We start from the raw sequence: 56,052 nt of genomic DNA, 5'->3' as shown, positions 1-56,052 counted from the left end.
CCGCCGATCGGGCGGGCCACGAAGCCCACGGCCAGGGTAGCGAAGGAGCTCATGGCCGAGACGAAGGGGTCCTGGGACACGAAGTACTGGGCGTTGAACACGAGCGCCGCGGCGGTGGTGAACAGGAAGAAGTCGTACCACTCCAGCGCTGTGCCGACGAGGGCCGCGAGGGCGACTTTCTTGGCCACGCTCTCATCGACAACCCCGGGCAACTGCGGACTGGCGGTGGTAGTGGCGTTGCTTGCGCTGCTTGCCATGATTACTCCAAAGAAATGTGACGGGTCTTGACGGTGGCCCTGTGCGGTCACCCCCATCCGGGGACAGTTCCGTCCGTGACGATTCGGGCCGAGACGATTCGGGCGCCGACGCTTCCGGCGCCGACGCTTCCGGCGGGTGTGAGTGGGCTCACGCTTGGTGCTTCATTCCATTCTGCCAGTAGCTTTTCCCAAAATAACTAGCAGTGCGCCACGCTTTACAGACCCTAGAATGTGAGAATGCACAATTTTGAATCGCCGGGCGATGCTTTCCGCTGGAGCGAGCTGGTGGACCAGCTGGAAGGGCGGCTGGACCTCCTGGCCCAGGCGTTCACCGCCCGGGTCCGGCAAATCCCGGAATACGGCGACAGCCAGGTGACTGTCCTGGAAATCCTGGACACGGCGCGGGAAACATTCCGCCGGCTCATCCATGGGCTGCGGGGCGGCCCGGCGGACACTGCACGGGACGGGCTGCTCGCCTTTGCCTCGGACCTCGGGTCCAAACGGGCGAGGGCCGGGATACCGCCGGAGTCCCTGACCTCGGCGGTGCGGCTGGACTTCAGCATCCTGTGGGCAGACCTCCTGGAGATCGCCGCACCGGAGGATGCCGGTCTGCTGGCCTCCCGGGTGGACCAGGTCTGGCGGGTCGTCGACGAGTTCGCCACCCGCACCCACATGAGCTACCTGACCGAGCGCGTGCGCATGGCCCAGGAGGAGTCCAGCATCCAGCACGAATTTATCGCCCGGCTGTTCAACCAGAGCACGCCCTCGGCCGAGACGTCCGCGCAGGTTGGCTCCGCCCTGGGCATCGGGCCGGATGCCCGCTGCGGCCTCGTGGCTGCCAGCGGCGACGCCGGCGCCCGCCTTCGTGCGGCCGCTACCCAATTCGGCGCCGCCCAGCGCCGACAGAAGATCTTCCTGCACGAATCCGGCGGAAACACGTACCTGTTTTGGCCGCTCTTGTCGTGGACACCGTCGGGGAGGTCCGGAGAAGCGCGGAGCGCGCCGCAGCCCCCGCCGCTCGTGGCGGATATTCCCTCCGGATATGTCCCGGAGGTGCACGGGCTGCGCGGCCTACCCGCCGCCGCCCGGACCGCAGAGAGCCTTGCGGCCCTGTTGCGCCCCAGCGACGCCGGTCCCCTGTCCGCGGATGCCGCATGGGCCCGGTTTGCCCAGCAAAACCTCCAGGACGCCGGGCTCGACCTCGCCGCCCAGCTGGAGGAAGCCATGGAGGAATGCCGCGGCGGGGAACGGGAACGTCTCCGGGAAACGGTGCAGCACTATCTCTCCACCGGCAACATCACGGCCACGGCGGAACAGCTGTTCTGCCACCGGAACACCATCCTGAACCGGCTCAACCGCTTCCAGGAACTGACCGGGATCGACCTGACCATTCCGGCCCAGGCCGCGCGGCTGGTGGTTGCGTGGGCCTGATAGTTGTGTGAACACACACTTCGAGGCCTTTACTGGTGGGGTTTTTGCCATTGAGCTGTGATCACCAACACAGAATAGTTGGCTACTACCTTGCACTGGACATTCGTCCCCGCACCCCCATCTGGAGATATTGATGGCTCAATCGGTAGAAACCACCTCCCACGCGGCTGCCCGTCTGGACCTCGCAAAAATGCGCAAAATCGCTCTCGCCAGCGTCATCGGCACCACCGTTGAGTGGTACGACCTCTTTGTTTTCGGCACGGCATCCGCGCTCGTGTTCAATAAGATCTTCTTCCCCAGCTTCGACCCCATCGTGGGCACCATGCTCGCCTTCGGAACCTTCGCCTCCGCCTACATTGCACGCATGGTCGGCGCCATCATCTTCGGCCACTTCGGGGACCGCCTGGGCCGCAAATCCATGCTCCTGATTTCACTGCTGACAATGGGCGCCGCCACCTTCGCCATCGGCCTGCTGCCGGATTACAACAGCATCGGGATCATGGCGCCGCTGCTGCTGCTCTTCCTGCGCGTCATCCAGGGCCTGGCCCTGGGCGGCGAATGGGGCGGAGCGGTCCTGATGACGGTGGAGCACGCTCCCGCATCCAAGCGCGGGTTCTACGGCTCATTGGTCCAGGTGGGCGTGCCCGCCGGAACCCTGATCGCCAACGTGGCGTTCCTCATTGTCGCCTCGACGGTCAGCACCGAAGAGCTTCTCGCCTGGGGCTGGCGCATCCCGTTCCTGGCCTCCGCGCTGCTCGTGGCCGTGGGCATCTACATCCGGCTGCACATCGAGGAAACCCCGTCCTTCCAGGCGGTCAAGGAAGCCGGCGCCAAGGCCAAGTTGCCGTTCGCCGCCCTCATGGCCAAGTACTGGAAGCAGGTCATCCTCGGCGGCGTTGCCACCCTGTCCACCGGCAGCACCTTCACCCTGCTTGTGGCCTCGGGCGTCTCCTACGGCAAAAAGGAACTGGGCCACTCGGAGGCCCTGATGCTATGGGTCGTGCTGGCCGCCTGCGCCCTGTGCTTTGTCCTGATCCCTTTCTTCGGCCGACTCTCTGACAAGCACGGCCGCAAGCCGATCATCTACGCCGGAGTGGCCGCCGAGGCAGCCCTCGCGTTCCCGATGTTCTGGCTGATGGACACCAAGTCCGTGCCGCTGCTCTTCGTCGCGTACCTCGCCATGATGACGGCCTTCGCCGCGAACTACGGCCCGATCGCCACGTTCCTCGCCGAACTCTTCGGTTCCAAGGTCCGCTACTCGGGACTGTCGGTGGCCTACATGCTCTCCGGACTCCTCGGCAGCGCCGCCACGCCGTTCATCACCACCTGGCTGCTCGGCATGACCCACCAGAGTTCCTCCATCGCGTGGTACATTATGGCCGCCGCCCTCGTCTCGCTCGGCGCCTTGTTCGTCCTGACCGAAACCCGGCACGGCAACATCGACGCCGTCGACTCCGCCCCGACTGACGCAGTCACTAACGCAACCACCGACGCGAGCACCGGCCCGGCCGCCGAAGCGGTGGCTGCCAAATGACAGCTCCACAGGCCGTTCTCCCCGCTGCCGACCCCGCTTTTCAGCCCGCTGTTCAGCCCGTAACAGAGTCCGTCCGACGGATCGCGCAGATCCCGGGCGGCGCGGCCGCCGTCGGCCCGTTCTCCCAGGCGGTCGCCGCCAACGGGTTCGTGTTCACCGCCGGCCAGATCCCCGCGATCAGCGGGCTGGAGGACCAGCCGGACACGTTCGAGGACCAGGTCCGCCAGACCATCATCAACCTCCGGTCCGTGCTCGAGGCGGCCGGGTCCGGCCTGGAGCATGTGGTCAAGGTCAACGGCTACCTCACGGATCCCAGCCAGCTCGAGGCTTACAACCGGGTTTACTCCGAGTTCTTCGGGGCGGCCAAGCCGGCGCGGACCACTGTCTGCGTGAGCCTGTGGGGCGTCGCGCTGGAAATCGAATGCGTTGCCGTGGTTGCCGGCGCCACGGCGCCGGACGCGCCGTGAACGCGGTGAACGCGGTGAACGCAGGGCTCGCCGAGGGGCTCCGCGAGGGGCTCGCCGCCGTCAGCTTCCCCACGATCGGGCACTTCCTGGAGGACGGATTCGTGGATCCGGCCATCCGGTCGCTGCTCGACGGCGTCGAGGTGGCGGGCCCCGCGGTCACGGTGCGCATTGCGGAAAATGACGCCTACGCCATGAACCGCGCCCTGCTGGAGCTGTACCCCGGCGCGGTGCTGGTCGTGGACATGTCCGGGGACCACCGGCACGCGCCGGTGGGCGCGGTCACCGCCGCAGCGGCCACCGCGCAAGGCGCCGCCGGCGTCGTCGTCGACGGCGTGGCCACCGACATCCTGGAGCTCCGCGCGACCGGCCTGCCGGTCTTCGCCCGCGGGACCTCGTGCCTGACCACCAAGCGGGTCCGCAGCGCCGGCTCCGCCGTCAATGTCCCGGTGCAGTGCGGCGGCGTCCAGGTCAATCCGGGCGACTGGGTGCTCGGTGACGACAACGGCGTGATCGTCCTGTCCGCGGAGGCGGCCGCCGACGTCCTGGGCCTGGCCCTGGACTCGGACGCCGCCGAGCCGGCGCTGCTGGCACGGATTGCCGCCGGCGAGCCACTGGAATCGGTGCTGGCGATCTGAGTGACGGCGCGGGGTTCGGGGACGGGATGGGGTAGAACTTAACCATGAATGTGCGCACCCCTGACCCGAATCCCGGCTGGCTCTCCGACGACGACCTGTTCGAAGCGCGGGGCAGGCTGCCGATGGTCTATGTCGAGGCCGTTCCGGTCCGGCTGGACCCCCTCGGGTTCGTGAACGAGGTCGGCACCCTCCTGCAGGCCGACGAGGACGGCACCATGGTCCGGTCCCTGGTGTCCGGCCGCGTTCTCTACCGCGAGACCATCCGCGCCGCCCTGCTCCGCCACATGGAGAAGGACCTGGGCCCGCTCGCCTTCCCACAGCTTCCGGTCAGCCCGGTGCCGTTCACCGTGGCCGAGTACTTCCCGTCCCCGTCCCATACCGGCTTCACGGATGACCGCCAGCACGCCGTTGCCCTTGCGTACGTCATTCCTGTGACCGGCGAATGCTCCCCGCGGCAGGACGCCCTTGAGCTGACCTGGATGACCCCGCAGGAGGTCATGAGCACCGACGTGCAGCTGGAATTCAGCGGCGGCCGGGGGGCCCTGATCCGGCAGGCGCTGGCCTTCGCGGGGGTCGGCAACTAGCCGGTTCCCTTGGGCCCGGCTCCGGCCGGGGACTCTCGGGGCCTCCCCTGCGTCCCCGACTTCACGCAACCGATTTTGTAGACTGTTGGGCGGACCGCAAGAGAACTTTAAGGACTCCCGATGACCCACCCCCCAGCCTTCCGGAACTACAGTGAACAGCAGGCTGGATCTCTGCGGGCCGGCGACCACCTGATTCTGCCCGACGGAAACCGATCCGCCGAGATCCATCGCGTGGATGTCGAAACCGACGATTTTGGTACTCCCGCCATGGTGTTGACGACCCTCAGCGGCGGCGGTGTGCTGCGGATCGCGGCGGGATCACTGGTCCGCGTCACGGACGACGCCGGGGCCGGCACCCCCGTGTCCGACGGCGGCGCGCCCGGCACGCCAACTCCTTCCGATGGCGGCGCCCCCGCGCCGGAAGAGGCTGAGCCGGTCGCACCCGGGCCTGGCGCAACTGAATCCGACGCAGCTGAATCCGACGCTGCCGGGCCCGACGCAGCTGAATCCGACGCTGCCGGGCCGGACAATACGGCGGTAGCCGCCGTCGTCGTTCCTCCCCAGCCTGTTGCGCCGCCCGCGGTGAGCGGACCCAGCGAAGCGGACCTGGCACTCATCCCGGCCCCCGACGGCACGCCGGAGTCTGTCGTGGAGGCCGCGGCCGAGGACCATCCGGGCGCCGTCGGTGTCCTCCTGCTCAGTGAACGGCTCGCCAAGGGCATCAACACCAAGTCCGGGAGCTGCCTGAAGGATCTCAGCGACCTCGCGCACGAGCTCTTCGTCACCCTCAAGGACCCCGACAACGCCCTGGCGGTCGCGGACCTGCTCAACGTCCTGCCGTTCGACGGCAACCCCGGCCGCTGGGCCTCCGTGGAGTCATCGCTGGCGCTCTCCAGCTACATCTGCCGCCAGCTGGGTCAGGACCAGCGCGCCGGGATCTACGAGAAACTGCTCCGCGCGCCGGAGGCCATGGAAACGGACCCGTTCAAGGCCAGGATCAACGCCAAGGTGCGCCAGCGCTCGCTCAACGAGCCCAACCTGTACGACAAGGAAATCTTCCGCTCGATCGACAACGCGAACCAGGATGCGGAACGCGACTGGCGCCTGCTGCGGCTCGAGGCGCTCCTGTTCCTGCGCGCGCACGGCGGCTCCGAAACAATTGGCACCGTTGAGCTGGAACGCCGGATCGCCACCGAGCTCGAATCGGTCCGCGCCTGAGGTCTAGCGTTGGGCCCTACCCGTGGCGGGCCCGGAGTTGTAGATTCACCCCATGACGAACAATCTGAGCGTTGTGATCAATTCCGACGCGCAGCAAGTTTGGACCATGCTGCGCGAACCCGCCAAGATCGCCCAATGGCACGGCTGGGTGGCCGATGACCAAGAGGCCGAAATCAACGAAATCTACTTCGGCCCCAATGTGGTCGAAGGCGCCGACCACACCTCCCTGGTGGTCGACGGCGGCGACGTTTTCACTTTGAAACCTGTCCCCACGGGCACGGAGGTCAGCGTCACCCGGGCGGCAATCGACCACAATTCCGAGTGGGCGGCCTGGGACGAGGACATCACCCAGGGCTGGCTGACATTCCTCCACCAGTTGCGCTTCGCCCTGGAGCGTCACCCGCATGGCAAGCGCCGGACCTTCTTCTTCTCCGTGCCCGGCTCCGGCGGGTCCGCGATAGAGAAACTGGGGCTCAGTGATGTCCCGTCGCCGGGGGACCCGTATTCGCTCACCCTGCCCACGGGCGAGGAAATCTCCGGCAAAGTGTGGTTCCGCAGCAACCACCAGGTGGGTCTGACCGTCCACAACTATGCCGAGCACGGGGACGGCCTGCTGATCGTGGCGGACCAGCCCGCCATCGCCGACGTCCGGCCCGACGGCGGATCCCTTGCAATCGTCTCCACCTACGACCTCGGGGCCCACCAGTTGGAGGCGGTCCGCGACTACTGGGACAAGTGGCGGGCTGAGAACTACCCCACATCGGATCCCGTCCACTGAGTCCAGAGCTGCGTTAGCTGGCACACTTGAACCGTGCCAGCCAATCCTGACTTCGCGTCTTCGTCCCCCGCGCCTGCCCGGCAGTCCGAGTTCTCCTTCCGCGTGGGCAAACGCCTGAGCGAGACGTGCCCGCCGTCGGCCGGGCAGGTTGCCGCCAACGGCGGTGAGTTCCTGGGCCGGACCGGCACCATCGCCACCCCGCACGGGGAGATCCAGACCCCGGCGTTCATCGCCGTCGGCACCAAGGCCACGGTCAAGTCCGTGCTGCCGGAATCCATTGCCGAACTCGGCGCGCAGGCGGTGCTGGCCAACGCCTACCACCTGTACCTGCAGCCGGGCGCGGACATCCTGGACGAGGCCGGTGGCCTGGGGGCGTTCATGAACTGGCGCGGTCCGACGTTCACCGATTCCGGCGGTTTCCAGGTGATGAGCCTGGGCTCCGGGTTCAAGAAGGTCATCGACATGAAATCGGTGGACCATTCGGGGCCGGACGACGCAGTCGCACCCGGCAAAGAACGCCTGGCCCACGTGGACGAGGAAGGCGTGTGGTTCAAGAGCCACCTCAACGGCGACCGGCACCGCTTCAGCCCCGAGATCTCCATGAACGTCCAGCACCAGATCGGCGCGGACATCATGTTCGCGTTCGACGAGCTCACCACGCTGCAGAACTCCCGCGGCTACCAGGAGGAGTCCCTGGAGCGGACCCGGCGCTGGGCCGAGCGGTGCATCACCGAGCACTTCCGGCTCACGGACGAGCGCGCCGGCAAGCCCTACCAGGCCCTGTTCGGGGTGATCCAGGGCGCCCAATACGAGGACCTGCGCCGCAAGGCCTGCCGCGACCTCGGCGCCATGAACTTCGACGGCTTCGGGATCGGCGGGGCGCTGGAGAAAGAGAACCTCGGCACGATCGTGCGCTGGTGCAACGAGGAGCTGCCGGAGAACAAGCCGCGGCACCTGCTGGGCATCTCCGAACCGGACGACATCTTCACGGCCATTGAAAACGGCGCGGACACTTTCGACTGCGTCTCCCCCACCCGGGTGGCCCGCAACTCGGCGTTCTACCACCCCACCGGCCGGTACAACCTCTCCGGCGCCAAGTACAAACGCGACTTCGGCCCGCTGCAGGAAGGCTGCGACTGCTACGCCTGCCTGAACTATTCGCGGGCCTACATCCATCACCTGTTCAAGGCCAAGGAGATGGTCTCGGCCACCCTGATCTCGATCCACAACGAGCGCTTCGTGGTGAAGATGGTCGACGACGCCCGGCTCGCCATCGAGGCCGGCAACTTCTTCGAGTTCAAGGCCGAGACCCTGGCGAACTACTACTCCTAGGTCGCCCCGGCGTCGAAGGCGTCCCCGGACATTGAGGTCGCCCCGGCGTCGGTGCGGCCCCGGCGTCGAGGTCGCCGGAACCGTGCGAGATCGCCGGAAGTTTCCGGCGACCCCGCAGTGTTCCGGCGACTCGGCGGCAGAACTCGGGTGCCGGGCCGTCAGGTCATCAGTTGGTGAGGTGCAGCGACGCCGCGAGTGCCGAGTCGGCGTCCCGCAGGACCTTGGCCGCCACCTGGAGGCCCTCGATCCGGCCCAGAGAGACGTCCTCGTGCTCGATGTTGACCAGCATCTCCGGGTCCACCTCGTAGAGCGCGCGCAGGAACTCGGCCCAGTAGGCCGTGTCGTGCCCGCGGCCCAGGGCAACGAAGTCCCAGGCGGAGTCCTTGGGCCATTCGTTGGCCCACTCGTCGCCGCCGAGGTTGGTGCGGTTTTCGTCCGGGGAGAGTCGCCGGAAGCTGTTGTCGAGGACACCGTAGAGCGCTGCGTTGGCGGTATTGATGCGGACGTCCTTCGCCGCGGCCTGGAAGACCAGCGGGCCGAGTTCGCGGACCACCGCGACCGGATCCATCTGCTGCCAGAACAGGTGCGAGGCGTCCAGCTCGACGCCGACATGGGTCGCGCCGGTAAGCTCAATGAGCTTGTGGACGTCGGCGGTGTTGAACACGATGTTCTGCGGGTGCAGCTCGAGGGCCACCTTCACGCCATGGTCGGCGGCCAGGCGGTCGGTTTCCTTCCAGAAGTCGGCCGCGATGCCCCATTGGTAGTCGAGCACGTCCAGGGCCGCCGAGTTCCAGGCGTTGACCACCCAGTTGACCGTGGTGGCCCCGGGTTCGCCGCCGGGCAGGCCGGACATGGTCACCACACGGTCCTGTCCCAGCCGCTGCGCCAGCCGGATGGAGCGGCGGATGTCCTCGGCATGCTTCCCGCCGATCTCACGTTTGGGGTGCAGCGGGTTGCCATTGCAGTTCAGGCCGGCAATCGAGACGCCGGTGCCCTCGAAAATCGCGAGGTAGTCATCGCGGGCCGCATCGCTTTCCAGGATCTGGTCCATGGTGGGGACGTGGACGGCCGGCAGGAACCCGCCCGTGTTGATTTCGATGCCGGTCAGTCCGAGGTTGGCGATGACCTTGAGGGCCTCGGGAAGGGGCCGGTCGTGCAGGATTGCGTTGTAGACGCCGAGTTTCATAGCGTGATTTTCTTTCCGTTGTTGAGGGCGGATTCGGTGACTGCGCCGAGCAGCTCCATGTTGCGCACGCCCTCGTCGAACGTGGCGCAGCGGGGCAGGGAGTCCGCCTCGCTGAGGCCGGCGACCTCCTCGAGGAAGGCCCGGGCCTGGTAGCCGAAGGCGTCGTTCTGGCCGAAGCCGACGCTGGGCGCGTCCATGGCCAGCCCGCCGGCGATGTAGGGGTGTCCGGGGCCGAGGATCACCTGGCGGTAGCCGTTTTCGTTGGCCGGGCCGTCGTTGAGGAACAGCTCGATCTCCGCGGGGCGGCGCTGGTCGAACCGGGCGGCGCCGTTCTCGCAGAAGACCTCGAAGATGAGGCTGTTCGCGTGCCCTGCGGCGACCCGGGAGACCTCGAAGCCGCCTGCACCGTTCTCGAATTCGGCGGAAAACACCGCGTAGTCGTCGTTCTCGACCGGCTCGAACGTGTCGCTGACCGCGGCGTGGTCGTGGCCCATGACGGCGCCCAGCGGCAGCGGGCGCTTGTCGATCACGGTGCTGAGGCGTCCGCCGCTGATGGACTTGATGTCGCCGCAGAGGAACTCAGCGACGTACGTCAGGTGGCTGCCGACGTCGGCCAGGGCCCCGGAGCCCGGGCCGCCCTTGTAGCGCCAGCTCATGGGCGCCGACGGGCTGAACCCGTAGTCGGTCCAGTAGCGGCCGCTGAAGTGCAGGACGTTCCCCAGCACGCCGGTGCGGATGAGGTCCCGGATGTAGGCGATGCCCGGCGTGCGGCGGAAGGTGAACCCGATGCGGGCAATCGAACTGGCACTGCGGGCCGCCTCGGCCATGGCGCGGGCGTCCTCGATTGAGTCGCTCAGCGGCTTCTCGCATAGCACATGCTTGCCGGCGGCCAGCAGGCCCTCCACGACTTCGCGGTGGAGGGAGTTCGCGATCACGACGCTTACGACGTCGATGTCATCGGCCTCGGCGATCGCCTGCCACGAGGTGTCATGGCGATCGTAGCCGAAACGCTTCGCGGCCAGGGAACCGAACTCGGCGTTGACGTCGCCGATGGAGACCAGCCGGATAGGAGGAAGAACCGGGCTGTAGAGCGCCGACGCCGTGCGGTACGCGGCCGCATGCGCTTTTCCTGCCATTCCGGCGCCGACTACGGCAACTCCCAAACTGTCAGCCATCGATTTCTCCTTTGAAATTCGGTCAGGCCGACGGCCCGACGGTAAAAATTGGAGCGCTACAAAATTTGGCGCTGAACAAAAGCGTAGCTATGTGCATATGTCCTGTCAATGGTTGACCGGTTATCCTCGGATGAGACGTGAAAGGCCCTGCAGATGTCGTTGAATACCCCCAGAACCCGCCGCCCGACGATCTACGACGTCGCCAAGAGCGCCGGCGTCTCCCCGTCGCTGGTCTCGCTCGTGCTTCAAAACCCGTCAAAGGTCAGCGAGAAGCGTCGGGAGGCCGTCCGGGCGGCCATGTCGGAGCTCGGTTACCGCCCCAGCCGGGCGGCGACCACGCTCGCCAGCAGCCAGACGAAAAGCATCGGGCTGGTCATTGACGACTTCCGGAACCCCTGGTTCGTGGACCTCCTGCGCGGCATGGAATCCGTGTTCTCCCCCCACGGCTACCAGGTCACCCTCGCCGATTCCCGCCCCGGCGAGAACCGCATCACGGAGGCCGTGGACGGCCTGCTGTCCATGCATGTGGAGGGCCTCGTCATCGCCGCCGAGCCGAGCGAGTCCATGATGGCCGGCACTTGGGTTCCCGCCGTCGTCGCCGGCTGGCGGAACGGCGTTCCCGCCGGCGCCGGGCTCATCACCAACGACGACGACGGCGGCGGCCGCATGGCGGCGGAGCACCTGATCGGGCTCGGCCACACACGCATCGGACACCTCTCGGGCTCCGGCGGCGCCGCGGCCCACCGGCGGGAGGGCTTCCGCCGCCGCATCCTGGAGGCCGGCGTCGAGGCCCGGATCGCCGGTGAATCCCGCGGCACCTCTGAGGAGGACGGCTATGCGGCCGCCTGCTGGGTCCTTGACCACCACCCCGACACGACCGCCCTGTTCGCCGCCAATGACACCATGGCCCTGGGCGCCTTCGCCGCAGCCAAGGCCCGGGGCTTGTCCATCCCGGAAGAGCTCTCCGTGATCGGCTACGACAACTCCCCGCTGGCCAAGTCGCGGTATCTGGACATGACCTCGGTGGACAACCGGAGCGACATTGTCGGGTCCGGCGTCGCAAGCGCCCTGCTGGCGCGGATCCAGGACCCCACCCTCGAGCCTGAGCGCCAGCTGATCGAGCCGGACCTCATCGTCCGCGGAACCACCGCCCGCGTTCCCGGCTGACGCCCCGCCGGCGAGTCCCCGCCGCCCGCCGTCGCCCGACCCGGCCGCCTTCCTGCCTGCCCTGCCCTGCCCGCCTCCCTGCCTGCCGCCGAATTCGCGGGAAACCACCGAGTTCGCCGTAACTTTGCGGCGCCTTCGCCGCTTTCCGGCGAATTGGGCGGCGTCCAAAGCGGCCGTCCCCCAAAGAAGCCAAGGTGCGGCGCCCTCGTGTTTTCCACATAGCGACGGCGGGGCCTCCTGCCCACTCCTATATCGGCCGAAGCTGGTGGCATGACGCATAGCCCCGCGCTGGGGCTGCCGCCGACAGGTAACCTCTGGCGCACCGAACAGCTCCTGGATCTCGGCTTCAGCTCGCGCGCCATCCGCTCGCTCCTCGATTCAGGCACCCTCGTCCGGCTCCGGCACGGCTGCTACATCCGCGCCAGCCTCTGGAACGCCCAGTCGCCTACTGTCCGGAGCCGGCAGCTCATCTACGCGCACGCCCACGGAACGCGTACGACGTCGACAGGAGCCTTCCACTACAGCCACACTTCCGCAGCACGCCTCCGCCTCCTCCACCTGTGGGAGGTGGATGACGTGATCCATGTCCTCCAAAAAGTACGGCCCTCGAACGAGCGTCACGGCAGTGACGTCCGCTGCCACACGCGCCCCTTCGCCGACCACGACGTCGCCGTGGTGAACGGCCTCCGGACCACGTCCTTGGAGCGCACGACGGCCGACTGCGCCATGATGCTGCCCTACAGGCAGGCGTTGATTCTCACGGACCACGCGCTTCGACTCGGCGCGGACCCGGGCGCCCTGCAGGCCATGGCAGATGACCTGGACGGCCGCCGGGGCATTCGGACTTTCCGCCGTGTCCTGGCCGCGGCCGATCCGCGCTCCGAATCTCCCGGCGAGACCCTGACCCGCGACCTGATCCTGCGGCTGCGGATCCGGCCACCTGAGCCGCAGCTGGAAGTGTCGAGCCGCGCCGGGCGCCATCGCCTGGACTTTGCATGGAAGGAGGAAAAGGTCGCCCTCGAGTTCGACGGCAAAATCAAGTACTTCGACTACAGTCCCACGGCCGAGGTGCTCTTCGAGGAACGGCGCCGGGAGAAGGCCCTGGTTGAAGAGGACTGGCGGTTCGTCCGCGTGGAGTGGAAGGACCTCTTTCGCGAGCAGGAATTCAAACACCGTCTGCTTCGTGCGCTGGCCGGCCGCCGGCACCCCTGAGCGTCGAATGCGTTGCGGCGCCCGGCACCCCACACCCCGCACCCCAACGACTCGAATTCGCCGGTAGCCCGCCACGTCGTCGGAAACTTACGGCGACACCGCGGGTTTTCGGCGAATTGGGCGGCTGCTGGCTCCGAACCGGCCGGCGGCCAACTGGCCGGCGGCCGGAGGATGAGGAGGAGTCCTAGGCGGCGTAGCTCGGTTCGCGCTTCTTGACCCAGCCGATGGCGAGCGAGGTCAGCGGGACGAAGGCGAACTCCACGAGGGTCTTGTAGAGGAAGCCCACGAGGACGTAGTTCATGAACATCGCGGCGTCGGTAATTCCGATCACAGATGCGGCGATGCTGCAGAATATCAGGGTGTCCACGAACTCACCCGCCACGGAGGAGCCCATGATGCGCGCCCACAGGGACCTTTCCCCGGTCCGCGCCTTCATCTTCACCAGGATCCAGGAGTTGATGGTCTGGCCGGCGAGGAAGGCCAGCAGCGATGCCAGCACAATCTGCGGGACCGGTCCCAGTGCGCCTTCCAAGGCTGCCTGCTTGGAGGAACCGTATTCGTCGTCGAACCCCGGAAGGGCAATGATGACCCAGTAGCAGAGCGACGCGAAGACGGACAGCGCAAAGCTGGTGATGATGGCCTTGCGCGCCACTTTGAAGCCATAGACCTCGCTGATGACATCGCCCAGGATGTACGCCAGCGGGAAGAGGAAGAAGCCGCCGTCGGTGATCACGGGGCCGATCGCCACGCCCTTGGACGCCCCGATGTTGGACAGGATCAGCACCACGGCCATGACAGCGAGCATGATGCCGAAATATGGGGAGCCGATCGAGGCGAACCTTGGTGCGGCTGACGCCGGGAAGGTCTTGGCGGAAGTCATGGGTATTCCATTCGTAGTGGTTCGCTCGGCGGCCCGCACCCGCAAGGGGAACACGCTGGGCGGCCGGCTGTATTAGCACTGGACGGCCCCGGTAACACAAGCAGCCGGAACCGCCTCCATTCTCGCACCCGACGGTGCGGGAGCCTGATGCAGCCGCAGCTTCACCCTGTGAACGCTCCGGGCATGGTGGCAGGATGGGGCCATGGAGGAGCCCCATGCCTGACTCCGCGGTTTCCACGCGCGCCCTCGTCAAGCGGTACCGCGACGTCACCGCCGTCGACTCGCTCAACCTTGACGTCCGCCGGGGCGAGATCTACGGGTTCCTCGGCAGGAACGGGGCGGGCAAAACGACCACCATCCGCATGATGCTCGGCCTGATCCGGCCGAGCAGCGGGGAGGTGACCGTCCTGGGCCAGCGCATCATCCCTGGCGAGACCGCTGTGTTCGCCCGCGTTGGCTTCCTCGTCGAGACCGCGACCGCCTACCCCAACCTCACCGTGCGCGAGAATCTGGACATCCAGCGCCGGCTCACCGGTTCGCCGCCGCGGTCGGTCGCCGACTCGATCACGCTGCTGCGCTTGGATCCTTATGCCGATCGGCGTGCCGGGCAGCTCTCGCTCGGCAACAAACAGCGTCTCGCTCTCGCCCGCGCGCTGCTGCACTCCCCCGAACTGCTCGTGCTCGACGAGCCCGCCAACGGCCTTGATCCGGCCGGCATTGTCGAGATCCGCGAGCTGCTCCGTTGGCTCACCGACGGGCGCGGCGCCACCGTCTTCATGTCGAGCCACATCCTCGCCGAGGTCGCTCACCTGGCCGACCGCATCGGTATCGTCCACGACGGCCGTCTCATCGAGGAGTCGTCGCGCGACGAACTCGCCGCGAAGGCGCGCGCGTTCGCGACCGGCGCCTACACCCCGGAAGAGCGCGAGCAGGCGCTGCTCACACTGGATCTGGAGCGCTACTTCCTGGCGCGGACGGGCGATGCGCGCGGTGCCGATGGCCGGAGGAGCGGCGCTTCGTCCGAGGGCGGCGCGGTTTGATGTTCGGTCAGGTTCTTGGCACCGAGTTCATGAAGCTCCACCGTGCCAAGGCGACGTGGGCCACGCTGGCGGTGCTCGCGATCATGCCGCTCGGTATTGCGCTTTTCATGTGGATCGTGCGCGAACCGGGGCGGGCAGCCCAGCTGGGGCTGCTGGGTACCAAAGCGAGCCTTGCCGGGCTTGAGGCGACGTGGCTCCAATACTTCTACATGCTCACGCTGGTCTTCGGTGTCGGCGGGATGCTGCTGCTGACGTTCATCGTCGCCTACCTGTTTGGCCGGGAGTACGGTGATGCCACCGCCAAGAACATGCTCGCACTGCCCGTGGCCCGTCATTGGTTCGCCGCCGCCAAGCTGGCGGTCGCGGCCGTGTGGTGGATGGCGCTCATCGTCATAGTCCTCGTCGAGGCCATGGCGATCGGACTGGTGTTGGGGCTGCCGGGGTTCTCGGCAGAGTTGGCCGCGACGGGAATCGCACACGTGCTCCTCGCTGCGACGATCTCGTTCCTGCTCGCGCCTGTGGTCGCCTGGATCGCAGTGTGGAGCCGAGGCGAAGTGGCCCCCATCGCTTTCTCGCTCGTTATGCTGGCCTTGGGCAATCTGTTCGGCAAGACCGGCTGGGCGGAGTGGTTCCCTTATTCGATCGTCCCGCTGCTGATCGGCATGGTGGCCGATCCTGTCGGCTCGCTTCAGCCAGGCAGCTATGTTGTGCTCGCGGGAACGTTCGTGGCGGGCACCGCCGCAACGATCCTGCAGCTGCGGTTCGCAGACAACGCCCAATAGCGTGGGACCGGGCCGCCGTCGTTGTCGCCGTCCATTCGCTCCTTAGGCCGCGAGTTCGCCGGAAACGCGCCAAGTCGCCGTAAACATACGGCGACCCGGCGCGCTTCCGGCGAATTCGAGGACGGCTTGCGGCCTGCCCTAGCGGCGCGAGGCGTCGATGAGGTCCTTGTCCTCGTCCCTGCCGCCTTCGCCCGGACCACCAGCAGCCGCCTCCGGACCAGCGGCCGCCCAGGCGTGGCCCTGCTCGTGGTCCAGGTGCGTGGACTTCTTGTTCCTCAGGGCGAAGATGTAGACCAGCAGGGAGATGCCGATGGCCACGGTGACGTAGGTGAAGAACAGCTCTTCCTGCCCGGTCTTCTGCAGAGCAGCGCCGATGAGCGGGACGGTGCCGCCGAAGAGAGAGTTGGCGATCGCGTAGCCCAGGCCCACCCCGAGGGCTCGGATGGACGCGGGGAAGAGCTCGGCCTTCACCAGGGCGTTGATGGAGGTGTAGCCGCCCACGATCAGCAGACCGCCCATCATCAGCAGGAACGCGGTGATCGGATCCTTGGTCCCGGCGAGCGCGGACAGGAGCGGCCAGGTGAACAGGACGCCGGTGATGCCGAACCACAGCAGCAGCGGTTTGCGGCCGACCTTGTCCGAGATGATGCCGTAAACCGGCTGGAGCAGCATGAAGATGAACAGTGCCCAGAAGTTGATGACCGACGTGTCCGTCTTGGCGATGCCGGAGGTATCGTTCATGAACTTCAGGATGAAGTTGGTGTACGTGTAGAACGCCACCGTGCCGCCAAGGGTGATTCCGATGCAGATCATGAGCGGTTTCCAGTAGCTGGTGAACAGCAGCTTCATGGTCCCGGGCTGCGCCTGGCCTCCCACGGCAGGGGCCTTTGCGGCCTCGAGCTGTTCGGCCGAGACGGTTTCCTCCATGGAGCGCCGCAGCCAGAGGACCACCAGCGCGGCCACGCCGCCCACCGCGAACGGGATGCGCCAGCCCCACTCGGTCAGCTCGGCCTTGGGCATGGCGTTCTGCAAGACCACAAGGACCAGCAGTGCCAGCATCTGTCCGCCGATCAGCGTGACGTACTGGAAGCTGGAGAAGAAGCCGCGGCGCTTGGACGTGGCAGCCTCGGACATGTACGTGGCGCTGGTGCCGTACTCACCGCCCACGGAGAAGCCCTGGATCACGCGGATGAGGACCAGCAGGATCAGGGCCCACAGGCCGATCACGTCCTGGGTGGGCAGCACCGCAATCGCGAAAGAGCCCGCGGACATCATGGTCACGCTCAGTGTCAACGCGGCTTTGCGGCCCTTGCGGTCGGCGTACCGGCCAAAGAACCAGGCACCGATCGGGCGCATCAGGAACGACGTCGAGAAGACGGCCATGGCCTCGAGGCCGGCCTGGAGCTCGTCCTTGGAGTTGAAGAAGTGCGCCTGGAAGTAGGCCGCGAACACGGTGTAGACGTAGAGGTCGTACCACTCAACAAGGTTGCCGGCCGAGCCTTTGAGGATGTTGCCGACGGCTTTCCGGGTCTGGGCCGCTTCGGTCAGTTGGGTGCTCATCAATGAACCTTCCTGGATCCGGCGCCGCCTGTAAGCAACACCGTCCGCCACCCTAGTCCGCGTGATCCGGAACACTCAGGTTTTGTTCATACTGTTCATGGAACGCTTGTTCATGAGCACAATGCGCGCGGTTTTGGCGGGATGGCAGGATGGGACCATGACTTCTACCGCATTCGATTCCGCCGCCCTGGCGGATGGCGCTGCTGCTTCCGACATAGTTACCGAGCCCGCCTCCTCCCCCGCCGTCGCGCTGACCATCGCAGGCTCCGAAGCGACCGGCGGCGCCGGCGCGCAGGCTGACCTGAAGACGTTCCAGGAACTCGGCGTCTTCGGGATCGCGAACCTGACCTGCATCGTGTCCTTCGACCCCAAGGACAACTGGAACCACCGCTTTGTCCCGGTGGACCAGCAGGTCATCGCGGACCAGCTGGAAGCCACGACGGCGGCCTACGGTGCCGCGTCCGGCGCACCGGCCGTGCTGGACACCGTCAAGATCGGCATGCTGGGCAGCCCGGCGACGATTTTGACCGTGGCCGCGGCGCTGGCGGCCGGGCAGTTCGCCAACGTGGTGCTGGATCCGGTGCTGATCTGCAAGGGCCAGGAGCCGGGCCACGCCCTGGACACCGACCAGGCGCTCAAGTCCCACATCCTGCCGCTGGCCACCTTCGTCACGCCCAACCATTTCGAGGCCGAGTCGCTCTCCGGGCTGGAGATTACCGACGTCGAGTCCCTCAAGGCCGCCGCGGTCCGCATCCATGAGCTCAGCGGCGCCGCGGTGCTCGCCAAGGGCGGCGTGCGGCTCGAAGGCCCCGACGCCGTCGACGTCTACTACGACGGCGAAACCCTGGAAGTCCTGTCCGCCCCGAAGGTGGGCGAGGTGGCAGTCTCCGGCGCCGGGTGCTCTTTGGCCGCGGCGGTGACGGCCGAGCTCGCCAAGGGTGCGACGCCGCTGGCCGCCGCCCGGACGGCGAAGGCGTTTGTGACCGCCGGCATCCGGAACCGTGTGGCCTCTGGCGCGCCGTTCGATGCCTTGTGGCAGGGCGGCCCGCGCTAACTCGTTGCTGGGATCGTTGGAGGGAACGGCAATGGCACAGCACTTTGAGTCCGTGGAGGAATACATCGCCTCGTTTCCTGCTGACGTGCAGGAGGCGCTGCAGGAGATCCGGCGATGCTGCCATGCGGCGGTACCCGGATCAGGGGAGATGATCAGTTACGGCATCCCGACGATCACGCTCGGGGGCAGATACGTCGTATATTTCGCGGGCTGGGCGCACCACATCTCCGTCTACCCCGTGCCCGACGGCGACGAATCGCTAAGCACGGAACTCGCCCCCTACCGCGCCGCGAAGGGCACCCTGAAGTTCCCGTTGCGGAAGCCTGTCCCGTACGAGCTGATTGGAAAAGTGGCGGCGGCCCTGGCACAAGAGCGCCGGAGCGGGACGCCCTAAGCCGTCGAGTTCGCCGGAGTCCCTCCAGTTCGCCGGAAGTTTGCGGCGAACTGGAGGGCTTCCGGCGATGTGGGTCCCGGTCGGCCGCCCCTCAGCGCGGGTCCGCGACCTTCCCCATGAAGATCGGGAGCCCGGTTTCGGTGTGCACGACCTGGTAGAGGAACGGCCGGTCGAAGTCGATGGTTTGGTCCGGAAGGGGCGGCACACCGGTCACGGCGCCGTTGATCTGCGTCACGGCGGCGGCCACCGTTCCCTTCTCGGCAACGGTGATGTTGGCGGCCTGGGCGGCCTGCGTGAGCGTCAGCTTCGGCTGGATGGCGTCAAAGTCTTCGGTGGTGGCCAGGGTCCTGGCCAGCCCCAGCGCTTCAAATACCTTCCGCAGGTCGAAGGTGCTCTTGTGGTCCCACTTGGGCAGGGAGATCAGTGCGGAGACCTCCGGGGCCGTGTCCAGGGCCGCCGCAATTGCCGTCAGCTTGGCCGCCGTGAGGCTCTCCGGCCCAACGCCAGGACCGGGCAGCACCAGCCGCATTGCAAAACCTTCTGCGTACGGCAGCTCGACCGCCCGCCAGCCAGGGCCCTCCGCATAGGCCAGCTGCAGCGAGTTGTACATGGTCGGCACGCTGATTTCCTCGCCACCGGACTTGGTGAAGGGGCTGTCCGAGGTGTCGTTCGGGTCGAAAGGCGACTGCCATGCCGCGGCGAAGTACAGGGCATTGAGGAGGCTGAACGTGTTGTCGCGATCGTACTCCGCGGGTGCTTTCTTGATCCGGCCGCCCGTGTTCCGGTCCACCCAGGCATCCAGGGCCGGCCCCGTGGCGGCCTCATCCCGGAAGTCCACGGGGTACACCCCGGTGCCGTAGTGCCGGGCAAGGGTTTCCAGGTAGTTCTTTCCGGTTGGTACGTCCTTGTCCACAAACAGACCGTTGGCCGCATGCATGACCGGCTTCCGGGGCGGGTCCTTTTCGTCGACCGAGCCGGGATCACCGTCGTACGCAGCCAGGGACTCGAGCAGGGCGTTCATGGCCTCATCCCGGTTGCCGTCCGGGAGCCCCAGCACCTGGTCCATTTCGACGGCGGTCTCCCCGGACGCCCCTGCCCGCAGCATGGCGAGCGCGATCAGCAGGCTGCCGGGGGACGACACCACGTTCCCTTCGGCCCCTTCACCGCCGTCGGCCAGCAGCGCGGCTCCCAACGTCAGGGCGGAGGCCCGGAATGCCTGAAATTCGGCAGCGTACGCGGCGCGGTCCACCGGCACCCGTTCGACGCCGTCGGCCTTCACAAGCCTTGGTACCGGGGGCGCACAAGCCGTGAGCACGGCGATGGTTCCCGCCGCCACAATTTTCGCCATGCGGTGATCTTTCATGGCCACCCCCTTCGCCTCGATTGGTGCGCAGTTCGCCGGAATGTCTCCAGTTCGCCGGACATGTCCGGCGAGCCGGGCAGCTTCCGGCGAACTCGCCGGGCCCGCCCCTAGCGCCGCGGGACGTTCCGCAGATTGCTCCGTGCCATACTGACGGCCTCGCCGGCGCCCCGGTTCAGGACCACTTTGGACATCGCCGTGGCGAAGCCCAGGACCTGCGCGCCCTTGATCTTCGGCGGGAGGGACAGCGCCTTGGGGTCCGTGATGAGCTCCACCAGCGACGGGCCGGGGTGGGCGAAGGCTTCCCGGTACGCGGCCTCGATGCGGGACGGATCCGTGACGCGCTCGGCGTGGAAGCCCAGGGCCCGGGCAACGTCCGCGTAGTTGGCGTCCGGGACGTCGACGCCGAAGTCCGGGAGCCCGTCCACCAGCATTTCGAGTTTCACCATGCCCAAGGTGGAGTTGTTGAAGACCACCACGTTCACGGGCAGCCGGTGCGCGGCGACCGTAATGAGCTCGCCCAGCAGCATCGACAGGCCGCCGTCGCCGGAGACCGAAACCACCTGCCGGCCGGGGTAGGCCAGCTGGGCGCCGATCGCGTGCGGCAGCGCGTTGGCCATGGACCCGTGCAGGTACGAGCCGATCAGCCGGCGGGTGCCCAGCGGGTTGATGTACCGGGCGGTCCAGACATTGCACATGCCGGTGTCCGCCGTGAAAATCGCGTCCCTCGCCGCCACCTGGTCCAGCAGCGAGGCCGCATATTCCGGGTGGATCGGCTGTTTCGTCCCGACGTTGCGGGTATACGCCCCCACGGCCTTGTTCATGAGCCGGTCGTGCTTCTTCAGCATCGCATCCAGGAAACGGCGGCTCTTCTTGGCCGTGACCAACGGCATGAGGGCGGCAAGGGTAGGGAGGACGTCGCCGTGCACTGCGACGTCGACGTCGGTCCGCCGCCCCAGTTTGTGCGCGGCCCGGTCCACCTGCGCCGTCCGGGTTCCGGGAAGGAACTGGTCGTACGGGAAGTCCGTTCCCAGCAGGATCAGCAGGTCCGCGTCCTCGATGCCCTCGGCCGCGGCGCCGTAACCCAGCAGCCCGGTCATGCCGATGTCATAGGCGTTGTCGTACTGCATGAAGTCTTTGCCGCGGAGGCTATGGCCGATCGGCGCCGCGATCAGCCCGGCGAGCGCAATCACCTCGTCGTGGGCGCCCTCGACGCCGGCACCGGCAAAGATGGCCACCTTGCCGGCGGCGTTGATGGCGTCGGCCAGTTCCTGCACACTCGCGGGGTCCGGCATCAGCGTCGCCGGCCGGAAGGTCGCCGGGGCCGGCGTTTCGGCCGTCGCCTCCAGGCCGGCGATGTCACCGGGAAGGGTCACGACGGCGACGCCCCTGAGGCCGACGGCGTGCTGGATGGCGCTGTGCATGACGCGGGGCGCCTGCTCCGCGGTGCTGATCAGCTCGGAGTAGACCGAGCACTCGTTGAAGAGCCGGTCGGGGTGGGTTTCCTGGAAGAAACTGCTGCCGATCTGCTTGCTGGGGATGTGAGAGGCGATGGCCAGCACCGGCGCCCCGGAACGGTTGGCGTCGTACAGGCCGTTGATCAGGTGCAGGTTGCCGGGTCCGCAGGAGCCGGCGCACACCGCGAGCCGGCCGGTCAACTGGGCTTCCGCCGCCGCGGCGAAGGCGGCCGCCTCCTCATGCCGGACATGGATCCAGTCGATCCCGCCTTGTTGCGAGCCGCCGGTCTTGCGGACGGCGTCGACAATCGGGTTGAGGCTGTCCCCCACAATCCCGTAGATCCGCTGCACGCCGGCAGCCTGGAGTTGTTCGATGAGCTGGGTGGCAAGTTCCTTGGCCATGGGCGCACGCTCCCGCGAGATGGATCGATGAGCTGACACAGGCCAATATAGTCCGCCCGCCTGCCAGCCGCCCCCCACGGAACGCTCCCTCAGCTTTGGCAACCGATCGCCGAACGCTTCCTCACCTGATCTGAGGGAGCGTCCCGCCAAAAACCGCAGGACCTGAGGGAGCGTCTGGGAAAATCCTGCAGAAGCTGCGGGAGGGTCAACTCCCCGAGTGCGCCTGCAGGAAGGAGTAGACCTCTGTCTCGTCCACGCCCGGGAAGGCGCCCGGCGGCATGGCCGCCAGCAGGTGGGAGTGGGCCCGGGCCGAGGGCCAGGCGTTCCCGGCCCATTCGGCGGTCAGCGACGCCGGCGGGCGGCGGCAGCAGCTTTCGTCCGGGCAGGTGGACTTGGACCGCTCGGTGGTGTCGCGGCCGCGGAACCACTTCACGTGCGCATACGGGACACCCACGGAGAGCGAGAACTCCCCGTTCGCGGAGCGTTCCGTCCGGGCCGTGCACCAGTACGTCCCGGCCGGGGTGTCGGTGTACTGGTTGTAGGCGCTGAACTTGTCCGGGACGTCGAACACCACCCGGGACGTCCAGTTCCGGCACGAGAACTGACCCTCGATGGCGCCGGTGTGGTCCTGCGGGAACGTCACGCCGTCGTTCTCGTAGGCCTTGTAGATGATGCCGCTCTTGTGCGTCTTCTGGAAGTGCGTGCGGATGCCCAGGTGCTGGGTGGCCAGGTTTGTGAAGCGGTGCGCGGCGGTCTCGTAGGACACCGCGAAGGCGTCCCGGATGTCCTCGACCGCGATTTCCTTGGCCTGCTTGGCCTCCTGCAGGAATGCCACGGTGGCCTGCTCGGGCAGCAGCAGCGCGGCGGCGAAGTAGTTCGTGGCCACGCGCTGCATCAGGAAATCGCCGTAGTTGTTCGGCGTCTGGTGGCCCAGGACGTAATGGCCCAGCGCCTGCAGCAGCACCGAACGGGGGTCGTGATCGCTGCGGGCGTTCTGCGTGAGATAAATTCGGCGGTTCTTAAGATCAGTCACCGAACGCGTGGAATGAGGGAGATCACCCACATGGTGGAGGCTGAATCCGAGATGCCCGGCGATGTCCGAAATGACGTGGTGGGATAGCGGACCGCTGGTGTGGCCCACCGAGGCCAGGACCTTCTGCGCCTCGGCCTCATACTCGGGGAAATAGTTGTTCCTCTCGCGCATCATCGCGCGCAGTTCACCGTTCGCGCGGCGGGCCTCCTCCGGCGTCGCGACCTGCTCATTGAGCCGGCGTTCAAGCTCATGCTGCAGGCCCACCATGGACTCCAGCACATCCATCGGAAGCCGCGAACTGATGCGGATCTTGGGCAGGTTCAGGGACTCATAGATGGGGCTGCGCTGGTACCGTTCCAGCTCGATCTCCAGCGCCGCACGCCGGTTGGGCGGCTCCGCGCCGAGCAGTTCGTCGATGCTCACCCCGAGTGCGGCCGCCAGCTGCTGGAGCAGACCAAGCTTGGGCTCGCGTTTGCCGTTTTCCATCAGGCTCAGCTGGCTGGGGGCCGTCCCGACGGCGGCACTCAGGTCATCGAGCGTGAGCCCTGCCGCCTTGCGCAGATGCCGGACGCGCCGGCCCAGGCTGATGACATCCACCTCCGGCGCTGCGGGCGCGGACGACGCAAGGGCTTGGCGGTTCCAGCTGGTTGAGTGCATTTCTTGAGAATACGCGAAGAAGTGCATTTCTTTCCATAGCTTTGGTCTAGAAACCCCTTGGAAAGTGCAGAAAAGTAGAACTCACGGAAAGATTCACTATCCGGGAACAACCAGCCAGGATCTGCAGAGACGCAGACTGACCGGCCCCGGACCCACCAAGGAGACAAAGATGACTGCAGCATTTGAGCCCACCCAGCAGACGCCCGAGCAGCAGGCCGCCGCACTGGAGCTCGAGTGGGCCGCCAACCCCCGCTGGGAAGGTGTGACCCGGGACTACAAGGCCTCCGACGTCGTCCGCCTCCGCGGCCGCGTCTCCGAAGAACACACCCTCGCCCGGCGCGGCTCCGAAAAGCTGTGGAAGCAGCTCACCGAGGAGCACAAGACCGGCGGCTACACCAACGCCCTCGGCGCCCTGACCGGCAACCAGGCCGTGCAGCAGGTCAAGGCCGGCCTCCGCGCCATCTACCTCTCCGGCTGGCAGGTCGCCGCGGACGCCAACAACTCCGGCCACACCTACCCGGACCAGTCGCTCTACCCCGCCAATTCCGTTCCCACGGTGGTCCGGCGCATCAACAACGCCCTGCTCCGCGCGGACCAGATCGAGTTCTCCGAGGGCATCCAGACCGTCGAGGACTGGATGGTCCCGATTGTGGCCGACGCCGAGGCAGGCTTCGGCGGCCCGCTGAACGCCTACGAGCTCATGAAGTCGATGATCCAGGCCGGCGCCTCGGGCGTGCACTGGGAAGACCAGCTCGCCTCGGAAAAGAAGTGCGGCCACCTCGGCGGCAAGGTCCTGATCCCCACCCAGCAGCACGTCCGGACGCTGAACGCTGCCCGGCTCGCCGCCGACGTCGCCGGTACCCCGTCGGTCATCATCGCCCGCACCGACGCCGAGGCGGCCACCCTGATCACCTCCGACGTCGACGAGCGTGACCAGGAATTCATCCTCCGCGAAGGCGGCCAGCCGGTCCGCACCCCGGAGGGCTTCTACAAGGTCCGCAACGGGATCGAACCCTGCATCGCCCGCGCCAAGGCCTACGCCCCGTACTCCGACCTCATCTGGATGGAGACGGGCACCCCGGACCTGGAGCTGGCCCGCAAATTCGCGGAATCCGTCAAGGCCGAGTTTCCGGACCAGATGCTCTCCTACAACTGCTCGCCGTCGTTCAACTGGCGCAAGCACCTCGATGACGCCACGATCGCGAAGTTCCAGCGCGAACTCGGCGCCATGGGCTTCACCTTCCAGTTCATCACCCTGGCCGGCTTCCACGCCCTGAACTACTCGATGTTCGACCTCGCCCACGGCTACGCCCGGGAAGGCATGAGCGCGTACGTCGAGCTGCAGGAGAAGGAATTCGCCTCCGAGTCCCGCGGCTACACCGCCACCAAGCACCAGCGCGAAGTCGGCACCGGCTACTTCGACGACATTGCCACCGCGCTCAACCCGAACGCATCCACCCTGGCCCTGGTGGGATCCACCGAAGAAGGCCAGTTCCACTAGAACTCACGACGGCGGCAGTTCCGCCAGCGGACCGAACGCTCCTCCGCGTGCTATTCCCCATTGCCGCCTTCGCCATTGCCCACCTCGGCGGGGCGGCAATGGGACCCCTTTTACGCACGCTTCCGGAGCATCCGGCCCGCCGTCTTCAGCGCACGTCACCACCCGCCGTCGAACTTTTGCTTCTCCAAGGAGAGATTGAGATGAACAGCTTCACTGACAACTTCACTATCAACGGGATCACGTTGACCGCGCAGCCGATTTGCCGGCAGAGCGAGGTCCTCACGCCGGACGCGCTGGCGTTTGTTGCCAAGCTGCACAAGGCCACGGCAGGGCCCCGTCGGGAGCTGCTGCAGGCACGGCAGGAACGCCGCCAGCAGATCTCCAAGGGCCAGGACCCGCGGTTCCTGCGCGAGACCGAGTCCGTCCGCAACGACCCGAACTGGCGCGTCGCTCCCCCGGCCCCGGGCCTGGAGGACCGCCGCGTGGAAATCACCGGGCCGGTCGACAAGAAGATGACGATCAATGCGCTGAACTCCGGCGCCAAGGTGTGGCTCGCGGACATGGAGGACTCCTCCACGCCGTCCTGGCGCAACGTGATCCAGGGCCAGCTGAACCTCACCGATGCGCTGGAGCGCCGGATCGACTTCACTTCCCCGGAGGGCAAGGAGTACAAGCTGCGCCCGGCCGGGGAACTGCCCACAGTCGTGGTCCGCCCCCGCGGCTGGCACTTGCCGGAAAAGCACATGCTCATCGATGGCACGCCTATTGCCGGCGGGATCGTGGATTTTGGCCTGTACTTCTTCCACAACGCCCGCCGCCTGATCGCCCAGGGCAAAGGCCCGTACTTCTACCTGCCGAAGATCGAGAACCACCTCGAGGCCCGGCTGTGGAACGACATCTTCATCATGGCGCAGGACCTGCTGGGTATCCCGCAGGGCACCATCCGCGCGACCGTGCTGATCGAGACCATCACCGCGGCGTTCGAAATGGAGGAGATCCTCTACGAACTCCGGGACCACGCCGCGGGCCTGAACGCCGGCCGCTGGGACTACATCTTCTCCCTGATCAAGAACTTCCGCACCCGCGGCCCGCGCTTCGTGCTCCCGGACCGCGGCCAGGTCACCATGACCCAGCCGTTCATGCGCGCCTACACAGAACAGCTCGTCCGGGCCTGCCACAAGCGCGGCGCCATGGCGATCGGCGGCATGGCCGCGGCTGTCCCCAACCGCAAGGACCAGGATGCCAACGCGATCGCCTTCGAGAAGGTCCGCGCGGACAAGACCCGCGAGGCCGGCGACGGCTTCGACGGCTCCTGGGTGGCGCACCCGGACCTGGTGCCGGTCTGCCGCGAGGTGTTCGACGCCGTCCTCGGCGAGCGTCCGAACCAGCTCGAGCGCCTCCGCGAAGACGTCACCCCGGACGACCGCGCGCTCCTGGACATCTCCGCGACCACCGGAACCATCACTGAGCAGGGGATCCGGAACAACATCGAAGTGGGGATCCGCTACATCGAATCCTGGCTGCGCGGCAACGGCGCGGTGGCCATCCACAACCTGATGGAGGATGCCGCCACCGCGGAAATCTCCCGCTCGCAGCTGTGGCAGTGGATCTTTGCCCGGGCCATCACTGACCACGGCGACGTAATCACCCGGGAGTGGGTGGAGGACATGCTGGACGAGGAATTCGCCAAGCTGGAGCGCTTCGAAGGAGACCGTTTCGCCGACGCGCGGGACATCTTCGAGGAAGTCACCCTCAGCAGCGAGTTCCCGGCCTTCCTGACGCTCCCGGCCTACGACCGCTTCCTGCATGAAGCGCGCGACGGCGCCGACGCCGCCAGCGGGGACCCCGCACTGGTTCCGGCGTAGGACTCCGCGTCCCGGGCAACCGGGTCCGCACAGATTTCCGTTGGCTGGGCTGCCAGGCCCTTCGCAACAGGCGCCCCGAAATCCGGGTGGCAGTCCAGCAACGGAAAATCCCCCCGTGCTCGACAACGGCGTCGAGACGACACCCCGGCGCGCGACAGCGAATCAGTGGGGCTTCGGCACCCGCCGCAGTGACAGCGAGGTGCCGAGGATGAACGCGGCCACCGAGCCCAGGATCATCAGCAGCGGTCCGGTCCAGGCGCCAGTGGTCCCGTGGACGTAGCCCAGCAGGGTCGGCGCCACTGCCCCGAAGGAGTATCCCGTCCCCTGGACGACGGCGGACATCCGGGCCGCCGAGGCCTGGTCCCGCGCCAGCCGGATAATGGCCAGGAAGATCAGCGTGATGCCGCCGCCCTGGGCCACACCGCCGAAGGAACACCACAGCCACCACAGCTCCGGTGCCAGCAGCAGGCCCACGGGTACGGTGAGCCACAGCAGCCCGAGGGCGAGGCCCACCGCCGTCGTACTGGCGAACCGGGCCGCCAGCGGCACGCCCAGTCCGCCCACGATGGCCAGGATCTGGAAGAGCGAGGACCCTGCCCCGGCGGCTGCTGGCGCCATGCCGAGTTCGTCCGAGAGCAGGCTCGGCAGCCAGGCGGTCACTCCGTAGTAGGAGAACGCCTGCCCGGCGAACCCGAAGGTCAGCGCTGCCGTGGTCCACCGGGAGGTGAGCTTGCCGGGCCGCCGCGGGTCCGCCGCGGCGACGGCGGCAGGAGTGAAGGCCCGCCGGCCAACCGCGATCACCCACACGGCGGCGGCCGCCACCGCGAACAGGCCACTGGCGGCAATCGCGGGCCGCCAGCCCAGGAGTTCAGCCAGCGGCGCCGACACCATGGAGGTCAGGAACGAGCCGATGTTCAGTGCCGCGGTGTAGGTGCCCATTGCCGCGCCTTGCCGGGCGGGGGTGAAGTCACGGCGGATGATCAGCGGGACCACGATGTTGCCGATCGTAATGGCGACGCCGAGGATCACCGTGCCCAGCATGACCAGGGCACCCCCGCCGGCCGAGCGGACCACGACGCCGAAGAGCACCCCGAGCAGGGTCAGGGTGATGGCGAATTCTGGCCCCAACTTGCGCCCGGCCAGCGAGGCCAGGGGCGCGGCCAGGGCAAAGCACAGGACCGGGATGCCGGTCAGGAATCCCAATTCCACCGGGGTGAACCCGAGATCGTCCTCCAGTTGGGCGATCACCGGCGCCACCGCCACCAACGGGCCGCGCATGTTCAGCGCGATCAGCCCGATCGCGAGCATGAGGAGCCAGCCGCGCGGCGCCCGGGCCACGCTGCTCATGGGGCGGCCCGTAGCCCGGCGGCCGGGCAGAAATATGATTTCATCAGTCCCATTGCTATCACGGGCCCCGGCCGCGCCTTCGGAATGTGACGCTTTCCGGGACACCCCTGCCGGGCGCGCCGCTTTCCGGGACACCCCTAGCCCGTGGCCTGCAGGGTCGCCTCAATGACCGCGGGTGAGAGCACATGCTGCGTGACCATCTGGCTGGCGCCGAGGATCGCGGCCTGGTCACCGGCCCGGGACACGCCGATCCGCAGGTGCGTCGTGGCCAGCGGCAGCGAGCGCCGGTAGACCACCTCGCGGACGCCGGCCATCAGATGCTCCCCGGCCTGGCCGAGGCTTCCGCCGATCACAATCACCGAGGGGTTCAGCAGGTTCACGACCATGGAGAGGACGTCGCCGAGGTCCCTGCCGGCCTGCCGCAGCGCCTGGATGGCCTGCAGGTTCCCTTCGGCGACCAGGCGCAACACATCGCCGCCGTCGTGCGCCGGCAGGCCCTGCCGCGTCAGCGCCTTGGCGACGGCGGGCCCGGACGCCAGGGCTTCGAGGCACCCGTAGTTCCCGCACCGGCACAGCACGTCATCGCCACGCGGAACCCGGACGTGTCCGAGGTCGCCGGCCGTCCCGTTGGCTCCGCGCTGGAGCTGGCCGCTGCTGATGATGCCCGCCCCGACGCCGGTGGCCACCTTGATGAACAGGAAGTTTTCGTCGTCAGGCCAGTGCGCCGTGCGCTCCCCCAGCGCCATGATGTTCACGTCGTTGTCCACCAGGACCGGCACCGGAAGGGACCGCTGGATGTGGCGGACGACGTCGAACCCGTCCCAGCCGGGCATGATTGGCGGCTTCACCGGCATGCCGGTGGCGTGTTCCACGGGCCCCGGGAGCCCGATGCCGGCGCCGGCCAGGTCCCCAATTCCCCGGCCGGCCCCGCCGAGCAGCTGCAGCCCTTCCTCGATCACCCGGTCCAGGACAACCACCGGGCCGTCGGCGACATCCTGCGCCAGCCGGCGCTCCGCGAGCACCGTCCCGCCGAGGTCCGTGACGGCGATGATCACGTGGGTGGCCCCGACATCCACCGCCAGGACGACGCGGGCCGCCGGGTTGAAGGCAAAGCGCGACGGCGGGCGGCCGCCGCTGGAGCTCGCCTCCCCGGCGGGGCCGACGAGCCCGGAGACCATCAGCGCATCGATGCGGGAAGCGACAGTGGACCGGGCGAGCCCGGTGGTCAGGGCCAGTTCCGCGCGGGTCCGGGCCCTGCCGTCGCGCAGGAGCTGGAAGAGGTCTCCGGCGCGGGACAGGCTGCCCCCGGCCTCGGGGGTTGCGGGCTCGGTGCCGGTGGGCGTACTCATGAGTAAGTGATAGCACGAAGATCTTCTGCATGTCACGCTTCACAAAGATTGACACGTAGTTTCCAACTTTTGCTTGACGCCCGGCAAAAGTCTCCCTAGTTTGGAGCCATCGTGTTCCTCCGCTCCAGACAAACCATCTCGCTGCCCGTGGGCGTGCAGTCCTTCTTCGCGCAGAATCAAACGGAATGGACGCCCCTTCCCGCCGTCAGGGCTGACCCTCACACCTTCGAAGCCGAACTCGTGCAAAGGAATCCCGTGTCTTATTCAATCCAGCTGTACACCCTCCGCAACGCCCTCCAGGAAGACTTGCACGGCACCATCAAAAAGGTCGCCGAACTCGGTTTCACCCAGGTTGAGCCCTACAACTTCGTCGCCACGGCCGCCGAGCTCGGCGCTGCCCTGAAGGAGAACGGCCTGACCGCCCCGTCCGGCCACGCCCCGCTGCTGAGCCAGGACCAGGACGAAATCTTCGCCGCGGCCAAGGAGTTGGGCATCACCACGGTGATCGACCCCTACCTCCCGGCCGAGCACTGGCAGTCCGCCGAGGACATCCAGGCCACCGCAGCGAAGCTCAACGCCGCCGCCAAGAAGGGCGCCGGGTACGGCATCCGCGTCGGCTACCACAACCACGCCTGGGAGCTGGAGTCCAGCATCGAGGGCCAGACCGCCCTGGAGTACTTCGAGGGACTCCTGGACCCGGAACTCGTCCTGGAAGTGGACACCTACTGGGCCGCCGTCGGCGGCCAGGACCCGGTGCAACTGCTGCAGCGCCTCGGCGACAGGGTCAGATTCATCCACATCAAGGACGGCCCCGTCTCCACGGACACCAAGGCGCAGCAGCCGGCCGGGCAGGGCAAGATCGCCGTGCGGGACGTCATCGCCGCGGCGCAGTCCCTCGAAGTCGGCGTCGTGGAATTCGACGACTACTCCGGCGACATCTTCGACGGCATCGCCCAGAGCCTGGGCTACCTGCAAAGCGGTTCCGCCGGCGCGCGGGGCGTGAACGCATGAGCGCCGCACCGAACCGTGTAGCAGCGAACCGTGCCGCCGGCCGCGGCCCCGTGGGCGTCGCCGTCATCGGCGCCGGCAACATCAGCAAGCAGTACCTGGACAACCTGACCGTCTTCCCCGACCTTAAGGTCCACGTGATCGCCGACCTCTTCGAGGAGGCGGCCGGGGCGCGGGCCAAGGAATACGGCATCCCGGAGTGGGGCGGGGTGGACGCCGCCCTGAACCACCCCGACGTCGAAATCATCGTCAACCTGACCATCCCGGCCGCGCACGTGGAAGTGGCCACGGCCGCCGTCGATGCCGGCAAACACGTCTGGACGGAAAAGCCGTTCTCGCTGGACCGCGATTCCGGCCTGGGCCTGCTGAAAACGGCCGACGCCGCGGGGCTGCGGCTGGGCTGCGCCCCGGATACGTTCCTGGGCGCCGGGCTGCAGACTGCCCGGCGGCTGATCGAACGTGGCGACATCGGCACCCCGCTGACGGCCATGACCACGTTCCAGACGCCCGGGCCGGAATCGTGGCACCCCAACCCCGCGTTCCTCTTCCAGCACGGCGCCGGGCCGCTGTTCGACATGGGCCCGTACTACCTCACAGCCCTGGTGCAGACGTTCGGCTCCGTGCGCCGCGTGGCCGCGACCGGTTCCAAGGCAAAGGAGGTCCGGGTCATCGGTTCCGGCCCCAAGGCCGGCGAGGATTTTACGGTCGAGGTCCCCACCCACGTCTCCGCCATGGCCCAGTTCGAGTCCGGCGCGTCCTCCCACAGCGTGTTCAGCTTCGAGTCCCCGCGGCTGCGGATGGGCTTCGTGGAGATCACCGGGACCGAGGCCACCATCTCGCTGCCCGATCCAAACTACTTCGACGGCGACATCAAGCTCTGGCGCGCCGGCGACGAGGAATGGACCGTTATTCCGGCCACCGGCCCCAGCCAGGGCCGCGGCATGGGCGTGCTGGACATGGCACGCTCCATCCGCGCCGGCGTTCCGCACCGCGCCACCGGCAACCTCGCCTACCACGTCCTGGACACCATGGTCTCGATCTCCGAGTCGGTCGATTCGGGCACGTTCATCGATGTGGAAAGCTCCGCGCCCACCTCCGCAGCCCTCCCCGAGGACTGGGACCCCACCGCTTCCACACTCTAGGGACCAGCAATGAATTCCCACGAAACCACCCCCGGCCCCGCCGCCGGTTCACGTTTGGGTGTGGCCATGATCGGGTACGCGTTCATGGGCAAGGCCCACTCGAACGCCTGGCGGAATGTTGCCAGCTACTTCGACGTCCCGGCGTTCGAACGGCGCGTCCTGGTCGGCCGCGACCCGGCCGGCGTCGCCGAGGCGGCCGCAAAGTACGGCTGGGCCGAGTCCGCCACGGACTGGCGCGCAGTGATCGCCCGGGATGACATCCACATCGTCGATATCTGCGCGCCGGGGTTCATGCACGCGGAAATCGCCATCGCCGCGCTGGCCGCCGGCAAGCACGTCCTGGTCGAGAAACCACTGGCCAACACCCTGGCCGAGGCCGAGGCCATGACCGCGGCAGTGCAGGCAGCCCGGGAGCGAGGGGTGCAGTCCATGATCGGCTTCAACTACCGCCGGGTCCCGGCCCTGGCGCTGGCCCGGGAGCTGATCGCGGAGGGCCGGCTCGGCGCCGTCCGGCATGTCCGCGCCGCCTACCTGCAGGACTGGCTCGTGGACCCGGATGCGCCCATGACGTGGCGGCTGAACAAGGACACCGCCGGGTCCGGGGCGCTGGGCGATATTGCCAGCCACGCGATCGACCAGGTGCTGTTCCTCCTGGGCGAGCCGGTCACCGAGGTCTCCGGCCGACTGCACACTTTCACGCCGCGACGCCCGGGCGCTGCCGGGCTGGAGGAGGTGACGGTCGACGACGCCGCCTGGGCCACGCTGACCCTCGCCTCCGGGGCCATCGCCTCGGTGGAGGTCTCCCGGGTGGCCGCCGGGCGGAAGAACTCGCTCACGCTGGAGATCTATGGCGACAAGGGAGCCCTGCTCTTCGATCTGGAGGACCTGAACGAGCTCTGCTTCCTGGACGCCACACTGCCGGTCCGCGAACAGGGCTTCCGCCGGATCCTCGTCAACGAACCCGAGCACCCGTACCTTGAAGCATGGTGGCCGCAGGGCCACGTGATCGGCTGGGAACACACGTTCACGCACGAGATCCGCGACTTCCTCACCGCGGTGGGCAACGGAACCCAGCCGTCGCCGTCGTTCGAGGACGGCCTGAGCGTCCAGCGGATCCTCGCCGCCGTGGAGGAAAGCGCCGCGGCCAAAAGTTCACTCATCCAGCTCACCCCGTCCGCACGGACCACCCAAACGATTACCGAAGGAACCTGACATGCCCCGCCCGTACACCCTGTTCACCGGCCAGTGGGCCGATCTGCCCTTTGAGGAAGTCGCCCGCCTGGCCTCCGGCTGGGGCTACGACGGCCTGGAAATCGCCGTCTCCGGCGACCACCTGGACGCCTGGCGCTGGGACGAACCCGGCTACGTCGAGTCCAAGCTGGCCGTACTGGAGAAGTACAACCTCAAGGTCTGGGCCATCTCCAACCACCTCAAGGGCCAGGCGGTGTGCGATGACCCGATCGACTTCCGGCACGAGGCGATCGTCGGGGCCAGGGTCTGGGGCGACGGCGAGCCAGAAGGCGTCCGCCAACGCGCTGCCGAGGAAATGAAACACACCGCCCGGCTCGCCAAGGCCCTCGGCGTCGACACCGTGGTCGGGTTCACCGGATCCTCCATCTGGCAGTACGTCGCGATGTTCCCGCCCGTGCCGGAGAAGGTCATCGAGGCCGGCTACCAGGACTTCGCCGACCGCTGGAACCCCATCCTGGACGTCTTCGACGAAAACGGTGTCCGCTTCGCGCACGAGGTCCACCCCTCCGAGATCGCCTACGACTACTGGACCACCGTCCGGACCCTCGAGGCGATCGGGCACCGCGAGGCCTTCGGCCTGAACTGGGACCCGTCCCACTTCATGTGGCAGGGCATCGACCCCGTCTCCTTCATCTGGGACTTCAAGGACCGGATCTACCACGTGGACTGCAAGGACACGAAGCTGCGCCCCACCGGCCGCAACACCGTGCTGGGCTCGCACCTGCCCTGGGGCGACCCGCGCCGTGGCTGGGACTTCGTCTCCGCCGGCCGCGGCGACGTGCCCTGGGAATCGTCCTTCCGCGCCCTGGCCGCGATCGGCTACGACGGCCCCATCTCGATCGAATGGGAAGACGCGGGCATGGACCGGCTCCACGGCGCCCCCGAAGCCCTCGCCGCGCTGAAGAAGTTCGACTTCCCGGCCTCGAACACCTCCTTCGACGCCGCGTTCAAGCAGTAGCGGGGCGCCGCAGGGTGCGGATCCGCTACGTTTCCGGACAGACGCGGCGAAACCGGCCCGGCGCACTGCGGATCCGCGCTGCGCCGGACCGATTCCGTGGCCCTGGTCCGATTCCGTAGCGAAACTCATCCGTCCACAGCTGTCATCGCCTGGAGCCTCGAGTGCCGGAACTCCCGGAAAACACCATCGCACCGCGGGAACTTCAGCCCGGGCAGCGCTGCGAGGTCTGGATCGCGTCCGTCACAGGTGAGCGCGAGCTGGCGTTCCCCAACGTGGACGTGCTCCTTGAGGCGCCGAACACCTCCCGAGTGCAAGTTCCGCCGACTGTTGACATGGGACTCCGAGCGGTCCGATGCTGAGCTGATCCGGTATTGCTTACCCCTCGGTGCGGCTTTGCGCATCGAGCAGGTGCAGGAACATTCCCCCTCCTCGTGCGACCCAGCCGAGAGATAGCAAAAAGGAGCACCCCCATGCACATCGACATGCCGACCCGGGACGACGTGGAACGGCTGGCCGCAGCGCGCGATCCACACAGCGTCACCGTGTATCTTTCGACGAGCAGCGTCCCTGCCCATTCGGAGGACAATCAGTCCAGAGCCCGGTCCTTGTTCAGTTCCGCCGTCGCACAGCTCCGCGAAGCGGGAAGCAACGACGCGGTCGTCGCGATAGAAACGTTTCTCGACGAGCTGCTGGGATCCCCGGAATTCTGGTTTGAGATGGGGCGGAGCCTGGCCATCTTCGTGACGCCGACTTCGATTCTCGAGTTCCGTTTGCCCAACGATCTCGAAGACCACGTAAGCGTGGCCGATCGTTTCGCCATCACACCGCTGCTCCGTGCCCTCACCTTCCCCAACGCGGCGCTCGTGCTCGCCATCTCCCAGAACGGGGCACGGCTCATCGAGGTCACGGCGGACCGACCGGCCGAAGAGGTCACGGTACCGGGCATGCCACAGGGTGCAGCCAGTGCCGTCGGGCTCGAATCGATCGGCGGCCGCTCCCACTTCGGGCGGCTGCATGGCGACGAGGGACGAAAGGTACGGCTAGCCCAGTACGCCCGTTCCGTCGACCACGTACTTCGTCCATTGTTGAACGGGCAGTCCCTGCCGCTGGTGATCGCTGCGACGGAGCCGCTCGCGAGCATCTACCGCAACCTCGCAGGATACGCCCACCTCGCGTCCGAGGGCATCGAGGGGAACCCCGATGAACTGACCCCGGCCCAATTGGCGGAAGCGGCGCGTGGCGTACTTGACCGGATCTATGCGGCCGATCTTGTTGCCCTGCAAACGACGTTTGAAGAGCGTCGCCCCAGCGGCCGCGGCACCGCCGACCTCAGCGACTTGGCGCGGGCCGCCGCCTTCGGCGCCATTGCGACGCTTGCTGTGGACATGGATGCCAGTGTCAAAGGTGCTGTCGGAGACGACGGCGCGCTCACCCTTGACGGTGACACCGGACAGGACGTGGTCGAGGAAATCGCCCGTCGGGCCCTCGGCTCGGGCGCCCGGGTCTTCGCCGTGCGCCGATCCGACATGCCGGAAAATGTGGAGGCCGTCGGGATCCTCCGCTACGCCATCTGATATGTAGCCCCCAACCACGCCAGTTCTTGTTGATGCCCGGGCCCCGCCGCGGGCTAGGGTTTAGCCATGACGCACCGGATCCGGACAGCAACCGCGGACGACGCCGGGAAGCTGGCCGCACTCGCGGCCGTCACCTTCCCACTCGCGTGCCCGCCGGAGTCCCGGCCGGAGGACATCGCGGCCCACCTCGCCAATACCCTGAGCGAGGCAAATTTCCGGGCCTATCTGGCAGATCCGGAGGTCACGGTGCTGGTGATCGACGCCGACGGTGACCTCCGCGGTTACAGCCTGCTGGTGGCCGGCCCTACCCGGGATCCGGACGTAGCCGCGGTCCTGAGCGAATTGCCGTGCACCGAGCTCAGCAAGTGCTACGTCCATCCCGAGCACCACGGACTCGGCGCCTCGGCCGAACTGATGCACGCCAGCATCGGCGCGGCTGCGGAAGCCGGCGCCCGCGGGCTCTGGCTCGGCGTGAACAGCCAAAACGCCCGCGCCATCCGGTTCTACGAAAAGTCCGGCTTCCGCAAGGTCGGCACCAAGTCCTTCCAGCTCGGCAACACCGTGGAGCACGACTTCGTGATGGAGCGCCCAGTCGCGCCGTGAGGCCGCGGGCGCCGGCCGGCCCTCAGCCGGGAGGACCCTTAGCCGTGGGGCCGTGACGCAGCCGACAGGCCGCCGGGGAATGGACCCGGCGGCGGCGCGGTTGTTGCGGGCATGAAGATTGAGATCTGGTCCGACGTCGCCTGCCCCTGGTGCTACATCGGCAAACGCCGTTTCGAAACCGCCCTCGCGGCCTTCCCGCACCGCGATTCCGTGGAGGTGCAGTGGCGCAGCTACCAGCTGGACCCCACGCTCCCGGAGCACTACGACGGCACCGAACTGGACTACCTGAGCACGCGCAAGGGCATGGCGCCGGCGCAGGTATCGCAGATGTTCGAGCACGTCGCGGCCCAGGCCAAGGGCGAGGGGCTGAACTACCGGTTCGACGCCGTCGTGGTCGCCAACAGCTTCACGGCCCACCGACTGATCCACCTCGCCGCCGCCCACGGCCAGCAGGACGTCGCGAAGGAACGCCTGCTCAGCGACCACTTCGAGCATGGCAAGGACATCGGCAGCCAGGACTACCTGACCGCCCTGGGCCTGGACCTCGGACTCGACGCGGGCGAACTGGCGGAACTGTTCAGCACCGAGGCCTACGCCGACGCCGTCCGCAACGACATCGCCGAGGCCCGCGCCCTGGGCATCAGCGGCGTCCCGTTCTTCGTGATCGACCGGAAGTTCGGACTCTCCGGTGCCCAACCCGCCGAAACCTTCACCGCCGCCCTCGAGCAGGCGTGGCAGGACAGCCACCCGCTGGTCATGGTGGGCGCCGGCGCGGAGGCCGCGGACGCCACCACCGATTCCCCCGCGGAATCCGGCGCCTGCGGCCCGGACGGCTGCCCCGTCTGAGCCCGGCATCGTCGAAGTCGCCGGAAACTCCCGGACTCGCCGGAAGTTTCCGGCGCCTCGGGGCGTTTCCGGCGAACTCCCGGCACGGGCGGCGTCCTGCGGCTTCGGGCGGCCCGGCCTAGAGTGGATCATGGACACTTCGGCCGGACCGGACGGACCCCGGACCTCCCTGTTTACCGACCACTATGAGCTGACCATGTTCCAGGCGGCCCTCCACTCCGGGGCCGCGCACCGCCGGTCCATCTTCCAGGCCTTCGCCCGGGGACTGCCGGCCGGGCGCCGGTATGGGATCGTGGCCGGCACCGGCCGGCTCCTCGAGGGAATCGCGAACTTCCGCTTCAACGAGGACGACGTCGCCTTCCTGGCCGCCACCGGCGTGGTCCATGAGGACACCCTGGAGCACCTGGCCGCCTTCCGGTTCTCCGGCGACATCTGGGGCTATCCGGAAGGTGAAGCCTACTTCCCGCACTCCCCCGTCCTGATCGTCGAATCGACGTTCGCCGAGGCCTGCGTCCTGGAGACCTACGTCCTGTCGGTGCTGAACCATGACAGCGCCATCGCCGCGGCCGCATCCCGGATGACCAGCGCCGCCGGCGGCAGGCCCTGCATTGAGATGGGCTCCCGCCGCACCCACGAGGAAGCGGCCGCCGCGGCGGCCCGCGCGGCTGTCATCGCGGGCTTTTCCGGCACCTCCAACCTGGCCGCCGGGCGGCGTTACGGCCTGCGGACCATCGGCACCGCGGCCCACTCCTTCACCCTGCTCCACGACTCCGAGCGCGACGCCTTCGCGGCGCAGCTTGCCTCGCTCGGGTCCGGCACCACGCTGCTCGTGGACACGTACGACGTCGAAGCGGCCGTCCGTACCGCCGTCGACCTCGCCGGAGACAAACTTGGGGCCATCCGGCTGGACTCCGGAGACCTCGTGGCCCAGGCACGGTGGGTCCGCGAACTCCTGGACAGCCTCGGCAACGTGCACACCAGGATCGTGGTGACCTCGGACCTGGACGAATTCGCCGTCGCCGCGCTCCGCTCCGCCCCGGCCGATTCCTATGGCATCGGCACGTCCCTGGTGACCGGATCCGGGGCGCCCACGGCCGGGATGGTCTACAAGCTGGTGAGCCGGGCCGGCGACTCCGGTGAGCTGGCTGCCGTGGCGAAGACCTCGAAGGACAAGATCAACATGGGCGGGCGCAAATTCGCCGTGCGCCGCCTCGATCCCCGCGGCACCGCCACCCACGAGGTCCTCGTCGTGGACCACCCGCCGGCCGCCGAAAGAAACGGACGCCCCCTCCTGCACCAGTTCATGAAAGACGGCGAAATCCTGCCCGGCTGGACCGGCCCGGACGCGGTGGGGCGGGCGCGGGACCGGCACACAGCCTCCATGGCGGAGCTGCCCCGGGTGGTGGACCGGCTGCAGCCCGGCGAGCCGGCCATCCCCACGATCTACGAATAAAGCCCGCCAAGGCGGCGCAAGACCCAAATCCCGTTCCGGGAGAACCGCGACCTAGTCTGACGTCCGGTGCAGGACAAAGATGCCGCCGTAGGCGGGCTGGTCCAAGCGCTGCCGGTCACTGTCGGTGTATTCGCTCAGCACAGCGTGGATGCGCGTGGTGAGGTCCTCAGCATCTTCCTCGGAGAGGTGCAGAACGAAGCGTGAGAGGCTGGCGAGCGCGTCCGGTCCTGCTTCCGTCAGCTCTTCCCGGAACGCCTCGAGCGGGGCCAGCGGACCGGCGGGACCGGCTTCACTCAGTGCGGTGTCCAGCTTCCAGGACCGCCCCGTGGAACGATACGGCTTCTCCAGCGCGCCACTCTCGCCCGTGCGGACCCCGGCGGGTTCAAGGAACCCCGTTGAGAGCAACTGCCGCACGTGATAAAGCACCGTTCCCGGGTCCTGGCCCAGCCGGTCGGCGAGTTGTTTGTTGGTCAGTTCGTGCAGCCCGCACAGGCGCAGGATCCTCAGGCGCAGCGGATGGGCCAACGCCTTAATTTCCCGGGCGCTCGCGACGGGTCTTTTTTGGTCCGCGCTCGGCTGCTCTGCGTCCGTCATGTCCCAATCCTACAATCCGATGTACTGGATTCAATCACCTTGAATTTTCTCAATCACTGTGGAATGGTCCACCTATGACTAGTCACGCCGCGCAGGTGAAGGAACGGCATCGTGCGCCGCTGGGTGCGTCCTACTGGAAGCTGTGGACCTCGTCCGGGCTCTCGAACCTCGCGGACGGCGTCTTCAAGATCGCGCTGCCGCTGCTGGCCATTCAGTTCACCCAGTCACCCACCCTGGTTGCCGGACTGAGCGTCGCAGCGACGCTTCCCTGGCTCCTCTTCGCCCTCACTGCCGGCGCGCTGGCCGACCGGCTGGACCGGCGCAAGCTCATGTTGTGGGCCAACCTCAGCCGGGCGGTGCTGCCGGCCCTGCTGGCCGCCGTCGTGTTGCTGGATGCGGGCTCCGTCTGGGCTCTGTACGTTGTCGCACTGATGGTGGGTGTGGCTGAGACGCTCTACGACACCTCCGCGCAGTCGATCATGCCCCAGCTGGTGCACAGGGATCAGCTCTCGCGCGCCAACGGCCGGCTCTACGCCGTCGAGCTCACCACCAACCAGTTCATTGGTCCCCCGCTGGGCGGGCTGCTGGTGGCCATGGGCCTGGCTGCGGGCGTTGCCGTGCCGGCGGCCCTGTGGCTTGCGGCCGTCGGCGGCCTGCTCCTGGTCCCGGGGGCATTTCGCACAGAACGTGAGCAGAAGACGACACTGCGATTCGACATTGCTGAGGGGCTGCGGTTCCTCTGGAACCAGAAGATCCTGCGCACACTCGCGGTGATGACCGGGGTGTTCAACTTCGCATCCAGCGCGGCCTTCGCGGTCTTAGTGCTGTTTGCCGTGGGCCCGGCTTCACAGATGGGGCTCTCCGAAGTGGGGTTCGGCCTGCTCTTGACCACCTCCGCTCTCGGCGCCTTCGTTGGCTCGTTCATGTCCGAGCGGGTGGAGGCCAGGCTCGGCCGGTCCACGTCCCTGATGCTGACGATCTTCGGGGCCGCGCTGTTCGTGGGTGCGCCCGCCCTGACCGACAACCCCTATGTTCTTGGCCCAATCTTCTTCGTGGGCGGCATGCTGATCGTGCTTTGGAACGTCATCACCGTATCCCTGCGCCAGCGCATTACTCCCAACCGCTTGCTGGGCAGAGTCAACAGCGCCTACCGCCTGCTGGCGTGGGGCACCATGCCGCTTGGTGCAGCAGCCGGCGGTCTGCTGGCCCAATGGCTGGGCCTGCAGGTCATGTTCGGCATCATGGGAGTGCTGACGCTCGCGCTGCTGGGGATGATGCCCGCCCTCACGAACAAGGCAATGGCCGCGGCCGACGTCGAATCCTAAGTTGCTGCCAGGGGCGCGGATCGGGCATCCGCGCCCCTTGTTTGGTGCCGGGTTCCTGTCAGCTGTCGATCGAGGCCATGTTGGCCTCGTCGTGGCGTTCCCCCGCGGCGGGCCGGAGCGAGTTCAGCCGATCCAGCTGGTCACGGGTGAGTTCGATGCCGTCGGCCGCGGTGTTTTCCTCGACCCGGGAGACCCTGCGGGTGCCGGGGATCGGGGCGATGTCGATCCCGCGGGTCAGCAGCCACGCGAGGGCGGTCTGCGCGGGGGTCGCGCCGATCTCGGCGCCGATGGCCTTCACCTCGTCGACGATCGCGAGGTTGCGGCGGAAGTTCTCACCCGTGAACCGGGGGTTGGTCTTGCGCCAGTCGTCGTCGGCGAAGTCCTCGACGGAGCGGATCTGGCCGGTCAGCAGCCCGTGTCCGAGCGGCGAATACGGAACGAACCCAATTCCGAGGTGGCGCAGCAGCGGCAGGATCTCCGCCTCCACGTCCCGGGTCCACAGCGAGTACTCCGTCTGCAGGGCCGAGACCGGCTGCACGGCGTGTGCCCGGCGGATGGTCTCCGGGGAGGCCTCGGACAGCCCGAAGTGCAGCACCTTGCCCTCGGTGATCAGGTCCGCAACCGCGCCGGCCGTCTCCTCGATCGGGGTGTTCCGGTCGATCCGGTGCTGGTAGTACAGGTCGATGTGGTCGGTGCCGAGGCGCTTGAGGGAGCCCTCGACGGCGGCCCTCACGTTCGCCGCGCTGCTGTCGACCACGCCGGGGCCGCCGCCGGAATGGGAGACCAGGCCGAACTTCGTTGCAATCCTGACCTGATCGCGGCGTCCCTTGACGGCTTGGCCGACGATCTCCTCGCTCAGGAACGGCCCGTAGATCTCCGCGGTGTCGATGTGGGTGACCCCGAGGTCAAGGGCGCGGTGGATCGTCCGGATCGACTCCGCGTTATCCAGGGCGCCCTCGCTGGTGTAGGTGCCGGCCATGGTCATGGCGCCGAGTCCGATGCGGGAGACTTCCAGGCTTCCGAGGCGTGCGTTCTTCATGGTGTATTTCCTTTGGGTGTGGTTCCCCGGCCTGGAATGTGGGCATGGCCCACAGCGTGGCGAGGGTTTTGGGGCGGCCGGTAGCCATTGGCGTCCGGCGGGTATGTCGAGACTGGGTGGACGACGGCGGGAGGCTCCCGACGTCATCCGCTTGCCTGGGTGTCAGGCGTCGGTGTCAGGCGTCGGTGTCAGGCGTCGTCGTGGGCCAGGTTGCTGGAGAGCTCGCGGTGGGCGTCGGCCTGGGCCTGGAGTTCCTTGGCCCGGGCCTCAAAGACTCCAACAGCGTCCGCTCCCGCGGCGAAGCGCAGCGGCGGTTCATCCAGCTCCGCCAGTTGAATGAGGGCGACGGCGAGCTTGGCCGGGTCCCCGCCCTGAAGTCCGTTCATGCCTTTCCACGCGGTGACTGTCTGCTCGGTCCGCTCGGAATAGTCCCCGATAGTGGATGCCGCGTAGCTGGTGGATTCCGGGGTGAGGAGCTCGGTGCGGAAGAATCCCGGCTCAACGATCATGGTGCGGATGCCGAACGGCGCGACTTCGGGGGCCAGGGATTCGGCCCAGCCCTCCACACCGAACTTCGAGACGGCGTAAGCAGAAAGGAACTCCCCGCCGGCGATGCCGGCGGTGGAGGAGATCGTGACCAGCAGGCCCGAGCGCTGGGCCCGCAGGACGGGCAGGGCCGCGCGGGTGACGTTTATGGGTCCGAACATGGTGGTTTCGATTTGGGCCCGGAAGTCCTCCGGGGTGATTTCCTCGAAGAACCCGGCGTAGAAGTTGCCGGCATTGTTTACGAGCACGTCGATCCGGCCGAACCGATCCACCGCGGCGGCGATGGCGGCGGTGGCGTCGGCGGGGTTGGTGACGTCGAGTTTTACGGCCAGCAGGTTCTCGTTCTCGCCGACGGCCCGGGCGACCTTGTCGGGGTTGCGGCCGGTGGCGACGACTGCGTGGCCGGCCGCCAGGGCGGCCTTGGCGATGTCAATGCCCATACCGCGGCCTGCCCCGGTGATGAACCAGACTTTCTGCCGGGTGTTGGCGTCGTTGTGCTCAGTCATGTTCTGTCTTTCCTGGGTTGGGTGTTCCGGGCCGCGCGTGGGAGCGCAGATCCGGGATGGAAGGGTCGCTGGTTGCGGTTTTCGCCGGGGGCGATGCCGCCCAGCTGGCAAGGAACGCCAGCGCGTTTTCGGATGCGGACCCCGGCTCTGCAGTGAAGGTGTACAGGGTTTGTCCCTCATCGCCGGGAAGGTCGAGCGTCTCGAACTGCAGCGACACGTCTCCGGCGACCGGATGGTGGAAGCGCTTGGTTCCCGTGGTGTGGATCCGTACGTCGTGGCCGGCCCACAAGGCGGCGAAGTGCCCGCTGCGTGTGGTCAGCTCGCCGACCAGTTCGTTCAATGCGCGGTCGTGGGGATTCCGTCCCGCTTCCGATCGGAGCATCGCCACCGTGGTGGCGGCGATTGCGGACCAACCGGGGTAGAAGTCCCCTGCCCCCGGATCGAGGAAGAGGTACCGGGCCTGGTTCGGCAGCTGGCCCGGAGCCTCCGGACCAGCGGCTGCTGTGGACTCGAACACCGGCCCGTACAGCGCGCGCCCCAAGGAGTTGGCGGCCAGCACGTCCGAGCGTCCGTTCTGCACCAGGGCGACCGCTCCGGTCATCCCGTCCAGCAAACGCAATACTCCGGGACGGACCCTCTGCTGCGGTGGCCGGCGCGCCGGCCGCCGGGAGGAGGGCGTGTTGGCCGTCCTGGCCAAGTCCATCAGATGTGTCCGCTCTGCCTCATCCAGCTGAAGGGCGGAGGCCACAGCGCCGAGGACCGAGTCCGAGACGCCGCGGATGCTGCCGCGTTCCAGCCGCGTGTAATAGTCCGTGCTTACCCCGGCCAGCTGTGCCACTTCCTCCCGACGCAGCCCCGGAACGCGGCGCAGTTCGCCATAGTTGGGGAGCCCGGCCTGATCCGGGGTGATCTTCGCCCGGCGCGAGATCAGGAAGTCTCGGATTTCGTCTTTTCTGTCCACACCCACCACGCTACGCAGCCCGGGCCGGCGGTGGCAGTGTCTATCAGACACCCCCAGTTGAGGCGGTGGATACAGGTGTGGCCCCTCAGAACCGGTCGATGTTCGTAGCCCGGCCGTGTCACAGTCCGCCGCCCGGCTGCTTTGGTGACAGATCGCGCTAAAGTGTGCGTATGCCTAGGATTTCGGCCGCGAGCAACGCCGCCCAACGTGCCGAGACCCAGCGTCGCATCCTGACCGCATTCGGGGAACTCCTCTTCACCCACGGGCTCCCCGGCCTGACCATGACGGACGTCGCGCGCCATGCCCAGATCGGCCGGACCGCCGTCTACAACTACTACGCGGATATCGAAGAGCTCCTCATCGCCTACGCCCTGGATGAAACCGAGCGGTTCCTGCTCGATCTGCGCGAATCCCTCGATGCGCTGGAGAACCCGGTGGAGCGCCTGGCCGTCTACGTCCGCGCCCAGGTGGAGGACCTGAGCCGGCGCCACCTGCCGCCGGGCCCGGCCATGGCGGCGGTGCTCTCGCCGTCGTCGTTTGCCAAACTTGCCGACCACGTGGGTGAGCTCAGCGTGCTCCTGCGGGGCATCCTGCGCGACGGCATGGCCCAGGGGTACCTGCCCGAGTCGGACATTGCCCAGCTGGCCCAGCTCATCCACGGCACGCTCTCCTCAAGCGCTGCGCGGGGCGACGGGGCGGGCCAGGACGCCGAGGCCGAGGCACGGCTCGCCCGGACGGTGCGGTTTGTCCAGCTGGGGGCCGGGGCGAGGTTTGACGACGCCGGCCGGCCGGTCCGCACCATCCGCTAGGCCGCGGCGCCGGGAAGGCTGGAAGGCTGTGCCTTAGCCCGTGCCGGGCGTCGCCGTGGGTACGGCGGGCAGCGTGGCCTCATCCACGATGCGCCGGTTCTCGCGGGGGCAGCTGAGCTGGCCCGGCGTCTGGTCCACGAGTTCCGGCTTGGCCAGTTCCTTGAAGTCGCCGGTAATGATCACGTCCACGCTCGGGTCAGCGCGGCCGTCCTGGACATAGTCCGAGCCGGGCACGTGGCGCTGGACGCTGAAGGCGGCCGACTGGCCGGCGGCACCGGAGACCACCAGCGCCACGCCGCGGTAGCTCGACGTCGTGTTCCCCACGGCACCCACCAGGAACTTCCGGGCGGCAAGCTGGTCGGCCACGCTCCGGGCCAGGCCCGGCCGGCTCGTGGAGTTGTAGATATTGACGTGGACCTTCTCCGGCGGCGCGTAGTCGTAGGTGGCCGCCGGGCACACCGACACTGCCGCCTTGCTCCGCTCCGCCCCGGGGATCTTGATCTGGCCGTTCATGATGGCGAGGGCCACCACGATCGCGGCCACGATCAGGCCGACAAGCATCACCAGCACAACGCCGTGCAGGATCCTGCGCCGCAGCCGGTGGGGGTTCTCTGCCGTATCGTCCTGCCCCACGAACGTCGCCCTCAGCTCGGAGCCACTGATGACGCGGTGCCCGTGCAGGACTCTGACGTCTGGCGGCTTCCTAGCCATTTATCACGAGGACCCGCGCGTGGATTGCGGTGCGCTGGTGCAGCGCGGTGCGGACTGCCCGGTGCAGGCCGTCTTCAAGGTAGAGGACGCCGCGGTATTCCACGACGTGCGGAAAGAGGTCGCCGAAAAACGTGGAGTCCTCGGCCAGCAGGGCTTCAAGGTCCAGTGTGCGCTTCGTGGTCACCAGCTCATCAAGCCGGACAGGACGCGGGGGCAGGGCCGCCCAGTCCTTGGGCGTGGTGTAACCATGGTCGGGGTACGGGCGTCCCTCGCCCACAGCTTTGAATATCACCATGCCAGCCTAGGGAACTTGGACGCCCGAAGGAACGAATGTCCCCCGGCGGCGTGAGGTTGTGGCCAAACGGTAACCATTTGTCACACGACGCATTGACACGACCAGCGCCTGCCGCCTGTCACATCCAGCGCCGGGCCGTCGATCTGCTGCGCGGTTCACCCAAACGCCCCGTGCGGCTGACAGAATGGCCGTATGACTTCACCCGAGACTGTCCCTGTTCCGTCGCCGTCGGCTCCCGTGCTGGCGCTGCTGCTCGACGTCGACGGTCCGGTCGCGAGCCCGGTCACCCGCGAGGTGCAGCCCGGCATCATCGCCGACCTGGTGGCCCTGGCCGCCGCCGGCGTGCCGGTCATCTTCAACACCGGCCGGTCGGACGCGTTCATCCGCGAGCAGGTCATGGAACCGATGATCGCCGCCGGGATGCCCGCCGGCACCCTCATCCACGCCATTTGCGAGAAGGGCGCCGTCTGGTTCAGCTACACCGCGGAAGGCCCCGGCCCGGTCCACGTGGACCACGAGCTCGCCATTCCGCAGGCCTTCGGCGATGACGTGCGCCGCCTGGTGGCCGAGGACTACTCCGCCCACATGTTCTACGACGAAACCAAGCGGGCCATGGTCTCCGTGGAGCAGCACATTGCCGTCCCCAACCCCGACTACCGGGCCGAGCAGGAACTCTTCGACGCCGACGCCATGGGCCTCATGGCCCGGCACGGGCTCGGCGTGGTGCGGCTGGACCACCACGTCCCCGATTCGGATGACCAGGTCGACTTCCGCGTCGATCCGACCATCATCTCCACCGATATCGAATCGGTCCGGCTGGGCAAGGACCTGGGCGCGAGCCGGGCCGTGGAGTTCCTGGCCGCGCAGGGGATCACGCCGCAGGCCTGGCGCACGGTGGGCGATTCCCGCACGGACTACGCCATGGCCGACTGGCTGCACCACAACGACCACGCCGTGAAGCACGTCGACGTCCGGCCCGCGGACGGCATCCCGGTCAAACCCTACGATGTCCTCACCGCCGCCGATCTGGGGCTCGGCGAAGACGTGATCCACGACGACGCCGGTGCCGCCTTCCTGCACCACTGGCTGGCCGTCGTCACCGGCTGAGGCCCCGCTCCGCCGTTACGCTTCACCGTTACGGTCCGTCACATTTCGTCGTCACGCACGCCGCGCGGCGGCCGGTTTTCCGCGGCAATTTTGAGGCCCGCGTTATCATGCAAGTAGACACCAACGCACTCAAAGAAGCGGGAGCTCAGACATTACCGAAGCAGCGATCCAAGACGAGATTTACTATGGCAGCCAGGCATCTGTGGACGCCCACGCCGAGGTCACGTCGGCGGCCGCAGTCGCCAGATTCCGGACCCGCTCCGATGTTGTCCGCCACCGCGGCCGCTATGCGCTGATCAACGAAAACCGCACGCCGTACCAGGCCATGGTCGAGGACCTGATGTTCCTGCGTTCGGTCTTGGCCGGCGCCGGTATCGGCTACCTGCTGGTCCGCGGCAACAACCACCGCCCTGTGGTCGCCGTCGACTGGAAAGACCGCAAGGAACTCCGCGACGCCCTCGTGGAGGCGTGCCGCGACGAGCCGATGTATTCCATGAGCGTGGATGCAAAGAAGAAGTCGTCCGTGCTGGTGGCCGACGGCGAGCTGTCGCCGAACCGCCAGGCCCGGATCTTCCGGCTTTACCGGCCCAGGGTCGAACCCGAAGGCGGTTTTGAATTCGGGGCTTCCGCCGGCGTCCAGCTGGAGCTGTGGAGCTTCGAAGGCGATCAGCTGATCCTGCCGATCGAGAACTCCCTGACGCGCCGCACCATGCTGGCCCAGGATGCAGTGCGCGGCACGGTGGAACGCTACGGCCACACGTGGCCCACCATCGAGAACATGTTTGCGGACCACGCCAGCGACATCAGCTTCGACGTCGACCTGGTCTTCTCATGGGTTGACGGCAGCTCCCCCGAGTACATCGCGGCCCGCCGCGCCCGCATGGCCGGCGTGGTGGTGGGCGAGGGCGATGACCACGAGGCCCGCTTCCGCCAGATCGATGAGCTCAAGTACGCCCTGCGCTCGGTGTACATGTTTGCGCCGTGGATCCGCCGGATCTTCATCGCCACGGACTCCCCCGCGCCGTCATGGCTGGCCGACCACCCGAGTGTGACGATCGTCCGGAGCGAAGAGTTTTTCGCCGACACGTCGGTTCTGCCCACGCACAATTCGCAGGCCGTGGAGTGTCAGCTGCACCACATCGAGGGGCTCTCCGAGCACTTCCTGTATTCGAACGACGACATGTTCTTCGGCCGCGCCGTGGGCCCGGACATGTTCTTCACCCCGGGCGGCATCACGAAGTTCATCGAGGCCGAGACCCGGATCGGCCTGGGCGACAACGACGCCGAACGCAGCGGCTTTGAGAACGCCGCCCGCGTGAACCGCAAGCTGCTCTGGAACCGCTTCGGCCGCATCACCACCCGGCACCTGGAGCACACGGCGGCCCCGTTGCGGCGCAGCGTGGTCGAGCAGATGGAGCAGGAGTTCCCGGCCGAGTTTGCCAAGACCGCCGCGAGTACCTTCCGGGCAGCGGACAACATCTCCGTGACCAACTCGTTCTACCACTACTACGCGCTGCTCACGGGCCGGGCCGTGACCCAGACAGCTGCCAAGGTGAGGTATGTGGACACCACGGCGCGGGCCGGCCTGAACTACCTGCCCAAGCTCCTGGCCAAGCGGAACATGGACTTCTTCTGCCTCAACGACGGCAGCTTCCCCGAGGTCCCGGCGGAAGAGCGGGCCGAACTGGTCACGGACTTCCTGGAGAAGTACTACCCCATCAAGGCGCCCTGGGAGAAGTAACGGACCGTGACCAAAACGGGCGCCGCGTCGGCCGGGGAGGGAATCAGTTCAGGGTGGTGTACCTGCGGTGCGCCGGCGTCCGGGACGGGGCCTCGAGCTTGGCCTTCCCAGGGATATGGATCCCTGCGGCCGCGAGCCGGCGCTGGACTTCCTCCGGCGAGACCAGCTCCCCCACCGCCGGGGTATCGCCGAGCAGCACCACGGAGTGCACGATCGTGTGTTCGTAGACGTGGACCAGGTTGAACGCCTGCCCGCCGTCGCGGCCTCGGGTGCCGCCGACCGGGACGTTCAGATCCTGCGTGTAGCAGGTGGCTGAAGCCACGGACACAGGGATGCCCGCGAACGTTGCGGTGGTCGAGTAGTGCAGGTGGCCGCCCAGGATGGCGCGGACATCGGAGTTGCGCAGGACGCCGGCGAGCGCCGGCTGGCCCCGGAGCTCCACGAGCACGGCAAGGTCCAGCACGGACGGTACCGGCGGGTGGTGCAGGGCAAGGATGGTCCCGTCCGGGGCCGGGGTGGCCAGTTCGGATGCGAGCCAGTCCAGCTGGTCGTGGCTCAATTCACCATGGTGGAAGCCGGGCACGGAGGTGTCCAGGGTGATGATGCGCAGCCCGTTGACGAAGTAGCTGTGGTCCACGGGCGCGTCATTATCGGCCTGGTCCAGGAGCCCGGCCCGGAAATTCGCCCGGTCGTCGTGGTTGCCCATCGCCCAGATGACCTTGGCCCCCAGGGCCTCGCACGCCGGATCCACGATGGCGCGGAGCTTGGCATACGCCTCGGGTTCGCCCAGGTCAGCCAGGTCGCCCGTGAAGATTACGGCTTCGGGGCGGGCCCCGGAGGCGTGGACCTCCTCGAAGAGTTGCCTGAGCAGGGCTTCGCTGTCCACGACGCCGTGCAAGGGTTGCGGACCCCCCAGCAGGTGGGGGTCGCTCAGGTGAAGTAGGAAATGACGTGGCCGGGGGTGTTCGGCCTCGATGCGCTCCATTGCTGCCTTCTTGGTTGGGTGGAAGCGGTGCTTCCAGGGTCCCTCTCAGTAAGAACTATCCAACCAGACATTGGGCAAACAATGTAAAAACTGGGACAGGCATATTGGAAAAATAAGCGTTAACAGGTGGCGTGCCCTCACATGCCCTTTCCGGCATATACGGGGGCGGGGACGCCCGGCGGCACTCCCGAAACCCCGGGGCTTCGGGGCGGGACGGACAGTGCCGCCGGGTTCACGGTTTCCGCTAGCTCAGGTAGCCGTTCGGGTTAAGCACGAACTTCGTCGCCGCGCCGGCGTCGAATTCCGCGTAGCCCTTCGGCGCGTCCTCCAGGGTAATCGCCTTCGCGTTGACGTTCTTGGCGATATGCACCCTGTCATGCAGGATGGCCATCATCAGCTGCCGGTTGTACTTCATGACCGGACACTGTCCCGTGGTGAAGCTGAGTGACTTTGCCCAGCCCGTTCCGAGGCTGAGCGAGAGCGAACCCTTCTTCGCGGCCTCGTCCACGCCGCCCGGGTCCCCGGTGACGTAGAGCCCGGGGATGCCCAGGGCACCGCCGGCGGCCGTTACCTCCATCAGCGAGTTCAGGACGGTGGCGGGGGCCTCGTGGGCTCCGGCCCCGTGCCCCTTGGCCTCAAATCCCACGGCATCCACGCCGCAATCGACTTCCGGGACGCCCAGGAGTTGTTCGATCTGCTCGGCCGGGCCGCCCTTACTCAGGTCGATGGTCTCGCAGCCGAAGCTGCGCGCCTGCGCCAGGCGGTCCGCGTTCATGTCACCCACAATCACGACGGCAGCACCCAGGAGCTGGGCACTGGTCGCCGCGGCCAGGCCCACGGGCCCTGCGCCTGCCACGTAGACGGTGGAACCGACGCCGACGCCTGCGGTGACCGCACCATGGAATCCGGTCGGGAAGATGTCCGAGAGCATCGTCAGGTCCATCATCTTTTCGAGGGCTTGGTCTTTGTCCGGGAACTTCAACAGGTTCCAATCGGCATACGGCACCAGGACGTAGTTGGCCTGGCCGCCTACCCAGCCGCCCATGTCCACATAGCCATAGGCGCTGCCCGGGCGGTCGGGGTTGACGTTCAGGCAGATGCCCGTCTTGCGTTCCTTGCAGTTCCGGCAGCGCCCGCAGGCGATATTGAACGGGACGGAACAGATGTCCCCCACTTTGATGAATTCAACATCCGGACCCACTTCCACCACTTCTCCGGTGATCTCGTGCCCGAGCACCAGGTCGGCGGGAGCCGTGGTGCGCCCCCGGACCATGTGCTGGTCCGAACCGCAAATATTCGTGGCCACGGTTTTGAGGATTACGCCGTGGCGCACCTGCCGGCCCACGTTGGCGGGGTTGACCCCCGGGCCGTCCTTGAGTTCGAAGGTGGGGTAGTCAATGTCGATCAGTTCGACCTTGCCAGGCCCCTTGTAGGCAACGGCTTTGTTCCCTGTCATCTATTTCCTCCTGCTTTCACGGGCCCCGTGGTGGGCGCCCTGGTGTGATTCACGAAGTTCTTTGATGCGCCCTCCACAGGAACACCCGGCCATTCTGCCGACGGCTGCCAGAGTTGCTTGCGCCGCGGGGAAGCCCGGAATGTTGGAGGGTCCGGCCAGTCTAGGCGCTAAGCATGCTTAGGGATAGGGCTGAGTTCCTCTGGACCCCGGGGCCGGTCGGGTCAGTCGAGGGCGGACTGGACAGCCTCGATGATCTCCGGCGCGTCAGGCTCAACGGTGGGCGCAAAGCGGGCGATGACCTCGCCGTCGCGGTTCACGAGGAACTTCTCGAAGTTCCACTTCACCAGGCCGGGCAGGATTCCCGTCTTGAATTTGGTGAGCTCGGCGTAGAGCGGGTGCTGGTTCTTTCCCCGGACGTTGGCCTTGACCGTCAGCGGGAAGGTCACCCCGAAATTGCGCTCGCAGAACTCGGCAATCTCGGCCTCGCCGCCGGGCTCCTGCCCGGCGAACTGGTTGCAGGGGACGCCGAGGACCTGGAAGCCCTGGCCCCGGAACTTGTTGTGCAGCGCCTCGAGTCCAGCGTACTGGGGCGTGAAACCGCACTGGGACGCCACGTTGACCACCAGAACCACCTCGCCCTTGAATCGGCCAAAATCGGTCTCGGTCCCGTCGATGAGGGTCAGGGGAATGGAGTGCAGAGCTGTCATGGGGCGCGTCCTTGCGATGTCGATGGTCCGGAGCAGGGAATCTGAACTGGTCACTCCATTATTCGGCACCGGGGCCTGCGGGTATGGGTGTGCCTCCCGGACATGACGCCGGAACAACGCCCTGCGGCGCGGCGGGGGCTAGCCGCCGGGCGTCGCTGAGGGCGTCGCGGAGGGTTCTGTTGTCACGGCCGTGGTGGCCGACTGCGTGACCGCCCGTGGCTTCGGCGTATCGGCCGGCGCGGTGACCGGGTCCGGCTCCACAGTGAGCGGGGCCGGCACCGGGGTGGCCGTCTTGGCGGCAGCCTCCGTCGCCGTTGCGGAGACTGACGCGGGCGCGGAGGACGGCGGTGCCACCGGCGGCGGGACCGATAACGGTGCTGATGGCTTGGCGGAGGCTGTTCCCGTCTGGGTTGGCGCCGGCGTCGGGGTGGCGGTCGCCGACGGCGTCGGGGTCGCAGTTGCCGACGGGGTCGGGGTGGGCGCGGCAGGCGCGGTCGTCGTGGCAGTGCCGGTCGGCGACGGGGTCGCGGAAGCAGTGCCGGTGGGTGTCGGCTTAGAGGTGGCAGTGCCGGTCGGCGACGGGGTCGCGGAAGCAGTGCCGGTGGGTGTCGGCTTAGAGGTGGCAGTGCCGGTGGGCGTCGGGGTCGCGGAAGCAGTGCCGGTGGGTGTCGGCTTAGAGGTGGCAGTGCCGGTGGGCGTCGGGGTCGCGGAAGCAGTGCCGGTGGGTGTCGGCTTAGAGGTGGCAGAAGGCGTTGGGGACGGTTTGTCGGCGGCGGCTTCAGTAGCCGCAGGCGAGGCACTCGCCGACGGCTTGGCGGCCACCGCGGCAGGCTGTTCCTGAACGCCGTCGCCCACCACATGGGTCAGGTCCTCCCGGACAGGAATCGCCCAGCCAATCCCCGCGTTGGTTGCCTTACCGGCGTCGGGTGCGTAACTGGTCATGTCGATCGGGCCGAGTTGATCCACCTGCTTGATGGGGAGAAATGTCCAATCGCGCGGATCAGTGTGGGAGCCATTGAGGATGGTTTCGAAGTGAAGATGGCAGCCGGTAGAGGATCCGGTGGTACCTACCCGGGCAATAATTTCCCCCACCCGCACGGAGTCGCCCTTCTTGACCGCGATCGCCTCCAGATGGTTGTACGTGGTGATGAGACCGTTGCCGTGGTCGATTTCCACCCGGTTTCCGCCGCCCCACGGGTGCCACCCGACCGCCCGCACCACACCGGCGTCGGCGGAGTAGACCCGGGTGCCGCAGGGGGCCGCGAAGTCCTGGCCCCAGTGGAATTCGCCCGCGAATCCCGTCAGGGGGCTGGTGCGCAGCCCGAACGGGGACGAAGGCACCAGTGATTCAAGGGGGGCCATGAGGAAACCCACCGCGGGCCGGTGCAGCGACGCCGAGGCCACATTGAGCTCGCCCCGCACCCCTGCCCGGGTGGCCGTGTCCACCGTGCTCCGGCTAAAGGCCACGAGCGCCTGGGCATCGGCGGTGACAGCGCCGGCGCCGGGAGTCCCCGCTGGCGCGGTCGCGGCGGAGTGGGCCAGCGGGTCCAGGGCCTCCGGTCCCACGTCGCCGGAGGCAGGCATGGCGGCCGTCGGGACGGCGGTGGGCGCGCCGTAGGTCGCAAAGGCGCTCAGTCCCTGAAAGCCGCCGAATGCCAGCACGGCCAGGGACAGGCACAGGCCTCCGGACACGCAGCGCACGGCAATGGTCCGTGCCCTCGCTGACTGCTCACTCGATGAGTTTCCCCAGTGTTTTCCCACGAAATGACTCCCGCAATATGTCCGCCAGACCCCAATCTTCACGGACTTACCTCCCTATGTGACCACAGACGGCCGGGTCTGTGAACCGTCAGCGTGTTCCTTTTGCGGGACCAATCGGAGATCCGCGGATGTCCCCAGTAGCTTGCCGGCGGCGCCCCAGTAGTTCTCCGCACAATTGCAGGTGCCGCACGCCGCCGGGACGGGTAAGAATGAAGGATGCGAAATGTCCTCAGGGAATGGCAGGCGGAACTCAAACAGACGTTCACGGGGACGCGCGATTCGGTGCCCGAGTGGGTGCCGGGCCTGGCCGAGGGGGACGACGCCGGTTACCACTTGCCCGGCTCGGCCGTCTGGGCCGTGCACGGGGACATGCCAACCATCGTGGCGGGCATCCGGGCACTGCTGATGCAGGCGCTCCATCCCGGCGCGTTGGCCGGAGTCCACGATCACTCCCGTTTCCGCGAAGACCCGCTGGGCCGGCTGGCTGGCACGATCCGCTGGATCTTCACCGTGACGTATGGCTCCACGGATACGGCGAAGGCGGCGTCGGACTGGGTTCTTCGGCTGCACCGGACGGTGCGGGGAGAATTTGTGGATGGCCACGGCATCAGGCGCAGTTACGCGGCCAACGATCCCGAGCTGCTCCGGTGGGTTCACATTGCCTTTACAGACGCTTTCCTCTCTGCCCACAAGCTGTGGGGGCGGCCGATTCCTGGCGGACCTGATGCCTACGTCCGTGAGTGGGCCCAGGCCGGCCGGCTGATGGGCGTCGAGGCACCGCCGCTGAGCGAAGCGGAAATGCGGCAGCAGCTGGACCGCTGGTACGACGCCGGCGAGCTCCGCTGCGACGAACGGGTCACCGAAACGGTGGCGTTCATTCGCGACCCGCCCCTGCACCCCGCGCTCAGGCCTGGCTACCGGGTGCTGTTCGCGGCCGCAGTCGTCAGTCTTGAACCTAAGTACCGCGAGCTCCTGGGCCTGCGGACCGCGCGGCTGGGCCCGATACCGCTGCCGGTAACCCTGGCCACCCGGGTCACGCTCGGCGTGGTGCATGTGGCTCTCGGCCGGATGGGCCCGAGCGAGCAAGCTGCCCGGGCCCGGCTGCGCCGGCTGGGATACCGGGCCTGAATCTGGGCCGGCGGGCGGCGGCGGCTTGCTGGTTCGGGGCGGGCCGGGGGCGCAGTGCGGCTGGGGCACAGGCGGCTGGGGCACAGGCGGCTGGGGCGGGCACGGGGGGCTGGGGCACAGGCGGCTGGGCCTCCGAGCCGACTTGGCGGATGAATCGGTGCCGGTACTGGCGGAGGACGCAGCCTTGGCCAGAACCTCACGAGAAGCTCACGCGGATAGAAATGCCGGGGACGCGAAAGGCCTGGAGACGCAAAAAGGCCCCGGTCCGAAGACCGGGGCCAACCGCGGAGAATGGGGGATTTGAACCCCCGAGGGCGTTAACCCAACACGCGTTCCAGGCGTGCGCCATAGGCCGCTAGGCGAATTCTCCAGTTGCTTCTGAATCAAAAGCAGATACTAGAATACCTGAACTTTCCGGCTTCGCCCAATTGAGCCTCCCGCCCCGGCCTGCGGCTCCTCCGCGGGACATGCCCCGCGGCCCGCTTGAGAGCTGGACATAGCCCCAAATAGCCCACTCCTTCCCGCCAAGAATGGGCATGCCCCACACTGCCCACTCCCGCCACTTGGACATGCCCCGCGGCCCGCCCGAGGGCTGGACACCGTCCCAATTAGCCCACTCCTTCCCGCCAGGAATGGGCATGCCCCACACTGCCCACTCCCGCGACTGGACATGCCCCACAGCCCGCCCGACCGCTGGACATAGCCCCACCGCGCCCACTCCTGCAGCCCGCAGCTGCCGCGAAAAATGGGCATGTCCCGCCGAGGATTAAGGGCCAAACCGGGCCAATTCGGGGCACACCCAATCGTCAGGTAAACTTGCTGACGGCCCCTCATGTGGCGTCATCCTGTTGAACTCCCCCAGGACCGGAAGGTAGCAAGGGTAAACGGGCTCTGGCGGGTGCATGAGGGGTCTTTTATGTCTGTGCCGATTGGTAGGGTTTATCTGTGACTGTTACTACCGCCCTCTACCGTCGATACCGCCCCGATTCGTTCGCGGACGTTATCGGGCAGGAGCACGTCACCGAGCCTCTCATGACGGCCCTGCGCAAGAACCGCGTCAACCACGCCTATCTCTTTTCGGGCCCCCGCGGCTGTGGCAAAACCACCTCCGCCCGCATCCTGGCCCGCTGCCTGAACTGCGCCGAGGGCCCCACGGACACTCCCTGCGGCAAGTGCCCCAGCTGCGTGGAACTCGCCCGCGGCGGCTCCGGCTCCCTGGACGTCATCGAGATCGACGCCGCCAGCCACGGCGGTGTGGACGACGCCCGCGACCTCCGGGAACGGGCCACCTACGCCCCCGTCCGGGACCGCTACAAGATCTTCATCATCGACGAAGCCCACATGGTCACGTCGGCCGGGTTCAACGCCCTGCTCAAGATCGTCGAAGAACCGCCGGAACACATCAAGTTCATCTTCGCCACCACGGAGCCGGACAAGGTCATCGGCACCATCCGTTCCCGCACGCACCACTACCCTTTCCGCTTGGTGCCGCCGGAGCCTCTCATGGCGTATCTGGAGCTGCTCTGCACCCAGGAGAACGTCCCCGTGGCGCCCGGGGTGCTCTCGCTCGTCATCCGCGCGGGCGGCGGTTCGGTCCGCGACTCCCTCTCCGTGCTCGACCAGCTCATGGCCGGCGCCGGACCAAACGGACTGGACTACGAACTCGCGGTCGCCCTCCTGGGCTACACGCACGCCTCCCTGCTCGATGACGTCGTCGAGGCCGTCGCGGCGTCGGATGCCGCCACGGTGTTCCGCGCTGTGGACCGCGTCATCCAGACCGGGCACGATCCCCGGCGTTTCGTCGAGGACCTGCTGGAACGCTTCCGCGACCTCATCATCGTCCAGGCCATGCCCGAAAGCGCCCAGTCCATCCTCCGCGGCATGCCGGC

50 protein-coding genes, 1 tRNA gene and 1 other RNA gene (2 of these 52 only partly in view) are annotated in these 56,052 nt (G+C 67.5%); 31 read left to right on the top strand and 21 right to left on the bottom strand.

Features of this window, described 5'->3' with window-relative positions; all coding sequences use genetic code 11:
* A protein-coding gene (locus AC1DN2_RS12465; protein ID WP_476850557.1) for an MFS transporter crosses the window boundary here: on the bottom strand, window positions 1-257 show its start. Its footprint begins 1,081 nt before the window's first position; only the first 257 of its 1,338 coding nucleotides appear in the window; its start codon is at window positions 255-257; the stop codon falls past the left edge of the window.
* A gap of 237 nt (window positions 258-494) precedes the next feature.
* Here AC1DN2_RS12465 and AC1DN2_RS12460 point away from each other — a divergent pair, with 237 nt between their 5' ends.
* The 8 genes from AC1DN2_RS12460 to tgt all read left to right on the top strand — a co-directional run bounded on the left by AC1DN2_RS12460 (window position 495) and on the right by tgt (window position 8,236).
* Window positions 495-1,688: a PucR family transcriptional regulator gene (locus AC1DN2_RS12460; RefSeq protein ID WP_476850556.1), complete on the top strand. Its 1,194-nt coding sequence runs from the start codon at window positions 495-497 to the stop codon at window positions 1,686-1,688.
* Window positions 1,689-1,821: 133 nt separating this feature from the next.
* Window positions 1,822-3,222, top strand: coding sequence for an MFS transporter (locus AC1DN2_RS12455; protein WP_476850555.1), 1,401 nt, complete (start codon window positions 1,822-1,824; stop codon window positions 3,220-3,222).
* Complete coding sequence (locus tag AC1DN2_RS12450) at window positions 3,219-3,689, top strand: RidA family protein (protein WP_476850554.1); 471 nt, start codon at window positions 3,219-3,221, stop codon at window positions 3,687-3,689. The genes AC1DN2_RS12455 and AC1DN2_RS12450 overlap by 4 nt, the downstream gene beginning before the upstream one ends.
* Complete coding sequence (locus AC1DN2_RS12445; RefSeq protein WP_476850553.1) at window positions 3,686-4,324, top strand: RraA family protein; 639 nt, start codon at window positions 3,686-3,688, stop codon at window positions 4,322-4,324. The genes AC1DN2_RS12450 and AC1DN2_RS12445 overlap by 4 nt, the downstream gene beginning before the upstream one ends.
* A gap of 44 nt (window positions 4,325-4,368) precedes the next feature.
* Entirely contained in the window at window positions 4,369-4,908 is a 540-nt protein-coding gene (locus AC1DN2_RS12440; RefSeq protein ID WP_223914477.1) for an NUDIX hydrolase family protein, read from the top strand.
* Between the two features lie 120 nt (window positions 4,909-5,028).
* Entirely contained in the window at window positions 5,029-6,126 is a 1,098-nt protein-coding gene (locus AC1DN2_RS12435; RefSeq protein WP_476850552.1) for a DUF6707 family protein, read from the top strand.
* Window positions 6,127-6,178: 52 nt separating this feature from the next.
* Window positions 6,179-6,904, top strand: coding sequence for an SRPBCC family protein (locus AC1DN2_RS12430; protein ID WP_476850551.1), 726 nt, complete (start codon window positions 6,179-6,181; stop codon window positions 6,902-6,904).
* Between the two features lie 33 nt (window positions 6,905-6,937).
* On the top strand, window positions 6,938-8,236 hold the full coding sequence (gene tgt / locus AC1DN2_RS12425) for a tRNA guanosine(34) transglycosylase Tgt (RefSeq protein WP_476850550.1): 1,299 nt from the start codon (window positions 6,938-6,940) through the stop codon (window positions 8,234-8,236).
* A 166-nt stretch (window positions 8,237-8,402) separates the two neighbouring features.
* Here tgt and AC1DN2_RS12420 read toward each other — a convergent pair whose 3' ends face one another.
* Entirely contained in the window at window positions 8,403-9,422 is a 1,020-nt protein-coding gene (locus AC1DN2_RS12420; protein WP_476850549.1) for a sugar phosphate isomerase/epimerase family protein, read from the bottom strand.
* Window positions 9,419-10,597, bottom strand: a complete 1,179-nt coding sequence (locus AC1DN2_RS12415; protein ID WP_476850548.1) for a Gfo/Idh/MocA family protein — start codon at window positions 10,595-10,597, stop codon at window positions 9,419-9,421. Before AC1DN2_RS12415 ends, AC1DN2_RS12420 begins: the two co-directional genes overlap by 4 nt.
* A gap of 153 nt (window positions 10,598-10,750) precedes the next feature.
* Here AC1DN2_RS12415 and AC1DN2_RS12410 point away from each other — a divergent pair, with 153 nt between their 5' ends.
* Window positions 10,751-11,764, top strand: a complete 1,014-nt coding sequence (locus AC1DN2_RS12410; protein WP_476850547.1) for a LacI family DNA-binding transcriptional regulator — start codon at window positions 10,751-10,753, stop codon at window positions 11,762-11,764.
* A gap of 270 nt (window positions 11,765-12,034) precedes the next feature.
* Complete coding sequence (locus AC1DN2_RS12405) at window positions 12,035-12,976, top strand: type IV toxin-antitoxin system AbiEi family antitoxin domain-containing protein (RefSeq protein WP_476850546.1); 942 nt, start codon at window positions 12,035-12,037, stop codon at window positions 12,974-12,976.
* A 184-nt stretch (window positions 12,977-13,160) separates the two neighbouring features.
* On the opposite strand, the gene AC1DN2_RS12400 is transcribed toward AC1DN2_RS12405, so the two are convergent.
* The gene (locus tag AC1DN2_RS12400; RefSeq protein ID WP_476850545.1) at window positions 13,161-13,856 is read right to left on the bottom strand and encodes a queuosine precursor transporter; all 696 of its coding nucleotides are present in this window, start codon (window positions 13,854-13,856) and stop codon (window positions 13,161-13,163) included.
* 215 nt (window positions 13,857-14,071) lie between these two features.
* On the opposite strand from AC1DN2_RS12400, the gene AC1DN2_RS12395 reads away from it, so the two are divergent.
* Entirely contained in the window at window positions 14,072-14,896 is an 825-nt protein-coding gene (locus tag AC1DN2_RS12395; RefSeq protein ID WP_476850544.1) for an ABC transporter ATP-binding protein, read from the top strand.
* On the top strand, window positions 14,896-15,678 hold the full coding sequence (locus AC1DN2_RS12390) for an ABC transporter permease (RefSeq protein ID WP_476850543.1): 783 nt from the start codon (window positions 14,896-14,898) through the stop codon (window positions 15,676-15,678). The genes AC1DN2_RS12395 and AC1DN2_RS12390 overlap by 1 nt, the downstream gene beginning before the upstream one ends.
* 138 nt (window positions 15,679-15,816) lie before the next feature.
* Here the strand turns inward: AC1DN2_RS12390 and AC1DN2_RS12385 are convergent, their stop codons facing one another.
* Window positions 15,817-17,238 carry an MFS transporter gene (locus AC1DN2_RS12385; RefSeq protein ID WP_476850542.1) on the bottom strand — a complete coding sequence of 474 codons (1,422 nt, stop codon included), beginning with the start codon at window positions 17,236-17,238 and terminating at the stop codon, window positions 15,817-15,819.
* Between the two features lie 157 nt (window positions 17,239-17,395).
* Between AC1DN2_RS12385 and AC1DN2_RS12380 the strand changes: the two genes are divergently transcribed.
* Window positions 17,396-18,292: a hydroxymethylpyrimidine/phosphomethylpyrimidine kinase gene (locus AC1DN2_RS12380; protein WP_476850541.1), complete on the top strand. Its 897-nt coding sequence runs from the start codon at window positions 17,396-17,398 to the stop codon at window positions 18,290-18,292.
* A gap of 31 nt (window positions 18,293-18,323) precedes the next feature.
* The gene (locus AC1DN2_RS12375) at window positions 18,324-18,686 is read left to right on the top strand and encodes an iron chaperone (protein ID WP_476850540.1); all 363 of its coding nucleotides are present in this window, start codon (window positions 18,324-18,326) and stop codon (window positions 18,684-18,686) included.
* 91 nt (window positions 18,687-18,777) lie between these two features.
* On the opposite strand, the gene AC1DN2_RS12370 is transcribed toward AC1DN2_RS12375, so the two are convergent.
* From AC1DN2_RS12370 to AC1DN2_RS12360, 3 genes are all read right to left on the bottom strand, one after another.
* Window positions 18,778-20,049 (bottom strand): serpin family protein, encoded by a 1,272-nt coding sequence (locus tag AC1DN2_RS12370; RefSeq protein WP_476850539.1) that lies wholly within the window; start codon window positions 20,047-20,049, stop codon window positions 18,778-18,780.
* Between the two features lie 107 nt (window positions 20,050-20,156).
* Window positions 20,157-21,905: a pyruvate dehydrogenase gene (locus AC1DN2_RS12365; RefSeq protein ID WP_223914492.1), complete on the bottom strand. Its 1,749-nt coding sequence runs from the start codon at window positions 21,903-21,905 to the stop codon at window positions 20,157-20,159.
* A 205-nt stretch (window positions 21,906-22,110) separates the two neighbouring features.
* Complete coding sequence (locus AC1DN2_RS12360; RefSeq protein ID WP_028278044.1) at window positions 22,111-23,622, bottom strand: helix-turn-helix transcriptional regulator; 1,512 nt, start codon at window positions 23,620-23,622, stop codon at window positions 22,111-22,113.
* A 142-nt stretch (window positions 23,623-23,764) separates the two neighbouring features.
* Here AC1DN2_RS12360 and aceA point away from each other — a divergent pair, with 142 nt between their 5' ends.
* Window positions 23,765-25,096: an isocitrate lyase gene (gene aceA, locus AC1DN2_RS12355; protein WP_476850538.1), complete on the top strand. Its 1,332-nt coding sequence runs from the start codon at window positions 23,765-23,767 to the stop codon at window positions 25,094-25,096.
* A 200-nt stretch (window positions 25,097-25,296) separates the two neighbouring features.
* Window positions 25,297-26,961 (top strand): malate synthase A, encoded by a 1,665-nt coding sequence (gene aceB / locus AC1DN2_RS12350; protein WP_476850537.1) that lies wholly within the window; start codon window positions 25,297-25,299, stop codon window positions 26,959-26,961.
* A 162-nt stretch (window positions 26,962-27,123) separates the two neighbouring features.
* Here the strand turns inward: aceB and AC1DN2_RS12345 are convergent, their stop codons facing one another.
* Both AC1DN2_RS12345 and AC1DN2_RS12340 read right to left on the bottom strand, forming a co-directional pair.
* A complete protein-coding gene (locus tag AC1DN2_RS12345; RefSeq protein ID WP_476850536.1) occupies window positions 27,124-28,308 on the bottom strand; it encodes an MFS transporter in 1,185 nt (394 codons plus the stop codon).
* A 137-nt stretch (window positions 28,309-28,445) separates the two neighbouring features.
* Window positions 28,446-29,657, bottom strand: coding sequence for an ROK family transcriptional regulator (locus AC1DN2_RS12340; protein ID WP_476850535.1), 1,212 nt, complete (start codon window positions 29,655-29,657; stop codon window positions 28,446-28,448).
* Between the two features lie 255 nt (window positions 29,658-29,912).
* Here AC1DN2_RS12340 and AC1DN2_RS12335 point away from each other — a divergent pair, with 255 nt between their 5' ends.
* The 8 genes from AC1DN2_RS12335 to AC1DN2_RS12300 all read left to right on the top strand — a co-directional run bounded on the left by AC1DN2_RS12335 (window position 29,913) and on the right by AC1DN2_RS12300 (window position 38,492).
* Complete coding sequence (locus AC1DN2_RS12335; RefSeq protein ID WP_476850534.1) at window positions 29,913-30,668, top strand: sugar phosphate isomerase/epimerase family protein; 756 nt, start codon at window positions 29,913-29,915, stop codon at window positions 30,666-30,668.
* Window positions 30,665-31,807 (top strand): Gfo/Idh/MocA family protein, encoded by a 1,143-nt coding sequence (locus tag AC1DN2_RS12330; RefSeq protein ID WP_476850533.1) that lies wholly within the window; start codon window positions 30,665-30,667, stop codon window positions 31,805-31,807. Before AC1DN2_RS12335 ends, AC1DN2_RS12330 begins: the two co-directional genes overlap by 4 nt.
* 9 nt (window positions 31,808-31,816) lie before the next feature.
* A complete protein-coding gene (locus tag AC1DN2_RS12325; RefSeq protein WP_476850532.1) occupies window positions 31,817-33,019 on the top strand; it encodes a Gfo/Idh/MocA family protein in 1,203 nt (400 codons plus the stop codon).
* Between the two features lies 1 nt (window position 33,020).
* Complete coding sequence (locus AC1DN2_RS12320; protein ID WP_476850531.1) at window positions 33,021-34,016, top strand: sugar phosphate isomerase/epimerase family protein; 996 nt, start codon at window positions 33,021-33,023, stop codon at window positions 34,014-34,016.
* 470 nt (window positions 34,017-34,486) lie between these two features.
* Window positions 34,487-35,590 (top strand): baeRF11 domain-containing protein, encoded by a 1,104-nt coding sequence (locus tag AC1DN2_RS12315; protein WP_476850530.1) that lies wholly within the window; start codon window positions 34,487-34,489, stop codon window positions 35,588-35,590.
* Window positions 35,591-35,656: 66 nt separating this feature from the next.
* On the top strand, window positions 35,657-36,193 hold the full coding sequence (locus tag AC1DN2_RS12310; RefSeq protein WP_476850529.1) for an N-acetyltransferase family protein: 537 nt from the start codon (window positions 35,657-35,659) through the stop codon (window positions 36,191-36,193).
* A gap of 111 nt (window positions 36,194-36,304) precedes the next feature.
* Window positions 36,305-37,039 carry a DsbA family oxidoreductase gene (locus AC1DN2_RS12305; RefSeq protein ID WP_476850528.1) on the top strand — a complete coding sequence of 245 codons (735 nt, stop codon included), beginning with the start codon at window positions 36,305-36,307 and terminating at the stop codon, window positions 37,037-37,039.
* 130 nt (window positions 37,040-37,169) lie between these two features.
* Entirely contained in the window at window positions 37,170-38,492 is a 1,323-nt protein-coding gene (locus AC1DN2_RS12300; RefSeq protein WP_476850527.1) for a nicotinate phosphoribosyltransferase, read from the top strand.
* 51 nt (window positions 38,493-38,543) lie between these two features.
* Here AC1DN2_RS12300 and AC1DN2_RS12295 read toward each other — a convergent pair whose 3' ends face one another.
* Window positions 38,544-39,086 carry an ArsR/SmtB family transcription factor gene (locus AC1DN2_RS12295; RefSeq protein WP_476850526.1) on the bottom strand — a complete coding sequence of 181 codons (543 nt, stop codon included), beginning with the start codon at window positions 39,084-39,086 and terminating at the stop codon, window positions 38,544-38,546.
* A gap of 74 nt (window positions 39,087-39,160) precedes the next feature.
* Between AC1DN2_RS12295 and AC1DN2_RS12290 the strand changes: the two genes are divergently transcribed.
* Window positions 39,161-40,411, top strand: coding sequence for an MFS transporter (locus AC1DN2_RS12290; protein WP_476850525.1), 1,251 nt, complete (start codon window positions 39,161-39,163; stop codon window positions 40,409-40,411).
* Between the two features lie 58 nt (window positions 40,412-40,469).
* Here the strand turns inward: AC1DN2_RS12290 and AC1DN2_RS12285 are convergent, their stop codons facing one another.
* From AC1DN2_RS12285 to AC1DN2_RS12275, 3 genes are all read right to left on the bottom strand, one after another.
* Window positions 40,470-41,450: an aldo/keto reductase gene (locus AC1DN2_RS12285; RefSeq protein ID WP_476850524.1), complete on the bottom strand. Its 981-nt coding sequence runs from the start codon at window positions 41,448-41,450 to the stop codon at window positions 40,470-40,472.
* A gap of 188 nt (window positions 41,451-41,638) precedes the next feature.
* Window positions 41,639-42,502 (bottom strand): SDR family oxidoreductase, encoded by an 864-nt coding sequence (locus AC1DN2_RS12280; RefSeq protein WP_476850523.1) that lies wholly within the window; start codon window positions 42,500-42,502, stop codon window positions 41,639-41,641.
* Window positions 42,495-43,463 (bottom strand): helix-turn-helix transcriptional regulator, encoded by a 969-nt coding sequence (locus AC1DN2_RS12275; protein WP_476850522.1) that lies wholly within the window; start codon window positions 43,461-43,463, stop codon window positions 42,495-42,497. Before AC1DN2_RS12275 ends, AC1DN2_RS12280 begins: the two co-directional genes overlap by 8 nt.
* Window positions 43,464-43,633: 170 nt before the next feature.
* On the opposite strand from AC1DN2_RS12275, the gene AC1DN2_RS12270 reads away from it, so the two are divergent.
* A complete protein-coding gene (locus tag AC1DN2_RS12270; protein WP_018774380.1) occupies window positions 43,634-44,272 on the top strand; it encodes a TetR/AcrR family transcriptional regulator in 639 nt (212 codons plus the stop codon).
* Window positions 44,273-44,305: 33 nt separating this feature from the next.
* Here AC1DN2_RS12270 and AC1DN2_RS12265 read toward each other — a convergent pair whose 3' ends face one another.
* The gene (locus AC1DN2_RS12265; RefSeq protein WP_476850521.1) at window positions 44,306-44,983 is read right to left on the bottom strand and encodes a LytR C-terminal domain-containing protein; all 678 of its coding nucleotides are present in this window, start codon (window positions 44,981-44,983) and stop codon (window positions 44,306-44,308) included.
* Complete coding sequence (locus tag AC1DN2_RS12260; RefSeq protein ID WP_026266597.1) at window positions 44,976-45,275, bottom strand: type II toxin-antitoxin system VapB family antitoxin; 300 nt, start codon at window positions 45,273-45,275, stop codon at window positions 44,976-44,978. The genes AC1DN2_RS12265 and AC1DN2_RS12260 overlap by 8 nt, the downstream gene beginning before the upstream one ends.
* 195 nt (window positions 45,276-45,470) lie before the next feature.
* Between AC1DN2_RS12260 and AC1DN2_RS12255 the strand changes: the two genes are divergently transcribed.
* Together AC1DN2_RS12255 and AC1DN2_RS12250 are read left to right on the top strand one after the other, a co-directional pair.
* Window positions 45,471-46,385 carry a Cof-type HAD-IIB family hydrolase gene (locus AC1DN2_RS12255; RefSeq protein WP_476850520.1) on the top strand — a complete coding sequence of 305 codons (915 nt, stop codon included), beginning with the start codon at window positions 45,471-45,473 and terminating at the stop codon, window positions 46,383-46,385.
* Window positions 46,386-46,587: 202 nt separating this feature from the next.
* A complete protein-coding gene (locus AC1DN2_RS12250) occupies window positions 46,588-48,126 on the top strand; it encodes a stealth family protein (RefSeq protein WP_230007875.1) in 1,539 nt (512 codons plus the stop codon).
* Between the two features lie 43 nt (window positions 48,127-48,169).
* Here AC1DN2_RS12250 and AC1DN2_RS12245 read toward each other — a convergent pair whose 3' ends face one another.
* The 4 genes from AC1DN2_RS12245 to AC1DN2_RS12230 all read right to left on the bottom strand — a co-directional run bounded on the left by AC1DN2_RS12245 (window position 48,170) and on the right by AC1DN2_RS12230 (window position 52,966).
* Complete coding sequence (locus AC1DN2_RS12245; RefSeq protein WP_476850519.1) at window positions 48,170-49,111, bottom strand: phosphodiesterase; 942 nt, start codon at window positions 49,109-49,111, stop codon at window positions 48,170-48,172.
* A 244-nt stretch (window positions 49,112-49,355) separates the two neighbouring features.
* The gene (gene fdhA / locus AC1DN2_RS12240) at window positions 49,356-50,567 is read right to left on the bottom strand and encodes a formaldehyde dehydrogenase, glutathione-independent (RefSeq protein ID WP_028278013.1); all 1,212 of its coding nucleotides are present in this window, start codon (window positions 50,565-50,567) and stop codon (window positions 49,356-49,358) included.
* 221 nt (window positions 50,568-50,788) lie between these two features.
* Window positions 50,789-51,274: a glutathione peroxidase gene (locus AC1DN2_RS12235; protein WP_230007873.1), complete on the bottom strand. Its 486-nt coding sequence runs from the start codon at window positions 51,272-51,274 to the stop codon at window positions 50,789-50,791.
* Between the two features lie 138 nt (window positions 51,275-51,412).
* Window positions 51,413-52,966 (bottom strand): M23 family metallopeptidase, encoded by a 1,554-nt coding sequence (locus AC1DN2_RS12230; protein WP_476850518.1) that lies wholly within the window; start codon window positions 52,964-52,966, stop codon window positions 51,413-51,415.
* A gap of 285 nt (window positions 52,967-53,251) precedes the next feature.
* On the opposite strand from AC1DN2_RS12230, the gene AC1DN2_RS12225 reads away from it, so the two are divergent.
* Window positions 53,252-54,163: an oxygenase MpaB family protein gene (locus tag AC1DN2_RS12225; RefSeq protein ID WP_476850517.1), complete on the top strand. Its 912-nt coding sequence runs from the start codon at window positions 53,252-53,254 to the stop codon at window positions 54,161-54,163.
* A gap of 285 nt (window positions 54,164-54,448) precedes the next feature.
* Here the strand turns inward: AC1DN2_RS12225 and AC1DN2_RS12220 are convergent.
* Window positions 54,449-54,533 (bottom strand) — tRNA-Ser (locus AC1DN2_RS12220).
* A gap of 451 nt (window positions 54,534-54,984) precedes the next feature.
* On the opposite strand from AC1DN2_RS12220, the gene ffs reads away from it, so the two are divergent.
* Window positions 54,985-55,081, top strand: an RNA gene (gene ffs, locus AC1DN2_RS12215) — signal recognition particle sRNA small type.
* A 27-nt stretch (window positions 55,082-55,108) separates the two neighbouring features.
* Window positions 55,109-56,052, top strand: the 5' end (the start) of a protein-coding gene (locus AC1DN2_RS12210) for a DNA polymerase III subunit gamma and tau (RefSeq protein WP_476850516.1). The gene runs 2,170 nt beyond the window's last position; the window shows 944 of its 3,114 coding nt (coding positions 1-944); the start codon lies at window positions 55,109-55,111; its stop codon lies off the right edge, out of view.

It is taken from the genome of Arthrobacter sp. 01L42, assembly GCF_056400005.1.
The sequence above is the reverse complement of the archived record's forward strand: the minus strand, read 5'-3'. Positions and strand labels throughout refer to the sequence as shown.

Excerpts from the sequence above, each read along its gene's own strand:
- AC1DN2_RS12460 (WP_476850556.1), top strand. The coding sequence starts at position 495 with ATGCACAATTTTGAATCGCCGGGCGATGCTTTCCGCTGGAGCGAGCTG.
- AC1DN2_RS12455 (WP_476850555.1), top strand. The coding sequence starts at position 1,822 with ATGGCTCAATCGGTAGAAACCACCTCCCACGCGGCTGCCCGTCTGGAC.
- AC1DN2_RS12450 (WP_476850554.1), top strand. The coding sequence starts at position 3,219 with ATGACAGCTCCACAGGCCGTTCTCCCCGCTGCCGACCCCGCTTTTCAG.
- AC1DN2_RS12440 (WP_223914477.1), top strand. The coding sequence starts at position 4,369 with ATGAATGTGCGCACCCCTGACCCGAATCCCGGCTGGCTCTCCGACGAC.
- AC1DN2_RS12435 (WP_476850552.1), top strand. The coding sequence starts at position 5,029 with ATGACCCACCCCCCAGCCTTCCGGAACTACAGTGAACAGCAGGCTGGA.
- AC1DN2_RS12430 (WP_476850551.1), top strand. The coding sequence starts at position 6,179 with ATGACGAACAATCTGAGCGTTGTGATCAATTCCGACGCGCAGCAAGTT.
- AC1DN2_RS12420 (WP_476850549.1), bottom strand. The coding sequence starts at position 9,422 with ATGAAACTCGGCGTCTACAACGCAATCCTGCACGACCGGCCCCTTCCC.
- AC1DN2_RS12415 (WP_476850548.1), bottom strand. The coding sequence starts at position 10,597 with ATGGCTGACAGTTTGGGAGTTGCCGTAGTCGGCGCCGGAATGGCAGGA.
- AC1DN2_RS12410 (WP_476850547.1), top strand. The coding sequence starts at position 10,751 with ATGTCGTTGAATACCCCCAGAACCCGCCGCCCGACGATCTACGACGTC.
- AC1DN2_RS12405 (WP_476850546.1), top strand. The coding sequence starts at position 12,035 with ATGACGCATAGCCCCGCGCTGGGGCTGCCGCCGACAGGTAACCTCTGG.
- AC1DN2_RS12400 (WP_476850545.1), bottom strand. The coding sequence starts at position 13,856 with ATGACTTCCGCCAAGACCTTCCCGGCGTCAGCCGCACCAAGGTTCGCC.
- AC1DN2_RS12395 (WP_476850544.1), top strand. The coding sequence starts at position 14,072 with ATGCCTGACTCCGCGGTTTCCACGCGCGCCCTCGTCAAGCGGTACCGC.
- AC1DN2_RS12390 (WP_476850543.1), top strand. The coding sequence starts at position 14,896 with ATGTTCGGTCAGGTTCTTGGCACCGAGTTCATGAAGCTCCACCGTGCC.
- AC1DN2_RS12385 (WP_476850542.1), bottom strand. The coding sequence starts at position 17,238 with ATGAGCACCCAACTGACCGAAGCGGCCCAGACCCGGAAAGCCGTCGGC.
- AC1DN2_RS12380 (WP_476850541.1), top strand. The coding sequence starts at position 17,396 with ATGACTTCTACCGCATTCGATTCCGCCGCCCTGGCGGATGGCGCTGCT.
- AC1DN2_RS12375 (WP_476850540.1), top strand. The coding sequence starts at position 18,324 with ATGGCACAGCACTTTGAGTCCGTGGAGGAATACATCGCCTCGTTTCCT.
- AC1DN2_RS12370 (WP_476850539.1), bottom strand. The coding sequence starts at position 20,049 with ATGAAAGATCACCGCATGGCGAAAATTGTGGCGGCGGGAACCATCGCC.
- AC1DN2_RS12365 (WP_223914492.1), bottom strand. The coding sequence starts at position 21,905 with ATGGCCAAGGAACTTGCCACCCAGCTCATCGAACAACTCCAGGCTGCC.
- AC1DN2_RS12360 (WP_028278044.1), bottom strand. The coding sequence starts at position 23,622 with ATGCACTTCTTCGCGTATTCTCAAGAAATGCACTCAACCAGCTGGAAC.
- aceA (WP_476850538.1), top strand. The coding sequence starts at position 23,765 with ATGACTGCAGCATTTGAGCCCACCCAGCAGACGCCCGAGCAGCAGGCC.
- aceB (WP_476850537.1), top strand. The coding sequence starts at position 25,297 with ATGAACAGCTTCACTGACAACTTCACTATCAACGGGATCACGTTGACC.
- AC1DN2_RS12345 (WP_476850536.1), bottom strand. The coding sequence starts at position 28,308 with ATGAGCAGCGTGGCCCGGGCGCCGCGCGGCTGGCTCCTCATGCTCGCG.
- AC1DN2_RS12340 (WP_476850535.1), bottom strand. The coding sequence starts at position 29,657 with ATGAGTACGCCCACCGGCACCGAGCCCGCAACCCCCGAGGCCGGGGGC.
- AC1DN2_RS12330 (WP_476850533.1), top strand. The coding sequence starts at position 30,665 with ATGAGCGCCGCACCGAACCGTGTAGCAGCGAACCGTGCCGCCGGCCGC.
- AC1DN2_RS12325 (WP_476850532.1), top strand. The coding sequence starts at position 31,817 with ATGAATTCCCACGAAACCACCCCCGGCCCCGCCGCCGGTTCACGTTTG.
- AC1DN2_RS12320 (WP_476850531.1), top strand. The coding sequence starts at position 33,021 with ATGCCCCGCCCGTACACCCTGTTCACCGGCCAGTGGGCCGATCTGCCC.
- AC1DN2_RS12315 (WP_476850530.1), top strand. The coding sequence starts at position 34,487 with ATGCACATCGACATGCCGACCCGGGACGACGTGGAACGGCTGGCCGCA.
- AC1DN2_RS12310 (WP_476850529.1), top strand. The coding sequence starts at position 35,657 with ATGACGCACCGGATCCGGACAGCAACCGCGGACGACGCCGGGAAGCTG.
- AC1DN2_RS12305 (WP_476850528.1), top strand. The coding sequence starts at position 36,305 with ATGAAGATTGAGATCTGGTCCGACGTCGCCTGCCCCTGGTGCTACATC.
- AC1DN2_RS12300 (WP_476850527.1), top strand. The coding sequence starts at position 37,170 with ATGGACACTTCGGCCGGACCGGACGGACCCCGGACCTCCCTGTTTACC.
- AC1DN2_RS12295 (WP_476850526.1), bottom strand. The coding sequence starts at position 39,086 with ATGACGGACGCAGAGCAGCCGAGCGCGGACCAAAAAAGACCCGTCGCG.
- AC1DN2_RS12290 (WP_476850525.1), top strand. The coding sequence starts at position 39,161 with ATGACTAGTCACGCCGCGCAGGTGAAGGAACGGCATCGTGCGCCGCTG.
- AC1DN2_RS12285 (WP_476850524.1), bottom strand. The coding sequence starts at position 41,450 with ATGAAGAACGCACGCCTCGGAAGCCTGGAAGTCTCCCGCATCGGACTC.
- AC1DN2_RS12280 (WP_476850523.1), bottom strand. The coding sequence starts at position 42,502 with ATGACTGAGCACAACGACGCCAACACCCGGCAGAAAGTCTGGTTCATC.
- AC1DN2_RS12270 (WP_018774380.1), top strand. The coding sequence starts at position 43,634 with ATGCCTAGGATTTCGGCCGCGAGCAACGCCGCCCAACGTGCCGAGACC.
- AC1DN2_RS12265 (WP_476850521.1), bottom strand. The coding sequence starts at position 44,983 with ATGGCTAGGAAGCCGCCAGACGTCAGAGTCCTGCACGGGCACCGCGTC.
- AC1DN2_RS12255 (WP_476850520.1), top strand. The coding sequence starts at position 45,471 with ATGACTTCACCCGAGACTGTCCCTGTTCCGTCGCCGTCGGCTCCCGTG.
- AC1DN2_RS12245 (WP_476850519.1), bottom strand. The coding sequence starts at position 49,111 with ATGGAGCGCATCGAGGCCGAACACCCCCGGCCACGTCATTTCCTACTT.
- fdhA (WP_028278013.1), bottom strand. The coding sequence starts at position 50,567 with ATGACAGGGAACAAAGCCGTTGCCTACAAGGGGCCTGGCAAGGTCGAA.
- AC1DN2_RS12235 (WP_230007873.1), bottom strand. The coding sequence starts at position 51,274 with ATGACAGCTCTGCACTCCATTCCCCTGACCCTCATCGACGGGACCGAG.
- AC1DN2_RS12225 (WP_476850517.1), top strand. The coding sequence starts at position 53,252 with ATGCGAAATGTCCTCAGGGAATGGCAGGCGGAACTCAAACAGACGTTC.